The organism is Curtobacterium sp. S6 (assembly GCF_000710345.2).
GTDB lineage: Bacteria > Actinomycetota > Actinomycetes > Actinomycetales > Micrococcaceae > Rothia.
Genome location: NZ_KL537414.1, coordinates 1 through 57,671 on the forward strand (window position 1 = coordinate 1; position 57,671 = coordinate 57,671).

The 57,671-nt window shown below is 64.6% G+C and carries 48 protein-coding genes, 2 tRNA genes and 1 riboswitch (1 of these 51 running past the window's edge); of the genes, 32 read left to right on the top strand and 18 right to left on the bottom strand.

Features of this window, described 5'->3' with window-relative positions; genetic code table 11:
- Positions 1-261 precede the first annotated feature (261 nt).
- Together CURSPS6_RS09430 and otsB are read right to left on the bottom strand one after the other, a co-directional pair.
- A complete protein-coding gene (locus CURSPS6_RS09430) occupies positions 262-1,422 on the bottom strand; it encodes a zinc-dependent alcohol dehydrogenase family protein (RefSeq protein WP_321164036.1) in 1,161 nt (386 codons plus the stop codon).
- 68 nt (positions 1,423-1,490) lie between these two features.
- Positions 1,491-3,953, bottom strand: a complete 2,463-nt coding sequence (gene otsB / locus CURSPS6_RS12380) for a trehalose-phosphatase (protein WP_082470402.1) — start codon at positions 3,951-3,953, stop codon at positions 1,491-1,493.
- A 163-nt stretch (positions 3,954-4,116) separates the two neighbouring features.
- Here otsB and CURSPS6_RS09440 point away from each other — a divergent pair, with 163 nt between their 5' ends.
- The 10 genes from CURSPS6_RS09440 (at position 4,117) to CURSPS6_RS09485 (ending at position 15,747) form a co-directional block, all read left to right on the top strand.
- The gene (locus tag CURSPS6_RS09440; protein ID WP_030015783.1) at positions 4,117-5,010 is read left to right on the top strand and encodes a DsbA family protein; all 894 of its coding nucleotides are present in this window, start codon (positions 4,117-4,119) and stop codon (positions 5,008-5,010) included.
- Between the two features lie 120 nt (positions 5,011-5,130).
- Positions 5,131-5,204: transfer RNA gene (locus tag CURSPS6_RS09445), tRNA-Thr, on the top strand.
- Between the two features lie 216 nt (positions 5,205-5,420).
- Positions 5,421-6,014, top strand: coding sequence for a histidine phosphatase family protein (locus CURSPS6_RS09450; protein WP_152978124.1), 594 nt, complete (start codon positions 5,421-5,423; stop codon positions 6,012-6,014).
- Positions 6,015-6,145: 131 nt separating this feature from the next.
- Positions 6,146-6,937, top strand: coding sequence for a DeoR/GlpR family DNA-binding transcription regulator (locus CURSPS6_RS09455; RefSeq protein ID WP_030015785.1), 792 nt, complete (start codon positions 6,146-6,148; stop codon positions 6,935-6,937).
- On the top strand, positions 6,934-7,893 hold the full coding sequence (locus CURSPS6_RS09460) for a 1-phosphofructokinase family hexose kinase (RefSeq protein ID WP_030015786.1): 960 nt from the start codon (positions 6,934-6,936) through the stop codon (positions 7,891-7,893). Before CURSPS6_RS09455 ends, CURSPS6_RS09460 begins: the two co-directional genes overlap by 4 nt.
- A 92-nt stretch (positions 7,894-7,985) precedes the next feature.
- Entirely contained in the window at positions 7,986-10,130 is a 2,145-nt protein-coding gene (locus CURSPS6_RS09465) for a PTS fructose transporter subunit IIABC (RefSeq protein ID WP_051687869.1), read from the top strand.
- A gap of 39 nt (positions 10,131-10,169) precedes the next feature.
- Positions 10,170-11,867, top strand: coding sequence for a phosphoenolpyruvate--protein phosphotransferase (gene ptsP, locus CURSPS6_RS09470; RefSeq protein ID WP_030015788.1), 1,698 nt, complete (start codon positions 10,170-10,172; stop codon positions 11,865-11,867).
- A 64-nt stretch (positions 11,868-11,931) separates the two neighbouring features.
- Positions 11,932-12,210, top strand: a complete 279-nt coding sequence (locus tag CURSPS6_RS09475; protein ID WP_030015789.1) for an HPr family phosphocarrier protein — start codon at positions 11,932-11,934, stop codon at positions 12,208-12,210.
- Between the two features lie 213 nt (positions 12,211-12,423).
- The gene (locus CURSPS6_RS09480) at positions 12,424-13,539 is read left to right on the top strand and encodes a lipid II:glycine glycyltransferase FemX (protein WP_030015791.1); all 1,116 of its coding nucleotides are present in this window, start codon (positions 12,424-12,426) and stop codon (positions 13,537-13,539) included.
- Positions 13,540-13,617: 78 nt separating this feature from the next.
- Positions 13,618-15,747, top strand: coding sequence for a threonine/serine exporter family protein (locus CURSPS6_RS09485; protein ID WP_051687870.1), 2,130 nt, complete (start codon positions 13,618-13,620; stop codon positions 15,745-15,747).
- Between the two features lie 49 nt (positions 15,748-15,796).
- Here CURSPS6_RS09485 and CURSPS6_RS09490 read toward each other — a convergent pair whose 3' ends face one another.
- Entirely contained in the window at positions 15,797-16,477 is a 681-nt protein-coding gene (locus CURSPS6_RS09490; RefSeq protein ID WP_030015793.1) for a uracil-DNA glycosylase, read from the bottom strand.
- Positions 16,478-16,531: 54 nt separating this feature from the next.
- Here CURSPS6_RS09490 and CURSPS6_RS09495 point away from each other — a divergent pair, with 54 nt between their 5' ends.
- The 7 genes from CURSPS6_RS09495 to CURSPS6_RS09525 all read left to right on the top strand — a co-directional run bounded on the left by CURSPS6_RS09495 (position 16,532) and on the right by CURSPS6_RS09525 (position 24,275).
- Entirely contained in the window at positions 16,532-16,744 is a 213-nt protein-coding gene (locus CURSPS6_RS09495) for a DUF3263 domain-containing protein (protein WP_035811020.1), read from the top strand.
- A gap of 112 nt (positions 16,745-16,856) precedes the next feature.
- Positions 16,857-17,444 carry a LytR C-terminal domain-containing protein gene (locus tag CURSPS6_RS09500; protein WP_030015795.1) on the top strand — a complete coding sequence of 196 codons (588 nt, stop codon included), beginning with the start codon at positions 16,857-16,859 and terminating at the stop codon, positions 17,442-17,444.
- Positions 17,445-17,774: 330 nt separating this feature from the next.
- Positions 17,775-19,409 (top strand): chaperonin GroEL, encoded by a 1,635-nt coding sequence (gene groL, locus CURSPS6_RS09505; protein WP_030015796.1) that lies wholly within the window; start codon positions 17,775-17,777, stop codon positions 19,407-19,409.
- A gap of 178 nt (positions 19,410-19,587) precedes the next feature.
- Positions 19,588-20,868, top strand: a complete 1,281-nt coding sequence (locus CURSPS6_RS09510; protein ID WP_035811022.1) for an MFS transporter — start codon at positions 19,588-19,590, stop codon at positions 20,866-20,868.
- 42 nt (positions 20,869-20,910) lie between these two features.
- On the top strand, positions 20,911-22,053 hold the full coding sequence (locus CURSPS6_RS09515; protein ID WP_030015800.1) for a methyltransferase domain-containing protein: 1,143 nt from the start codon (positions 20,911-20,913) through the stop codon (positions 22,051-22,053).
- Positions 22,054-22,234: 181 nt separating this feature from the next.
- Positions 22,235-23,308, top strand: a complete 1,074-nt coding sequence (locus tag CURSPS6_RS09520; RefSeq protein WP_030015801.1) for an isochorismate synthase — start codon at positions 22,235-22,237, stop codon at positions 23,306-23,308.
- Positions 23,309-23,318: 10 nt separating this feature from the next.
- Positions 23,319-24,275, top strand: a complete 957-nt coding sequence (locus CURSPS6_RS09525) for a ribonuclease HI family protein (protein ID WP_082470406.1) — start codon at positions 23,319-23,321, stop codon at positions 24,273-24,275.
- A gap of 4 nt (positions 24,276-24,279) precedes the next feature.
- Here CURSPS6_RS09525 and CURSPS6_RS09530 read toward each other — a convergent pair whose 3' ends face one another.
- The 4 genes from CURSPS6_RS09530 to CURSPS6_RS09545 all read right to left on the bottom strand — a co-directional run bounded on the left by CURSPS6_RS09530 (position 24,280) and on the right by CURSPS6_RS09545 (position 27,305).
- Positions 24,280-24,570, bottom strand: a complete 291-nt coding sequence (locus CURSPS6_RS09530) for a WXG100 family type VII secretion target (protein WP_030015803.1) — start codon at positions 24,568-24,570, stop codon at positions 24,280-24,282.
- A 131-nt stretch (positions 24,571-24,701) separates the two neighbouring features.
- Positions 24,702-26,129, bottom strand: coding sequence for a sensor histidine kinase (locus tag CURSPS6_RS09535; protein WP_082470483.1), 1,428 nt, complete (start codon positions 26,127-26,129; stop codon positions 24,702-24,704).
- A 75-nt stretch (positions 26,130-26,204) separates the two neighbouring features.
- Entirely contained in the window at positions 26,205-26,912 is a 708-nt protein-coding gene (locus tag CURSPS6_RS09540) for a response regulator transcription factor (RefSeq protein WP_030015806.1), read from the bottom strand.
- A 99-nt stretch (positions 26,913-27,011) separates the two neighbouring features.
- Positions 27,012-27,305 (bottom strand): hypothetical protein, encoded by a 294-nt coding sequence (locus CURSPS6_RS09545; protein WP_035811024.1) that lies wholly within the window; start codon positions 27,303-27,305, stop codon positions 27,012-27,014.
- Positions 27,306-27,568: 263 nt separating this feature from the next.
- Here CURSPS6_RS09545 and CURSPS6_RS09550 point away from each other — a divergent pair, with 263 nt between their 5' ends.
- The 3 genes from CURSPS6_RS09550 to CURSPS6_RS09560 all read left to right on the top strand — a co-directional run bounded on the left by CURSPS6_RS09550 (position 27,569) and on the right by CURSPS6_RS09560 (position 29,920).
- Positions 27,569-27,952 carry a cold-shock protein gene (locus tag CURSPS6_RS09550; RefSeq protein ID WP_030015807.1) on the top strand — a complete coding sequence of 128 codons (384 nt, stop codon included), beginning with the start codon at positions 27,569-27,571 and terminating at the stop codon, positions 27,950-27,952.
- Positions 27,953-27,980: 28 nt separating this feature from the next.
- On the top strand, positions 27,981-28,541 hold the full coding sequence (locus CURSPS6_RS09555) for a DUF3027 domain-containing protein (RefSeq protein ID WP_051687872.1): 561 nt from the start codon (positions 27,981-27,983) through the stop codon (positions 28,539-28,541).
- Positions 28,542-28,642: 101 nt separating this feature from the next.
- A complete protein-coding gene (locus tag CURSPS6_RS09560) occupies positions 28,643-29,920 on the top strand; it encodes an MFS transporter (RefSeq protein WP_235503741.1) in 1,278 nt (425 codons plus the stop codon).
- Positions 29,921-29,940: 20 nt separating this feature from the next.
- Here the strand turns inward: CURSPS6_RS09560 and serC are convergent, their stop codons facing one another.
- Positions 29,941-31,062 carry a phosphoserine transaminase gene (serC, locus tag CURSPS6_RS09565; protein ID WP_030015810.1) on the bottom strand — a complete coding sequence of 374 codons (1,122 nt, stop codon included), beginning with the start codon at positions 31,060-31,062 and terminating at the stop codon, positions 29,941-29,943.
- 172 nt (positions 31,063-31,234) lie between these two features.
- Here serC and CURSPS6_RS09570 point away from each other — a divergent pair, with 172 nt between their 5' ends.
- The 4 genes from CURSPS6_RS09570 (at position 31,235) to CURSPS6_RS09585 (ending at position 34,107) form a co-directional block, all read left to right on the top strand.
- Positions 31,235-31,930, top strand: coding sequence for a metal-dependent transcriptional regulator (locus tag CURSPS6_RS09570; RefSeq protein ID WP_030015811.1), 696 nt, complete (start codon positions 31,235-31,237; stop codon positions 31,928-31,930).
- A gap of 6 nt (positions 31,931-31,936) precedes the next feature.
- Positions 31,937-32,608, top strand: coding sequence for a thymidine kinase (locus CURSPS6_RS09575; RefSeq protein ID WP_051687874.1), 672 nt, complete (start codon positions 31,937-31,939; stop codon positions 32,606-32,608).
- A 392-nt stretch (positions 32,609-33,000) separates the two neighbouring features.
- A riboswitch (cyclic di-AMP (ydaO/yuaA leader) is annotated at positions 33,001-33,153 on the top strand.
- A 9-nt stretch (positions 33,154-33,162) separates the two neighbouring features.
- Complete coding sequence (locus CURSPS6_RS09580) at positions 33,163-33,771, top strand: C40 family peptidase (RefSeq protein ID WP_030015813.1); 609 nt, start codon at positions 33,163-33,165, stop codon at positions 33,769-33,771.
- Between the two features lie 108 nt (positions 33,772-33,879).
- Positions 33,880-34,107, top strand: a complete 228-nt coding sequence (locus tag CURSPS6_RS09585; protein ID WP_030015814.1) for a hypothetical protein — start codon at positions 33,880-33,882, stop codon at positions 34,105-34,107.
- On the opposite strand, the gene CURSPS6_RS09590 is transcribed toward CURSPS6_RS09585, so the two are convergent.
- Positions 34,104-34,997 carry a DUF4031 domain-containing protein gene (locus CURSPS6_RS09590; protein WP_030015815.1) on the bottom strand — a complete coding sequence of 298 codons (894 nt, stop codon included), beginning with the start codon at positions 34,995-34,997 and terminating at the stop codon, positions 34,104-34,106. The two genes, CURSPS6_RS09585 and CURSPS6_RS09590, sit on opposite strands and share 4 nt — an antisense overlap.
- A gap of 42 nt (positions 34,998-35,039) precedes the next feature.
- Between CURSPS6_RS09590 and CURSPS6_RS09595 the strand changes: the two genes are divergently transcribed.
- Together CURSPS6_RS09595 and CURSPS6_RS09600 are read left to right on the top strand one after the other, a co-directional pair.
- Positions 35,040-35,112 (top strand) — tRNA-Arg (locus tag CURSPS6_RS09595).
- 189 nt (positions 35,113-35,301) lie between these two features.
- Complete coding sequence (locus tag CURSPS6_RS09600) at positions 35,302-36,936, top strand: DHA2 family efflux MFS transporter permease subunit (protein ID WP_082470408.1); 1,635 nt, start codon at positions 35,302-35,304, stop codon at positions 36,934-36,936.
- Positions 36,937-36,961: 25 nt separating this feature from the next.
- Here CURSPS6_RS09600 and CURSPS6_RS09605 read toward each other — a convergent pair whose 3' ends face one another.
- The gene (locus CURSPS6_RS09605; protein WP_152978126.1) at positions 36,962-37,666 is read right to left on the bottom strand and encodes a hypothetical protein; all 705 of its coding nucleotides are present in this window, start codon (positions 37,664-37,666) and stop codon (positions 36,962-36,964) included.
- An 86-nt stretch (positions 37,667-37,752) separates the two neighbouring features.
- Between CURSPS6_RS09605 and CURSPS6_RS09610 the strand changes: the two genes are divergently transcribed.
- The 5 genes from CURSPS6_RS09610 to CURSPS6_RS09630 all read left to right on the top strand — a co-directional run bounded on the left by CURSPS6_RS09610 (position 37,753) and on the right by CURSPS6_RS09630 (position 45,019).
- Entirely contained in the window at positions 37,753-40,302 is a 2,550-nt protein-coding gene (locus tag CURSPS6_RS09610) for a UvrD-helicase domain-containing protein (protein WP_030015819.1), read from the top strand.
- A gap of 102 nt (positions 40,303-40,404) precedes the next feature.
- Positions 40,405-41,829 carry an MFS transporter gene (locus CURSPS6_RS09615; protein WP_082470410.1) on the top strand — a complete coding sequence of 475 codons (1,425 nt, stop codon included), beginning with the start codon at positions 40,405-40,407 and terminating at the stop codon, positions 41,827-41,829.
- Positions 41,830-42,086: 257 nt separating this feature from the next.
- On the top strand, positions 42,087-43,256 hold the full coding sequence (sucC, locus tag CURSPS6_RS09620) for an ADP-forming succinate--CoA ligase subunit beta (RefSeq protein WP_030015821.1): 1,170 nt from the start codon (positions 42,087-42,089) through the stop codon (positions 43,254-43,256).
- Positions 43,257-43,292: 36 nt separating this feature from the next.
- Positions 43,293-44,210: a succinate--CoA ligase subunit alpha gene (sucD, locus tag CURSPS6_RS09625; RefSeq protein WP_030015822.1), complete on the top strand. Its 918-nt coding sequence runs from the start codon at positions 43,293-43,295 to the stop codon at positions 44,208-44,210.
- A 254-nt stretch (positions 44,211-44,464) separates the two neighbouring features.
- Entirely contained in the window at positions 44,465-45,019 is a 555-nt protein-coding gene (locus tag CURSPS6_RS09630; RefSeq protein WP_152978127.1) for a hypothetical protein, read from the top strand.
- A gap of 12 nt (positions 45,020-45,031) precedes the next feature.
- Here CURSPS6_RS09630 and CURSPS6_RS09635 read toward each other — a convergent pair whose 3' ends face one another.
- The 8 genes from CURSPS6_RS09635 to CURSPS6_RS09670 form a co-directional block, all read right to left on the bottom strand.
- Entirely contained in the window at positions 45,032-46,222 is a 1,191-nt protein-coding gene (locus CURSPS6_RS09635; RefSeq protein WP_082470412.1) for a VIT1/CCC1 transporter family protein, read from the bottom strand.
- A gap of 205 nt (positions 46,223-46,427) precedes the next feature.
- The gene (locus CURSPS6_RS09640) at positions 46,428-47,687 is read right to left on the bottom strand and encodes an MFS transporter (RefSeq protein ID WP_235503742.1); all 1,260 of its coding nucleotides are present in this window, start codon (positions 47,685-47,687) and stop codon (positions 46,428-46,430) included.
- Between the two features lie 41 nt (positions 47,688-47,728).
- The gene (locus CURSPS6_RS09645; RefSeq protein WP_030015826.1) at positions 47,729-49,138 is read right to left on the bottom strand and encodes a TY-Chap domain-containing protein; all 1,410 of its coding nucleotides are present in this window, start codon (positions 49,136-49,138) and stop codon (positions 47,729-47,731) included.
- A gap of 227 nt (positions 49,139-49,365) precedes the next feature.
- Complete coding sequence (locus CURSPS6_RS09650; RefSeq protein WP_030015827.1) at positions 49,366-50,202, bottom strand: aldo/keto reductase; 837 nt, start codon at positions 50,200-50,202, stop codon at positions 49,366-49,368.
- A 91-nt stretch (positions 50,203-50,293) separates the two neighbouring features.
- Positions 50,294-51,892: a GMC family oxidoreductase gene (locus CURSPS6_RS09655; RefSeq protein WP_030015828.1), complete on the bottom strand. Its 1,599-nt coding sequence runs from the start codon at positions 51,890-51,892 to the stop codon at positions 50,294-50,296.
- 22 nt (positions 51,893-51,914) lie between these two features.
- Entirely contained in the window at positions 51,915-53,390 is a 1,476-nt protein-coding gene (locus CURSPS6_RS09660) for an aldehyde dehydrogenase family protein (protein ID WP_030015829.1), read from the bottom strand.
- On the bottom strand, positions 53,387-55,645 hold the full coding sequence (gene betT, locus CURSPS6_RS09665; protein ID WP_082470414.1) for a choline BCCT transporter BetT: 2,259 nt from the start codon (positions 55,643-55,645) through the stop codon (positions 53,387-53,389). Before betT ends, CURSPS6_RS09660 begins: the two co-directional genes overlap by 4 nt.
- A 201-nt stretch (positions 55,646-55,846) precedes the next feature.
- Positions 55,847-56,890 (bottom strand): YdcF family protein, encoded by a 1,044-nt coding sequence (locus tag CURSPS6_RS09670; protein WP_030015831.1) that lies wholly within the window; start codon positions 56,888-56,890, stop codon positions 55,847-55,849.
- A 147-nt stretch (positions 56,891-57,037) separates the two neighbouring features.
- Between CURSPS6_RS09670 and CURSPS6_RS09675 the strand changes: the two genes are divergently transcribed.
- Positions 57,038-57,671: the 5' portion of a DUF418 domain-containing protein gene (locus CURSPS6_RS09675; protein ID WP_051687878.1), read on the top strand. The gene runs 410 nt beyond the window's last position; the window shows 634 of its 1,044 coding nt (coding positions 1-634); the start codon lies at positions 57,038-57,040; its stop codon lies beyond the right edge, outside the window.

Consider the following 57,671-nt stretch of genomic DNA (forward strand, 5'->3'; position numbering starts at 1 on the left):
ACCCGGTAGGTGTGTGGGAGAGTAGGTCGCCGCCGAAAATATTTTTGTGAGTGTGTGGTGTGGGGGTTGTGACCCCCACACCACACCTGTTTAAGCACCCCTTCGCGAGGGTGCGCGTTGTTTGCTGACGTTGTGAGGGTGCCGACGGGCCCAGGAACCGGCGAGAAATAGTCACCAGTGAGGTGACCAGTCTCGAGGGAATTCCTGGGCCGGTCGGCACCTTTTTTGCGTTAAGGCGCCGCGTCTCTCCGTGGGCCTGATCTAGAGATCGATCATGACCTTCATGGCCTTGGAATCCGCGGCATTTTTGAACACGTCCCATGCCTTCTCGAGGTCTTCGAAGGCGAAGTGGTGGGTGGCCAGGGAGGAAATGGGCAGACGACTGTTCTGGACAGCTTTCATGAGCATGCCAGTGGTGTTCGCGGAGACCAGCCCCGTCGTGACGGTAAGGTTTTTAATCCACAGCTTCTGGAGCTCGAACTCGACCGGTTTCCCGTGGACACCGACCACGGCGATGTGGCCGCCCTCCTTGACGTTGGGCGTACAGAGATTCCAGGTCGCGGGGAGCCCCACCGCTTCGATGGCGGTGTCGACGCCGCGTCCGCCGGTCACCTCGGCGACCACTCCGGCAAGGTCATGAGCCCCCGGGTTGACCGTATGTGTTGCGCCCATTGTCTTGGCCATTTCGAGTCGATTGTCGTCCATGTCGGCGACGATGATGCTGGCTGGTGAATAGAATTGCGCGGTCAGGAGGACCCCCATACCGACCGGGCCGGCGCCCACGATGAGCACGTCGCTCCCCGGGGTGACATTGCCGCTGATAACCCCGACCTCGTGGCCCGTGGGCAAGGCGTCCGAGAGGAAGACGGCGACGTCGGTGTCGAGTGTTGGGGGCAATTTAAAGAGTGAATTGTCGGCGAACGGGGTTCGCACGTATTCCGCCTGCGTCCCGTCGATCATGTATCCCATGATCCAGCCACCACCGCGCTGGCAGTGCGCATACAGCTGCCTTTGGCAGTTCTCGCAGGCCCCGCATCGTGAGATGCAGGAGACGAGTACATGATCTCCCGGTTTGACGGAGGTGACGGATTCTCCGATCGCCTCCACGACACCGATGCCTTCATGACCGAGTATTCTTCCATTCCAGGCGCCCGTTGCCGCGCGGGCGGACGCCTCGATCTCTGGGTTTTTCCCCTTGTAGATACCAAGGTCTGTACCGCAGATGGTCGTCTTGGTCATGCGGATGATGGCGTCGGTCGGGTCGATCAGACTCGGCTTAGGTCGTTCCTCGAAGCGGATGTCGTGCTCTCCGTAGTAGGTCATCGCTTTCATGGACTCGGACATGATTACCTCTCTGATCGCTTCGTCACGATACTTAAAGTTTACGTTATGTATCCGTCTGATCCGCTGACGATGCGTCACGACATCAAGGGGCCCAGCTCCAACGCATCCGTCGAAGCTGGGCCCCTTGTGTGCTTTCCTTGCGCGGGTTAGTCGGTCGAGGTTGCCGACTCAACCTCCTGGAGCGTCTTGGTGTGCTTCCGGCGCAAATGGGCAAGACGAGCCAAAGCGTGGGACATCGCTTCGGGGCCTGTAACCCGTACTCTGGCGATGGACTCCGCCCTTCCCACCTTGATCCCCAGATCTTGCGGTCCGAGAGCTTCCAGGGCGTTCTCGTCCGTGAGGTCGTCACCGGCAAAGATCGTGGTGTCGGCGTGGGTGAACTCTTTGAAGAGACCCATAGCGTCCCCCTTGGTGACCTCGAGAACTGCGCACTCCACCACGTACTGGCCGGGGGAGAGGCGAACTCCAGGAATGTCCTTGAGAGTGCGTACGGCCTCCGCCTCTGCGGTCTGAGCCGCGTCGTTGTCCGCCATGGTGCGCGTGTGGAACCCCACGCCCGCCGGCTTATGCTCGATCTCGGAGCCGGGATAACGCTGCACCAGATCCTCGACGGCCTCCGTCGCGCGACGGAGCGCCTCTTGCTGCGCGTCGGTCAGCTTGAGTTCGGGCGAGCTGTGCCCCATGGCCGAATAGTCGAACTCCCCACCGTGGGAACCTGACAGCAGCATTTTGCCGTGGGGATCGGCCACCTCTTTGAGGAAGCTGATCGGCCGGCCGGAAATCAAAGCGACGAACGTATCCGGCTGTTCGGCCAGGTCCTCGAGGGAAGACTGCGAGAGCGGCAGTGCCCGCGCCTCGTCCGGAACGGTCGTGAAGGGCGCGAGGGTTCCGTCGAAATCCATCGCAATCAGGAGCCTCTCGGCGCTTGCGGCACGCTGAAGCTCGTCTTCGACGGCCGGTGTCGGGAACGGCCCATGGCCCCTGTCGACTTCTCCGACCATCGGGAGCTCATCGGTCTTGGGCTCGGGGCCGAGATCATCGTCACGGGTCCGGGCCAGGTCGTCGAGGAATCGCATGGACCAGTCTTCGACGTCGTGAGCGAAGATTTGTTCCCGCATCGCCTTCATTCGATATTGGCGCTCCTCGAGCGACATATTTTTGGCATAAAGCAGGGCTTCCTTGAAGCCGTCGATGTCGTGGGGGTTGATTTGGAGAGCATCGGGCAACTGCTCGGCCGCGCCGGTGAATTCGGAGAGAACGAGCGCGCCCGTGTGATCGAGATGGCTCACCACGTATTCCTTGGCCACCAGGTTCATACCGTCCCTGAGTGAAGAGACGACGAGGACGTCCGTGGCCAGGTACAGGGCGATCATCTCTTCGAAGGGATAACCATGGTGAAGATAGCGGATCGCGGTGTGAGCCATCGTGTCGAACTGCCCGTTGAGGCGACCGACCATGCCTTCAATCTGTTCCCTGAGCTCGATGTACGAGGCCACCCGCTCGCGGGAGGGGCTGGCGACCTGAATCATCGTCGAGTTCTCGACGGTGAGGTCACCGTCGTTCAAGAGCTCACCGTAAGCCTTGAGGCGGTGGCGGATTCCCTTGGTGTAGTCGAGCCGGTCGACGCCGAGGTAGACCGTTTCCGGGTTGCCCAATTCCTGCCGGATCTGTTCGGCTCGTCGTTTGGTCGACGGCCGGGAGGCCATTTCTGTCACGGCTTCGACGTCGATCGAGATCGGATAGGAGGTTGCCCTCGTGATCCACGTGGGCAGGTCTTGGTTGAGACGTTCCTTGCGGGCACGGCGTCGGGAGGTGACGTTGGGCATCGCGTTGGTATACGCGCGACGGTACCTCTCGTTGCCTTCGTCCTCGTTCTGATCCTGCGGGGTCTGGGTGACTTCCGCTCGTTCGTCGTCGAACTGAACGCCGAGGATCTTGTCGCAACAGCGTCGGAAATTGCTGGCGTCTCCGGGGCGCTGGAAGCCAAGGAGGTCGGCGCCGAGCAAGCCGGTCAACACCTGCTTACGCCACGGCAATTGGGCGAAAATCTCCAGGGGCGGGAAGGGGATATGGTCGAAGAATCCGATCGTCAGGTCCGGCCGCAGATGGCGAAGCATCGCCGGAACCAATTGGAGCTGATAATCCTGAACCCACACGGTCGCGTTCTGGGCCGCGCTGCCGGCTGCCGTCTCGGCAAAGCGGCGGTTGACGGCCCGGTAGGTGTCCCACCACGTACGGTGGAATTCCGGCGGAGCGATGACGTCGTGGTAGAGCGGCCAGATGGTGGCGTTGGAAAAGCCTTCGTAGTAACGGCGGACCTCATCCTCGGATAACGGCACCGGTACCAGGTGGAAGACGTCGTGATCGAAGGGCTCCAAATCTTCGTCGGACGCACCGTGCCAGCCGATCCATGCGCCCGAGTGGGCCGCCATGACGGGGGCCAGGGCGCTGACGAGGCCGCCCGGCGAACGGCGCCACGTGGAATTTCCGTCCTCATCGATGGATCGATCCACCGGCAGTCGATTGGCCACGACGACGAAGTCGTAACCACCCTCGCTTGTATCGCGTGCACTCGATTGGTTCTGGTGCGCATTCGCAGTGTGGTGCATACTGATTCTCCCTTCGACCCAGTCTGACTCTAAGACTATCCGCAGTTGGGCGTCAGGAGGAGGGCGTGAGAGACTCCGTCAACTCACTCATCGGCCTTTCAGGTGGCTCGGCTAGAATATCTGTGGTTTTGTACTGATCATCCAAACGAACAGGGAGCATAACGTGGCATCCTCCTCTTCGCCGCGGAGTAGCGAGGCGCGGGAAAAGGCGCGTCAGGTCGCTGCAAAGCAGAGCAAGCACGCGAAGAACTCATCGCGCTTGTGGTGGCAAATTTCCTCGGTTGTCGTGCTGGTGGTCATCATCGGCATTATTGCGGCCGTATACCAGCACAACAAGAAGGCCGAGATCCCCGATTCGGGCCCGGTCGCGGCGAGCTCCAACCAATACGGTGGCATCGTCGTGACCAAGGACGGCATCAAGAAGAACACCTCGGATGTCGACTCTCGAGACATCAACGATCTCAAGACCTCCAGTGAAACCGGCCCGGCCGACGACCAGTCCAGCGGCAAGCCGGCAACCTTACCGGTGGGCTTGCCGTCCGAGGACGACGCCAAGAAGAACGGGCAACCGGTCAAGGTGACCATCTTCCAGGACTACAACTGCATCCACTGCGCCGAGTTTGAAAAGACGAACGGCGAGCAGTTGAAGAAGCAGGTTCTCAACGGTGACATCCAGCTCGAGATCCGCAACTTGAACTTCCTCGACCAGGAGACCAGCACCGAGTATTCCTCCCGTGCCGCGATGGCGGCCTATTCCGTCGCGGAGCAGGTCTCGCCGGAGCAGTTCCTGGACTGGCAGGCCGAAATGTTCTCCCACCAGGGCCAGGGAGGCATGAACAACCAGAAGCTGGCCGACCTCGCCAAGAAGTACGGCGCGGACATCAAGGACGACCTGGACAACAACAAGTACCGTCCGCTGGTCAACGTCACCGTCAAGGAATCCCAAGAGAACGGGATCACCGGGACGCCGACCACGTACGCCGACAGCAAGAAGTACGGCAACGGTAGCTTCAGCGACTTCCTCAGCGGAGTCATCAAGGATAAGTCCGGTAAGTAGCCGGGCTGATCGGGGGAGGGATGCGACGCCATACGGCGTTGCATCCCTCCCTTTCTGCGACCCGAGGCGCGTTTGGGATCGTCGCGGCGTTCCAGGTAATGTAATGACCCGCGAGAGCACGCCTCCTTAGCTCAGCTGGCCAGAGCATCTGTCTTGTAAACAGAGGGTCGCCGGTTCGAATCCGGCAGGGGGCTCGGCGAAATCCCCGGCACACCTCCCTTCGAGCGGTGAGTCGGGGATTTTTGTGCGTGCCTCCGGCGCGGGCTTGGCGCGTCGGCGAAGGCGGGAGGATCGCGCCGTCACGCCCTCGGGTTGGCAAAGCGACAGGCGGGGACGCACACACGAGTCCACACCAAACAACACACCCGGGTAGAATCGAATGCGCAGTACCCACGCGCAAGGAGCCACTAGTGAACGATCGAGACACGGCAGAGCCAGTGATGAGCGGACGACTCGTCGTGGTGCGTCACGGGCAGACCGACTGGAATAAGGCCGGGCGGATGCAGGGAAGCTCCGACATCCCGTTGAACGATACCGGCCGGCAGCAGGCCCGCGAGGCCGGCCAAGCGTTGGCCGAGCAGAACGCCTCGTGGCACTTCTTGGGTTCCTCGCCGCTCTCCCGCGCCCAGGAGACCGCACGCATCATCGGTGAGTACGTCGGAATAGGGCAGATCCACACGATCCCCGGAGTCATCGAACGCGCGTACGGTACGGCCGAGGGTGAGACTCTCAGCTTTGAAGATTCGCGACACCCGCAGGATCTCTTCGACGGCGTAGAACCCGAGGGCGATGTCTACCGACGTGGCGTCGCGACCTTCAAGCAACTCGTGATGGACCATCCGGGAGAGAACCTTCTCGTCGTCAGCCACGGGACCCTGATCCGCCGGACACTCATCGCGACCACCCCGGGCGACTGGAGTCAGCACGTCCCCAACGCGACGCCGATCGAGGTGGATATCGAGGGTCTTTTCGCGTGGGATCCACAGAGCCTCGAGCTCGACTGAACCATCGGCGGAGGCCTGTGACCATGACCGTTCCCACACGTTCCCATTGACCAGGCCACTTAAAGCCACATAAAATCAAGAATGCACAGACGGGACTGTCCCCGTAGTCATCGCTGGGGAGTGTTTGTACCATGTTCGCTGAGGAACGACGGGCGGAGATAGCCAAGCTGGTCAGTAGCGCCCGACGCGTTAACGGCGCCGACCTATCGCGTCGGTACGACGTCACCATGGAAACCGTTCGGCGAGATCTCGCCGCCTTAGAGACCGACGGAAAACTGCGTCGCGTTCACGGTGGAGCGGTCACGGTCGAACAGTCAACCGCCGTCGAATCCAGCATTTCTTCCCGGCAGACAGTCAACACCCCCGAAAAGCAGCGCATCGCCGCGTGCGCCTATCAGTTGCTTCAAGACTCCGATGCCGGCGCCGTCGTCCTTGACGCTGGGTCCACGACCGAAATCCTGGCCGACATCATCGCCTCCTCGGACTTCTCGCTCAAATCCGGTGCGGACCGCCTGATTATCACCCACGCCCTGCACATCGCGGTTAAGCTAGCCGAAGCGGACGGAATCGTCCTGGACCTGGTGGGCGGGCAGCTGCGGAAAATGACCTGGGCCGCCGTCGGGACGCGGGCCGCCGACCATTTCTCCACCATTCGACCCGATATTGCACTCATCGGGGTCAACGGACTCGACGAAGAGTTCGGTCTTTCGACCCCAGGCCTCAACGAGGCCATCGTGAAGACGTCCATCGTTCGTTCGGCCCGCCGGGTCGTGCTGCTGTGCGACTCGGCCAAGTTTGGGCAGGAGTCGCTCGTCCGCTTCGCCGGGCTGCCGGACATCGATGCACTCATCACGGACAAGGCCCCGGAAGGATCCCTGGCCTCCGCCCTGGAAGAAGCGAACGTAGAGGTTCTCATCGCATGATCGTCACCCTGACAGCGAACCCCAGTCTCGACCGCACCGTCGAGATCCCCGCCGATTTGGCCCGGGGGACCGTTATCCGCGCAACCCGTTCCGTGGCCGATCCCGGAGGCAAAGGTGTCAACATCGCGCGCGCCTTGAGCGTCAGCGGCGTTGAGACGGTCGCGGTCCTTCCCGGCGACGACGGCGACCCCGTCCTGGCAGGCCTCACCGAGGCCAACGTCCGGTATTCCAACCTCGCGACGGGGTATCCGATCCGCACCAACGTGACCATTGCGGAGCCCGACGGGACCACGACCAAGATCAACGCTCCCGGCGAGCCGTTCGACGACGTCGCCCAGCGGGAATTGACACGACTGCTCATCAACGATGCCAAGGGGGCGAGCTGGCTGGTGCTGGCCGGTTCACTGCCGCCCGGAGTGCCGAGCGACTACTACGCCGTGGTCTCGCGAGCGGTCCGTGAGGTCCTCGGGGACGAGGCGCCGCGGATGGCCGTGGATACCTCGGGTGCGTCGTTACGAGACACCCTTAACGGACAGGACGGCCTCCCGGACCTGATCAAGCCCAATTCCGAAGAGCTTGCGGAACTGGTGGGCCGGCCGGGGGACGGCGGGGCGCTCGAAGACGACCCGCGGGCCACGGCCCGAACCGCCCGGCAGCTCGTGGACCGCGGCGTCGGCTCGGTTCTGGCGACGATGGGTTCCAAGGGGGCCGTTCTCGTGACCCCCGAAGGATCGTGGTACGCCCAGCACGCGCCGATCAGGGCCCGGAGCACCGTCGGTGCGGGGGACTGCTCCCTCGCCGGTTTCCTCCTGGCCGACGAGGCGGGGAAATCCCCGCGGGACTGCCTTGTCCAGGCCGTCGCCCACGGGTCCGCCGCGGCCTCTCTGCCCGGAACCCAGGTTCCGTCGCTGCAAGAGACCAACCCCGACGCCGTGACCGTCACCTCGTTGGGCTAGCGACACGCGAGTTTCCCCCCCGAACAGCAACCGGAGCATGGACGCCTCAGAGAAGGCCTGGGCTCCCCGACTCAAATTCACCAAGGAGATTCATGTCCGCACTGATATCAGCGGAGCTCGTGACGCTGGATGAGAACCTGGGCGACGATCGGTTCGACGTCATTCGTCACCTGGCCGATCGTGTGGTCGACGCGGGCCGTGCATCGTCTCTCGAAGACCTCTTCCGGGACGCCAAGGCGAGAGAGTCGAAAACCGATACCGGGATTCCCGGTGGCATCGCGATTCCGCATTGCCGCTCCGCCGCGGTGACCGAGCCGACGCTGGCGATGGCCCGCCCGGCTCCCGGCGTGGACTTTGGGGCCAAGGACGGTCCCGCAGACCTGATCTTCTTCATCGCCGCTCCGGAAGGTGCCGATCAAGAGCACCTGACCCTTCTCTCGAAGCTGGCGCGTTCGCTGGTCAAGAAGGACTTCGTGGCGTCGTTGCGGAGCGCCACGAAGCCGCAGGACGTGGTCGATCTGGTGGACGGGGCCCTCGGGCTCGCGCCGACGCCTCAGGCCTCGGGGTCTGACCCGTCGGCCAACCCCGCTCACAACGACTCGACCGGCGCAGCCACTGGCTCGACCGGGGCAGCCTCGGCATCAGGTGCCGCCGGGGCCTCGGCCGAGGCCGCACAGGGCAGCGACGATGATCGCGAAGCATCGCCCGCGACGGCCGGTGCCGACTCCGCGATGAAGCGGCTGGTCGCGGTGACCTCGTGCCCCACGGGCATCGCCCACACGTACATGGCCGCGGACTCGCTTGCTCAGGCGGCCGAAGAGAAGGGCGTGCGTCTCGACGTCGAGACCCAGGGTTCTTCCGGCAACGAGGTCTTGTCGCAGGAGGTCATCGACGCCGCGGATGCGGTCATCTTTGCCGCCTCGGTGGACGTTCGTGACAGGGAACGTTTCGCCGGAAAGCCCGTCGTGGAGTCTCCGGTTAAACGGGGCATCGATGAGCCGGGCGTCATGATCGACGAGGCGATCGAGGCCTCGGAGAACCCCCAAGCCCGTCGGGTCTCGGGATCGCGTTCGGAGGGCTCGTCCGCATCGTCCGAGGACGGCTCCTGGGGATCTCGGGTTTATCGGTCGTTGATGACCGGTGTCTCGTACATGATTCCGTTTGTCGCCGCGGGCGGTCTGCTCATCGCCATCTCGTTCATCATGGGTGGCTACGAGATCGCGAATAACGCGAACGACATCCTGGGGATCAAGGATGGCTCGGTGACCGGCGAGGGTGCCTCGCTCTTCCACCCGGGAGATGCGGGTCTCTGGAACTATCTTGCCGCCGTGGTCAACGTCATCGGTACTCAAGCGATCGGCCTGCTCGTCCCGGCTCTTGCCGGGTTCATCGCTTACGGCATGGCGAGCCGTCCCGGCATCGCCCCAGGCTTCGCCGCGGGCTTGGTCGCCAATATGGTGGGCGCGGGCTTCCTCGGCGGCATCGTGGGCGGCCTGTTGGCCGGATTCGTCGCCTTTATGCTGGCAAAACCGAAGCTCCCACGTTGGCTTGCCGGTATGATGCCGGTGGTCATCATCCCGCTCTTGGCCACGTTGATTTCCAGCGGATTGATGTTCTTGATCCTGGGGCAGCCGATCGCCTGGATCATGACCGTCCTGAACGACTTCCTCTTGTCGATGTCCGGCGCCTCGGCCGTGGTCCTGGGTCTGGTTTTGGGCGCCATGATGGGCGCGGACCTCGGCGGACCGATCAACAAGGCCGCGTATCTGTTCGCGACGGCCGGGCTGTCTGCCGGAACGGACGTGTCGAAGGAAATCATGGCCGCTGTGATCGCCTCGGGCATGGTGGCCCCCTTGGCCATGGCCTTGGCCACGTCGGTTCGCAAGAAGTACTTCACGCAGGCAGAGGTCTCGAACGGGCGCGCGGCCTGGTTGTTGGGCGCCTCGTTCATCTCGGAGGGCGCCATTCCCTTCGCCGCGGCGGACCCGTTGCGCGTGATTCCCTCCTCCGTGGTGGGCAGCGCGATCGCCGGCGCGATCTGCATGGGAAGTCACGTCGCTTCGCCGGCACCGCACGGTGGTGTCTGGATCCTCTTCCTGGTGGACAATTGGCCCATGTACCTCGTGTCCGTGATCGTCGGTTCCCTCATCACCGCGATCATCTATCTGATTCTCAAGCGGATCGGAAACGCCACGAACGATGAGGCACCAGCCGAAGGCGTCTCTTCGGCCGCCTGAACCACCCGCTCAGAGCATTTCGAGTAAGGACTAATCATCATGAAGAAGCTCACAGGAGTCGGCGTTTCCGCCGGACGTGTCATTGGACCGGTTCTGCAGATGCCGGAACCCATCCAGGAACCCGCGGTCGGATCGACCCTCTCGGAGGGCGAGAGCCCGGAGGCGGCCATCGAGCGCCTCCAGGGGGCCGCAGGCCGGGTCAAAGACAATCTCAAGGAACGCGCCGGGCGGACGTCCGGAAACGCCGCGGCCGTGCTGAAGTCCACCGCCTTGATGGCGGGGGACAAGGCTCTGCTCAAGAACGCCGGCAAACTCATCACCGGAAAGCAGTACACGCCGGAGAGGGCCATTTGGGAGGCCGCGGGGGCCTACGCGTCGCAGATGAAGGAACTCGGCGGTTACATGGCCCAGCGAGTCACGGACATCCTGGACGTGAGGTCGCGTATTGTCGCTGAGCTCACCGACCAGCCCGCCCCCGGGATCCCGGAATCCGAGGCGCCCTTTGTCCTTATCGCGGAGGACCTGGCCCCTGCCGACACGGCGACCCTCGATCCGGCACAGGTGATCGCTCTGGTGACGTCCGAAGGCGGACCCCAAGCGCATACCGCGATCCTGGCCCGTGACCTGGGCCTTCCGGCCATCGTCGCGGCCACCGGGGCCACCCAGGTGCCGAACGGCACGCAGGTGTACGTGGACGCCACCGACGGTACGGTCGTCATCACTCCCGGCGCGACCGAGGAGCGCCTGGCCGAGAAGTACGCCAACCGCAAGGAAATTCCGGCTTTCGACGGAACGGGTCTGCTCTCCGACGGCACGAGCATCCCGCTGTACTCCAACGTGGGCAACGGCAAAGCGGCGCAGACGGCTGCCGAGAACGGAGCCGAAGGCGTCGGTCTTTTCCGAACGGAATTCGCATTCCTCAACCGCGAGGAAGAACCCTCCGTGGAGGAACAGACCGTCGAATACAAGGCCGTCTTTGACGCCTTCCCCGGAAAGCACGTGGTGGTGCGGACCCTCGACGCGGGTGCCGATAAGCCGCTGCCGTTCTTGACCGACTCCAGCGAGCCGAACCCCGCCCTGGGCGTCCGCGGATACCGCACCGACTGGACCACCCCGGGAGTGCTCGGGCGCCAGCTCGAGGCCATTTCCTCCGCGGCGAAGGAATCGTCGGCCGAGGTGTGGGTCATGGCTCCCATGATTTCGACCGCCCCGGAGGCCCGCGACTTTGCCCGCATGCTGCGCGAAGCCGATCTGAACATTCACGGCGTGATGGTTGAAACGCCGTCGGCGGCGGTAACGGCCGAGGCCATCCTCGGCGAGGTCGATTTCGTGTCCATGGGGACCAATGACTTGACGCAGTACACCATGGCGGCCGACAGGCTCTTGGGCGCGCTGGCCGAGCTGAACAATCCGTGGCAGCCCGCCGTTCTGAAGATGATTCAGCTGACGGTTGAAGGCGCGAAGCGGGCCGAGGCCTCGACGGGCCGCACCAAGACGGTCTCGGTATGCGGCGAGGCCGCAGCCGATCCCGCCCTGGCCGTCGTGCTGGTCGGACTCGGCGTCAACGCCCTGTCGATGAACACTCGGTCCTTGTCGGCCGTCGCCGCGGTGCTCAAATCCGTTACCCTGGAACAAGCACAGCAGATCGCGGCCAAGGTGATGGACGCGCGATCGGCTGAAGAGACTAAGGATGTGGCCCGCGCGGAGCTGCCCATCCTTGATGACCTCGGTCTGTAATCAGTCCGGATTTCAGGGTGAGCCCCGGTGAACCCGCATGACCCCATAATCAAGGAGAACAATCATGGCAGAACGTATCGCCACCATCGCTAGCCGCGTCGGCCTTCACGCCCGCCCGGCCGCGATTTTCGCCGAAGCCGCCGGCGACCTCCCCGTTGAGGTCACCATCGCGGGTGAAGGCGAGTCGGCCGACGACGCAATGGATGCCTCGTCGATCCTGTCCCTCATGTCCTTGGGCGCCAAACACGGCGACAAGGTCGTCCTCCGTGCCGAGGGCGAGGGAGCCGAGGAAGCTCTGGATAGCCTGGTCAAGATCCTCGAGACGGATCACGACGCCGAGTAATTCCGCTCCACCGGATTCGTGCCGGGCCCGAGGGCCCGGCCGCCGGCCACGCACGCAGTTGCCCGGGACCGCCGACCCACGTGGTCGGGGTCTCGGGCCTTTGCATGTGTTTCTCAATGTGGTCCGCCTAAACTGGGGGACAGAACAGCCCGCCGACCGGGTCAACCAACCACGGCGCGGAGAGCACCTCCGCGCACGGCAGATGAGGATTCTTTGCGACACTTCACCGCTCGATTCGCGACCGATCACGAGATCAATCACTGGGATGACCACGTCACCGCCAACCCCAACGGCGGCAACCTGTTGCAATCGGCGTCGTTTGCCTCGGTGAAGGCCCAACACGGCTGGAAGCCCCTGCACCTCGTGTACGAGGGGGTCACCGAGGTCCGGACCGAAGACGGCACCATCGAAGATCGCCAAGTTTCCAGCTACAACCTGATCCTCGAAAAATCGATCCCGTTGCTGGGCAAGTTGTGGTACATGATCAAGGGGCCCGACGTCGCGGATATCCGTGACATTCCGGCCATCATGGACGCCAATCGCGAATTCGTGCGGGACCAAGGGCTCAAAGTCTTCGCGGTGAAGATCGAACCGGATATCTATGATTCCGAGGAAAACGCGGCGTTCTTGAATCGCGCCGGGCTGGTCAAGCAGTTCAACATCCAGCCGAATGATTCGACCGCCATTTTGGCGACCGATTCCGACGAGGAATCCGTGCTGAAATCGTTGCATTCCCGAGGACGCAATGCCGTCCGCCGTGCCAAGCGCGAAGGCGCCGAGGTGGAACGCGTGGAATTGACGGAAGAGAACATGAAGAAGATGTTTTCCCTCATGGACACGGTCGGCCAAGGGCACGCCAACGTCAACCTGCGGTCCTTTGAGTACTACAAGGAATTCTGGACGACCTTCGCCGCAGCAGGTCAGGGAAGGCTGTACTTCACCTACGAGGATGGGGAACCGTCCGTCGGCGCCTACGTCATCCGCTATGGCCGCAAAGGAACGTACAAAGACGGCGGATCCAAGCCGCGTCGCAAGCAATACGGTGACTCACACCTGGTGCAGTGGACCGCGATGACGGATCTGATGCACGACTACGGAATCCAGGAATACGACTTCTGCGGCACACCCCCGAAGGCCGAGCTGAAGAACAAGGAGCACAGCTACTACGGTCTCGGCTTGTTCAAAACGAGCTTCACCAAAACCGTGGTCGACTTTGTGGGCGTCTACGACCAGGTCTTATCCCCGGCCGCTTATAAAGCGTGGGTGACCATCGTGGAACGCGTGATGCGTCAGATCTGGTGGCGTCGCACTCAGCAGCCGTTCTACTAAGCCGATGACCCAGTCGGCATCAACCGCGGTCACAGGATCGGGGTTTACCGTGACAGGAACAGAGTATGAGGAGGGCAGATGAGCCAAGGGACGGAGGGTGAGCCCCTAACGGGTGCCTACCCTTCATCGGGCATCTCCCGAGGGGCCGAGACCCCCTCGGATCCTTTCGGGCCTGATACGTCGGAGGACGTGTACTCGGACCCGTTCTCGAGTTCCACGACGGTCCGACCCACCGTCGAACCGTCGGGTGATCCGGTCTCAACCCCCACCCATAGGACCGAGACCGACGAACGCCCCGCGAGCTACGAAGATCCCTTTGGCATACCCGCCGAGGGGGAATCCGGCGATCACCAAACATTCGTCACCTCGATTCCCCGTGTCGATCCGTCCGCGGGATTCGGGCGCGAGGACCGACCCGGTGCCGACCAGAACCGTACCGGGTCGGTCACGTCGGATGCCCCGCAGGGCGTGAGAAACGGCTCCAGCGCGTACACCCCGGATGTCCCGGAACCGCGGGCTGAACCCAATTCTTTGAGCGCCGCGACTCAGGGTTCCGGGGTGCACGACGCCGAACGGATCGCCGCGACCCGCACCGCCCCGCAGGACATCTTCCGAAATACCCAGGATCTTTCGGATCCCGCCGCCACGAGGGCTCACGCGACGCCGTATGCCGCGGAGGAGAAGCCGGATGCGGGTGTCTCCGTCGCGAGCTATCCTTCCGCGGAGGCCGCACCCCCTGTGCCGCGAGGAGGGCGCCGAGGCTTCGGCCTGCGCCGCATGATCCAGTCGGAGAACCTCCCCACCGCGCCGATGCGCGTCGTGGAACGGTTGGCGAATTCCCCGTTTGCGAATCCCCGACGGTTTAAGGAACGCACGGAGGTTCGCAGAACCCTCAACTTCTCGTTGCGACTGGCCGAAACCATGTTCCATTTCGGGGCCGACTCCCGCGATGTCGAAACGGCGATCGTCGCGACGTGCGCGACCTACGGGGTGGAAGACGTCGATGTCGACATCACCAACCAGTCCGTGATCATCAACTACATTTCGGAGTCGGACGGGACCAAAGACAGTCCCGGCGTCGCGGCCAATAGCGACGAGGTCTTCAGCCACACGGTGGTACGCGTGGTTCGTTCCTGGTCCGACAACTACGCCGGCCTGACGGAGACACATCGGCTGGTCAAAAGGATCACCAACGGCGATTTGTCGAGGGCCGAGGCCGAGCGGCGCTTGGCCCGAATACTCTCCAAGCCCAAGCCGTATCCGCGGTGGCTCGTGAATCTCTGCAATTCGTCCGCCGCCGGCGTGCTCACGGTGGGTATCGGTGGCACGTGGCTCGGCGCGATCGTCTCGTTTTTGACCTTTACCGTGGTCCAGTTCATGGCCGGCAAACTCGCGGCCTGGAGAATCCCGTCGTTCTTCACCATGGCGGCTTGTTCCGCGTTGGTGACCCTCATCGCGATGGTTCTCTATGCCCTCGGTGCCCCGGTTTCGCCTGCGCACATCGTCGGTTCGGGCCTCATCATGCTTCTTCCGACGCTCACGCTGGTCTCGACGATCCAGGACGCGATCAATGGGTTTCCCGTCACCTCCGCGGGACGGCTCATCGCCACCGGGCTATCCTTTACCGGGCTCATCGTCGGTATCGCGATCGCGGTGTCGATCACCACCAGCTTGGGCTTTCGAGAGATCGAGGTCGACAGCGTGGTGTTCTCCGGGGCGGAGCCCCTGGTCAACATCGTTTTCATGCTGATCGCCACCGCGCTGATCGCCATCACGGTGCAGGTCAAGCCGCGACATATTCTCCCCGGGGTATTTAGCAGTTTCTGCGGGCTGGCCGTATTCCATCTCTTCGCGCTGGCGGGAGCCGGTGGGCGCATGACGTCCATGCTCGGAGCGATCGGCGTCGGCTGTGCCTCGGCACTGATCGCTCAGCGGCACCTGATTCCACAGGTGGTTTTGGCCGTTCCGGGACTGACATTCCTGTTGCCCGGGCTCACCATCTTCCGCGGGATGTATACGTTGACGGTCAACATCGATCCCGTGACGGGCCTGATTCCGATGCTCAACGCTGGCGCGATCATCATGTCGATGGCCGCATCCGTCGTGTTGGGCAACTATCTGATGAGGCCGTTCATGAGCAAAGACCCCGAGACCCGACGGAAGCTGGTCCGTCGACGCAAACAAGAGCCGGATCCGCTGGGCAACTGAGGCCGCCCACGAACCGGATGCGCGTCGTCGGCGACCTCGTTTGGTCCGATCAGCGAAGGGTCCAATCCACGGGTTGCTGGCCCAGCGATTCCAACGCGGCATTCGCCCGGCTGAAGGGGCGCGATCCGAAGAAACCTCGTGATGCCGACAGAGGCGAGGGGTGCACCGATTCGATCTTGGGGACCTGAGGCCCGAGCCGAGACCCGGCATTCCTGGCGTCGCGGCCCCAAAGGATCGCCACGAGCGGCTGGTCCCGAGCGCCGAGGGCGTCGAGCGCGGCATCGGTGATGGCTTCCCAACCCTTGTTCCTGTGCGATCCGGCTTCCCCAGCGCGAACGGACAAGCATCGGTTCATCAGCATGATGCCTTGATGAGACCAGCTCGACAGGTCACCGTGTTCCGGGGGAGTGATGCCCAGGTCGGATTGGAGCTCCTGATAGATGTTCTTGAGGGATCGCGGCAGGGGTCGGACGTCGTCCTTGACGGAAAAGGATAGGCCCATCGCGTGCCCGGGAGTGGGGTAGGGATCCTGGCCGATGATGAGAACCCGCACCGATGACATCGGTTCCTGAAATGCGCGAAAGATATTTTCCGAAGCCGGAAGGGTCGCGTGGCCGTTGTCGTGCTCCTCGCGGAGAAACCGGCCCATCTGGCGGATCGTTGGTTCGACGGGCTGCAGAGATTCCGCCCAATCCGCTGCCATGATCTGGTCCAGGGGTTTGACGGGCATGAGTATTCCTTACGAGGTTTCGTCGACGGCGTTGATTCTCCCTAGACTAACGGCGTGGAATCATTGACCGAAGTCGACCTCGCGATCATCGCGATGGAGAAGAGACCGTGGAAGTACCCCGGGGCGAAAGAGCGCGCCGTTCGCACCGAATTGGGAATATCGGGCACGGAGTACTACATGCGGCTCAACCGACTGATCGATGACGAACGTGCCATCCGGATGGAGCCGGCGCTGATGCGGCGTCTCCGGGATCACCGGGATGGCTAACCATTCCGGGTATCGGAAGGCCGCAAACCATCTCACGGTCAAAAAAAGATACGCTTAGAATTTGGGCCGCATGCGCACCGTAGGGTGCGCCCATCAGACTTTGAGGACAGGTATGGCCGAGCACGAGCACGATGAATTCGACGACGTCCCCTGGGACTCGCCCTACCGCGGCGCCTATCGGGGTGAGCAACCGGAGAAGACCGGCGGGTACAAGCATCTCGCCGCGGTGATCGTCGCGGGTATCTGCGCCCTGGTGATCGGCGGGCTGTTCTTTCTGTTGTCCCCCAAAACGGCCGGCCCCGAGGCCGCGGGGCAGTCGGCCTCTTCGTCGAGTTCCTCGTCATCGCCGTCTGGGGACGGACAGAGCGAGTCATCGACGCCCTCCTCGAGCGATGCGGGAAGCGCCGAGCCCGACTCGTCGACGAGCGTTGGGGTGTACAACTACGCCTCCAAGGAAGGGGTCGCGACCAAGGCGGCGTCGACCCTGCGCGAGGCCGGGTGGACGATTTCCGACGTCAGCAACTGGGAAGGCGGGGCGGAGGACGCCTCGGTGGTGTATTACGCCAGCGGCTCGGAGGCCCAGGCCAAAGCGATCGCGCAGAAGCTCGGCATTCAGAATGTCCAGGAGGCGACCGGATACAACTACGAGGTTGTCGTCGTTCTCTCGGAGCACGACGGTGCGGGAAACGGCGCCCAGTAGCCCTGCTGATAACCCCTCCAAGGCTGAACGCGGGAGGGTGCTGTGCTCTGAGCGAAGGCCGGGAAAGTAGGCCCGTATCGTTTGCACTCTCCGCGGCACAGTGCCAAGATTGGGGTTAGCACTCATCCTCTTCGACTGCTAAATATCCACGGTGGCCGGGCTTTCGCCAGGTGTCGTGGGTTGAGTGGGAGCAGGGGGATGAGCACAGACTCAGTCACCACGGTGAGGCCAGGTGGCCCGTCGCCCAGAGCGCGAGGGGAAGTCCGGCCGTCCGTCGCGGGCACCGTGGACGACGCATCCGTCTACCGTCCAGGAGGGACGTCAACCGCCATGGCAAAACTGATTGCTTTTGATGAAGAGGCCCGTCGCGGACTCGAAAAGGGTCTGAACACCCTTGCCGACGCCGTCAAGGTCACGCTGGGGCCGCGCGGCCGCAACGTGGTTCTCGAAAAGAAGTGGGGCGCTCCCACGATCACCAACGATGGTGTGTCCATTGCCAAGGAGATCGAGCTCGAAGACGCCTACGAGAAGATCGGCGCGGAGCTCGTCAAAGAAGTTGCCAAGAAGACCGACGACATCGCCGGTGACGGCACGACCACCGCGACCGTTCTGGCCCAGGCCCTGGTCCGCGAGGGACTTCGCAACGTTGCGGCCGGCGCCGATCCGCTCTCGCTCAAGCGCGGGATCGAAAAGGCCGTCGAAGCCGTGACCCAGGAGCTCCTCTCCTCGGCCAAGGAAATCGAAACCGAAGAAGAGATCGCGGCCACCGCTTCGATCTCCGCCGGAGACCCCGAGATCGGCAAGCTCATCGCGCAGGCGATGGAGAAGGTCGGCAAGGAAGGCGTCATCACCGTCGAGGAGTCCAACACCTTCGGGCTGGACCTCGAGCTCACCGAAGGCATGCGCTTCGACAAGGGATTCCTGTCGGGTTACTTCGTGACCGACGCCGACCGCCAGGAAGCCGTCCTCGAGGATCCCTACATCCTCATCGTGAATTCCAAGATCTCCAACGTGAAGGACCTCGTCCCCGTGCTGGAGAAGGTCATGCAGTCCGGCAAGCCGCTGCTGATCATCGCCGAGGACGTCGAGGGCGAAGCTCTCGCATTGCTCGTCTTGAACAAGATGCGTGGATCCATCAAGTCCGCCGCGGTCAAGGCTCCCGGCTTCGGCGACCGCCGCAAGGCCCAGCTGGCCGACATCGCGGTCCTGACCGGTGGCCAGGTCATCACCGAAGAGGTCGGTCTTTCCCTCGACACCGCGACCCTCGACCTGCTGGGACAGGCTCGCAAGGTCGTTGTCACCAAGGATGAGACCACCATCGTCGACGGTGCGGGCTCCGCCGAGGAGATCGAAGGCCGCGTCTCGCAGATTCGCGCCGAGATCGCCAACACCGATTCCGACTACGACCGTGAGAAGCTCCAGGAGCGTCTCGCAAAGCTCGCCGGCGGTGTCGCCGTCCTCAAGGCCGGTGCCGCCACCGAGGTTGAGCTCAAGGAGCGCAAGCACCGCATCGAGGACGCGGTGCGCAACGCCAAGGCCGCCGTTGAAGAGGGCATCGTCCCCGGCGGTGGCGTGGCCCTCATCCAGGCCGGTGTTCGTGCCTTCGAGACCCTGAAGGTCGAGGGTGACGAAGCCACGGGCGCCAACATCGTCAAGGTCGCCGTGGACGCTCCGTTGAAGCAGATCGCTTCGAACGCCGGTCTCGAGCCGGGCGTCGTCGCCGACAAGGTCCGGGGCCTGGAACAGGGTCACGGTCTGAACGCCGCGACCGGCCAGTACGAGGACCTCATGAGCGCAGGGATCAACGACCCGGTCAAGGTCACCCGCTCCGCACTGCAGAACGCCGCATCCATCGCGGGTCTGTTCCTCACCACCGAGGCCGTTGTGGCCGATAAGCCGGAGAAGAACGCCGGCGCCGGTGCCGAGGGCATGGACGCCATGGGCGGCATGGGCGGCATGATGTAACCTTCGGTCCTTTCGACCGAGACATCTGACGGCCAGAACCCCCGCACGAGCTTCGGCTCGTGCGGGGGTTCTGCGTTTCTCGGGTGGTTCGGCCGAGCCACTGCGCGTGCTGCGGGGCGTGCGGGCGTAGGGTGAACACGTTCATCACACGACGGCGGGACGAACCGAGGAAGGGCCCATGACGAAGAGGCAGAGCAAAGCGTGGCTGTGGGCTTTGGTGGGGTTCATGTTCTTGTCTCAGACCGGCCTGAACCTCGTGCGACCGCTGACGAGTTACAAGCTCATCGCGTTGGACGCCCCGCCGGCCGTGATCGGGCTGGTGACCTCGGCCTACGCGATCGTTCCGGTCTTCGCCGCCATCGCCCTGGGCCGGCTCGCGCAAAGGGTGAGGCGTCTTCGGATCTTGGTCGCGGGTGGCGGCCTCCTGATTGCTGTGGGCGCGGCCGTTCTGGCCCTTGCCGGCGGAATATGGCCCATCGTCGTGGCCAGCGTGATGTACGGAATGGGACATCTGGCATCGCAGATCGGCTCCCAATCCGCGGTCGCTCGGTACGCGAAAGACTCGGAACTGGATCAGGGATTCGGATGGACCACCGCGGGGCTTTCGGCGGGGCAGTTGGTCGGCCCCTTGATCGGCGGTTGGATCTTGGGACTACACGCCGCGCCATCCCAAGCCCAACGCCTGCACGATGTCGCCACGGCCTCGTGGATCGGCGTGGCCTGCGCCGTCGCGTCCATCCCGTTGATGCTCTTGCCGGTCGTTCTTCCCGGCAGGTCCGGGGGCTCTCGTCCCGTGACATCCGATGGGCCCTCCGGGCAGGGAGCCTCGGCCGGCGTCCGAGGGAACGATCCCGACGCACCTCCGCGGGCCACGACCCTGCGGGTGCTGCGGCGCCCCGGGGTCGCCTCGCATATTCTCGCCTCTCTCGCGATGCTGTCGATCATGGACATCCTGACCTCATTTCTTCCGCTCGTGGGGGAGAGGGCCGGCGTGTCCCCGATGTGGATCGGGGTGCTTCTCGCGGTCCGAAGCCTCTCCTCCATCGTTTCCCGCACGATGATCTCGGCGCTGTCTCGCAGGTGGAATCGGAGTCAACTGGTGATCGTCTCCCTCGTGATGGGTTCGTTGACCGTCGCGGCGGTGCCACCGGTCATCGACGTGATCCCCCTATCTCTCGTGCTTCTGCTGGTCGGCGGATTCTTCATCGGTCTCGCGCAACCGCTGACCATGACGATGATCATCACCTCGGTTCCCGAGGCGTGGAGGTCCCCGGCATTGGCGGTACGGCTGACCGGGAATCGTGTGGGACAGGTCATCATCCCCTTGGTCGCCGGCGCCGTGGTCGCGCCCGTGGGGCCCGCGGGAGCGATCTGGCTGACGTGCGTGCTCCTCTTGGGGTCGGCGGGAGAAAAGCTCATGCGATACGGCCGATCGGGAGCCGGGCCGGTGGGCCGCTGAGGAATTTCTCGGGCCCGTCGGCGGCACTAGCATGGACGTACGATGCATTGTGATTATTTTTCCGCCGACCTCTGCCGCTCCTGCGTGAGGATGGGCGTCCCCTACGGACGCCAACTCGAGGACAAGCAGATCAAGGTGCGCGAAATCCTGGGAGACCGCCCGGGATTGCGGTGGGCCTCGCCCATGGCCAGCCGTGAATCTGGCTTCCGCAATAAAGCCAAAATGGTGGTGACCGGAAGCGCCGAGGACCCGAACCTGGGCATCGTGGACCGTCGGGGCAGGGGCACCGACCTCAGCGAATGCGGTCTGTACCCAGCAGAAATCACCCGCGTCATGCCGGTCCTCAAGGAATTCATCCGGGATCATGGCCTCGTTCCCTACGACATCTCCACCCGGAGGGGCGAACTCAAGAACATCATCGTGACGGTGTCCCCTCGGGGCGAGCTCATGGTCAGATTCGTGGTGCGCAGCAAAAAGTACGTGGTGCCGATCCGTCGGGCCCTTCCCGGGTTGCTCGGTCGGTTGCCTCACCTGCGGGTGGTCAGCGCGAATATTCTCCGGGAGCACAAAGCCGTGCCCGAGGGCCCCGAGGAGGTGCCCCTCACCGACGAGCAGATCCTTCCCATGCCCCTCAACGGCATCGATCTTCACCTGCGGCCGCACGGCTTTTTTCAGACCAACTCCGATATCGCGGCCGCGATGTACCGACAGGCCGCCGACTGGGCGGCGCAGGAGGGCCCGGCGAGCGTCTGGGACCTGTTCTGTGGCGTGGGGGGATTCGCGTTGCACCTCGCCGAACGCCTGGGCGAGGAGGCCGAAGTGCACGGAATCGAAATCGATCCCGAGGCCATTGAAGCCGCCAAGTCCAGCGCCCGCGCCGCCGGGCTGAATCACGTCCATTTCTCCGCCGCGGATGCCGGGACCTTTGCGACGATGGGAGCGTCGTCGCCCCAGTGCGTCGTTGTCAACCCGCCGCGACGGGGCATCGGTTCCGAGACCGCGCGGTGGTTGGAGACCGCGGCCGTCGACACCGTGATCTACTCGAGCTGTAACGCCGCCTCGCTCGCGACCGATCTGGATGCCCTGCCGTCGTATGAGCCGTGTGAGGCTCGGCTATTCGATATGTTTCCGCAGACCACCCACTCCGAGACGATGGTTCTTCTGCGGCGGCGCTCCGGAGCATAAATCCGCGACCGGCCGCTGGCGGGAACGGGGCTAAAATGGTCCAGGCACTATCGATACGAGACCGAGGAACGTGACAATGACCCCGTCGGAGAGCATGAGAGCTCCGCGATCAGAAGCCAGCGGACGGCCGGGCTCCGAGGCGACCTCTGAACGCCCCGTCGAGCGGTTGCCGGAGTTCACCATGAGATCTCCGCGCGGGACCCTGGAGACCGGCGGCGCGCTCCTTCCGGTGGACGCGGATAACTGTCTGGCCGTCGCTCGGGAACGCGAGTCCATCGTCGTCGGCCTGTTGCCCTTTGACCCGGACGAAGCGCCTCGGCTCGCGGTTCCGGAAACCTACCGATGGATATCGCGCACGGACGATCACGCGGACGTGGCCCCCGTGGCGCGACCCACCGGAAGCCTGGGCGTGGACAGCCAGATCTACCGCGACGCCGTCGCCTCGGCGGTGCGGCGAATCCACGACGGACAACTCGAAAAGGTCGTGCTCTCCCGGGCATTGGAACTGCACTACGACGACGCACCGTTGGACCCGGCCGCCGTTTACGCGAATCTGATGGCGTTGAACCCGACGGCGTACGTGTTCAGCGTCCGTGACGAGTCCACGGGGGAATACCTGATGGGCGCGAGCCCGGAGCTTGTGGTCGGCGTCGATCAGCAGCAATTTTCCACACGACCCCTCGCCGGCTCGGCCTCCCGCGCCACGTCGACGGGGCCGACCGAAGACGCGCAGGCCGGCGAGGCGCTCATGAAATCGGCCAAAGACCGTGCCGAACACGCAACGGTGGTCGACGACATCGCCCAGAGGCTGGGGCCCATATCCCGGGAGCTCACGGTGCCTCCGGCGCCGTCCTTGGTGGGGACGCCGCAATTGTGGCATCTCGGCACACACATTACCGGCATCCTCGGGGAGGGCCTCTCCGCGCTGGACGCGGCCCGGGCGATTCACCCGACCCCGGCGATCTGTGGGACACCCCGGAATGCGGCCCTCCACCTGATTCGTGAACTCGAGCCTTACGACCGTGGTTTCTACGGTGGTTTGGTCGGATGGACCGATCCTGACGGTAACGGAGAATGGGCCTTGAACCTGCGCAGCGGCCGTGTCGGGCCGCGGACGGCGACACTGTGCGCGGGTGCGGGAATCGTCAATGGCTCCACCCCCGGGGGCGAGCATCACGAGACGGCGGTCAAGCTCTCGACCTTCCTCGCCGCCCTGGGACTGACGCTCAACGACCTGGCCGAACTTGGTCAGTAAGGTAAAACCCATGACAACCTCGGGCAACACCGCGGGCCTCGGACGCTCGTCACCAGGAAACAGTCACGAAGCCACGGAGGGCTCGGACGAACCATCGACGATCGTCGCGGCCGCCGACGGGTCCGCCCTCGGAAACCCCGGGCCCGCCGGCTGGGCCTGGTACGTCGACGAGTCCTGCTGGCGCGCCGGTGGCTGGCCACACGGGACCAACAACATGGGCGAGCTGAAAGCGGTCTTAGACCTCGTGGAAGCAACCGCCTCCGTGCCGGAGCGCCCCCTGAAGATCCTGTGCGACAGCCAGTACGTCATCAAGTGCATCACCGCCTGGATGCCCGGCTGGAAGGCGAAAGGCTGGAAAAAGAAGGACGGGAAGCCGGTCCTCAACCGGGATCTCCTCGAACAGCTCGACGCCGCCCTGAACGGCCGGACCTACGAATTCGAGTGGGTCAAGGGCCATGCAGGGCACGAGCTGAACGAACACGCCGACGATAAGGCCCGGGCCGCCGCCACGGCCTACCAGAAGCATCGCTCGCCCGATCAGGGACCGGGCTTCACCACCGACGAATCGGGGGACTCGACGGACGTCGCGTCCACGCCGACGGGGGACCAACCCTCCCGTGCGCAGGAGACGTCCGGCGAGATCGCCCGACGCCACGAACTGGAGCTCAGCGATCCGGCGACCTATCCTGACCCATCGCGCCTGGAACCACTCCTGGACGACGAGCTGGTCTGGATCACGGTGAGGGGGCGGCGAGCGGGCCGGGATACCGCGCTGCGATACCCGGAGCAGGCCTTCGGCCTCCGGGGTGCCCCGGACATCGTCAGTTTCCATTCCACGGCCGAAGACGTGGGACTCGTGGTCAGCCGCGTCGAGACGCCCCGGGGCCCGGCACTTCGGTCGAGCCTGTGGACCCGTGCGGGGGACCGCTGGAAGCTCTCCGTCCGGCAGGACACCCCCGAGGCCTAGCCCGCTAACCCGCGAACATCGAGGCGTTGGCCGCCTCGGTTTCCGCATAGTTCATTCCGGCGCTCGCGAGCGCCTGATTGATCTGCCCGAGACTCTCCTCGACCTGAGACTGCGTCCGCCGCCAGCTGGCCACGACCTCCTGGAATTGGGCGGATGCGGTGCCGGTCCAACTGGATTGAAGGTCCTGGAGAGACGCGGTGAGCGCGTTGACCTCGGATGAGATTCGTTCCATGAAGCCCCTGGCCTCGGAGGTCTTGGTGGCGATGATTTCGGAATCAACGACGAATTGGGCCATGACGTCCTCCTACAAAGAGTGGAATTGCTCCCGCGGACGGGTTCCGCGAGATCCGATATCAGGAGGGTAGGTCGTGACCCGCGTCGTCGTGATCGAAGCGGGCATGCCGCCGGCCGGATGTGGACCGGAGCTTACTGCGCGGTGGTTTTACCCGTCTGTGGACGATGCTCGTCGGCCTCCGGCCGTGCCTGGGGGATCTGCACGACCATCGTGGCGCCACCGCCCTCGGTTTCTTCGACGCGAACCGTGCCGTGATGCTGGGTGACGATCGCCGCCACGATGGCGAGCCCCAACCCGGTGCCTCCCGTGTCACGGGTGCGAGACGTGTCGGAGCGGTAAAACCTTTCGAAGACCTTTTCCATGTCGTCCCCGTGAATTCCGGGGCCGTGATCGACGACCTTCACCACGGACAGATACTCTCCGTCGATGCCAGGCCGGGAGCCCACGGCCAGCTCGAGGGCGCTTCCCTCGGGCGTATACCGGAGGGCGTTGGTGACCAGGTTGGCCAGGACCTGCCGGAGCCGAGATTCATCCCCGCGAACCGGAGCCGGCAGCCCGGGCCCTTCCTCGATCCCCACGACCGAGATGTCCCGTTCCGGCGCGGATGCCGCGGCGTCATCCGCGGCATCCTGCGCGAGGTCCAGCAGGTCCACGGTGGTCACCTCCAGGGTGCGCCTCTCATCGATGCGCGCGAGTACCAAGAGGTCCTCGACCAGCTGACCCATGCGCTTGGACTCGGCCTCGATGCGGTTCATGGCCTTGGCGACGTCCTCGTCGGTCTGGAGCGCGCCGTGGCGGTAGAGCTCCGAGTAGCCTCGGATCGATACCAAGGGCGTCCGCAACTCATGTGAGGCGTCTCCGACGAAGCGGCGCATTTTGACCTCCGAGTGCTTCTGGGCGTCGAAAGCCTCCTCGATGCGCGTCAGCATGACGTTGAGAGAGAGGGAGAGCTGGCCGATCTCGGTTCGGGGATCGTGACGCTCGATGCGCTGGGAGAGATCACCCGCCGCAATGCGGGCGGCGGTTCGCTCGACCCGTGCCAGGGGCTCGAACGCGCGTGTCACCAAGACCCAGGCGAGGGCCGCGGCCGCGGCCAGGGTGGCCATACCGAAAGCGAAGGTCAACACGCCGACCAGGGTGACGACGGCGTTGGTTTGGGTCAGCGGCGTCGCGACGACCACGGTGTATCCGGAGTCCTGCGACGCGATGGGCAGGATCCGCCACTCGGTGTCCCCGCTATTGCTGGGGACGGTGAGGCCCTGGCCGTTGTACCTCACGCCGTTGTCATGGTTCCAACCATTGAGACGGGGGGAGGAATTGCCGTCGTCGGCGACGATTGAACTCACGAGATTTCCGTCGGAATCCATCAGATACGCGGAGTACCGGAAGCCGGGGCCGTCGGAGGAGGTCGACTTGTCATTGCCGAGATATTTGGTGAGATTCGCCGCCGAGGATTTCATCTCGGAATCGATTTGCTGGATCAATTGACCCCGCAAAGCGGAGATGGCCACCAGGCTCGTCACCGCGATGGCCAGCGCCAGTAGGAGCGCCGTCAGCATCACCAATTGGGTGCGCAGGGACAGCGCACCCAATTTGGATTGCCGAACTCGGCTGGTGACGGATTGCACCACGATCTAGTGCTTGGACGTCCGCAGCAGGTAGCCGACGCCGCGCTTGGTATGGATCAGCGGCGGAAGCGACTTGTCGTTGTCGATCTTGCGGCGCAGGTACGAAATGTAGGACTCCACGATCGACGCATCCCCGTTGAAATCGTACTCCCACACGTGATCCAGGATCTGTGCCTTGGAGAGAACGCGATTGGGGTTGAGCATCAGGTAGCGAAGGAGCTTGAACTCGGTCGGGGAGAGGTCGATCTCGCGCTCGCCGCGGTAGACCTCGTGGGCGTCGTCGTCGAGAACCAGGTCCTCGACGCGAAGCCGGGAGTCTTCTTCTTCGAGAGCCTGGGTCCGGCGCAGGACCGCTCGGATGCGCGCGACGACCTCGTCCAAGCTGAAGGGCTTGGTCACGTAGTCGTCTCCGCCCACGGTGAGGCCGGTGACCTTGTCTTCGGTGTCGTCCTTGGCCGTGAGGAAGAGGATCGGGAAGAGCAAACCGGTCGCGCGAATCTTGCGGGTGACGGTGAATCCGTCCATGTCAGGCAACATGACATCCATGACGGCCAAGTCCGGGGACTCGGCGGTGGCCTTGTCCAGGGCTTCTCGGCCGTTCGCGGCGGTGATGACCTCGAAGCCGGCGAACCTCAGCGAGGTCGCGAGGAGCTCGAGGATATTGGGCTCGTCATCGACAACGAGCAGTTTGGCTTCAGATTGATGTGCTTTCACGGCCCCTAGTCTCACCCAACACCCTGAGTGGAGCCTGGATATTGCCGAGGCGAAATCTGATTCGGCACTGTGGAAGCCGGAACGGCCGCTCGGAAAAAGCTACTGAGAGCGACGACGCCTCGCGGCCAGGAACAGCGCGATCATCAGCAGGACGAAAGCGACCGGCAGCAAAACCATCGGGAGAATCGTTAGGCCATTCCACGGGTGCAGCCCGACCCACTTGAGGATGAGCATGACGACGCCGCTGAGCACGCTCAGGGCGGCCAAAACCGCGGCGACCCCGGCGAACCAGGTGAACCCCCGAGATTCGGAGCGAGGGGTCGAAGACGTGGTCGTTGCCGGATTCGCGGACGCATTCGAGGCGGGGCGGTCCGCTGAAGAACGAGAAGTCATAGGCCCTACCGTACCGTTCCGCTCGGGGATGAAGCCCCCCGAGTCTCAGGGGGTGCCTGTATACTTGATGCTTCAGACTTTCTGGCGTCAGGGTCCTCCCCGAGACGAGCCCCAAACGTGGAGATCACGTTCGGGTGAACCACCATCGGGAGGCGGGTAGAGGACCGTCGCGGGCGCCCGCGGCGACAGGGTGCGTCATGGCCCTGGTCGTGGGTGCTTTAACAACGGGGTGTAACCCCATGAGTGAAGCAAAGGAAAACATCATGCCCACTGGAAAAGTGAAGTGGTACGACGATTCGAAGGGCTTTGGCTTCGTGACCGCCGAGGACGGGCAGGAAGTCTTCCTGCCGTCCTCCGCGTTGCCGTCGGGCGTCAAGACCGTCAAGGCCGGTACTCGCCTGGAATTCGGGATCGCCGAGGGGCGCCGTGGGGCCCAGGCGCTCTCGGCGCGGCTCCTCGACAGGATCCCCTCCTCCGTGAAGAACCACCGCAAGCCCGCGGACGAAATGGCCGTCATCACCGAGGATCTGATCAAGCTCCTGGACGGGGTGTCCAATTCCCTGCGACGCGGACGCTACCCGGAACGGGCCGTCGGCAAGAAGGTCGCGACTATTCTTCGGAATGTCGCGGATAACCTCGACGCATAATCGGATCGGCACAAGGTTAAATAGGAGTATGGCGAAAACAGCGCAGGGCGAATCGACGATGACGGAGTCTCAAGCGGAGCCGGTGACGGCCCCCGCGGGACCCGTCGACGCCACGGTGGCTCCCACATTAGGTGCCCCACGGAAGGCGCGGCGTCGAACGACGCGGCTCGACGCGGTGCTCGCCGAGGCGACGGACGTGGCCCGGGCGGGAATCCTGGAGATCACCGACGAATCCACCATCGGGACGGAACATCAGGTCCGCGGCGAGGAAGACCGGCTGAGCACTCACCTCTTTGAGTGTGCACTGCCCGGATACCGCGGCTGGTACTGGTTTTCCACGGTGGCCCGGGCCCCCCGATCCAAGAAGGCAACGGTCTGCGAGGTCGGTCTCCTCCCGGGAGACGATGCTCTGCTCGCGCCCGAGTGGGTTCCCTGGGCGGACCGGATCCGTCCCGAGGACGTAGTCTCGGAGGAGACCGAAGAAGAAACCAGCGCGTCGGAAACCTCCGATGCGAACGACAACCGCGACAACTCGCACGACGCGGACCACGATGGGGACTCCACCGAGGAGACCACACCGGGGAAATAATCCACCGGGCACGGCCCAGTGCGAGGAGATGACCGGGAACGACACGCGAGATCATCACTGATGAGAAGAAACAACGGAACGGGACGTTCCGATCTCTGCGAGTGCCCAACTACCGCTGGTGGTTTATTGGTGCGCTGATTTCCAACGTGGGGACCTGGATGCAGCGCATCGCCCAGGACTGGTTGGTGTTCAACGACCTGTCCCACGAGGACTCGACGGCCATGGGAATCGTCATGGCCCTGCAATTCCTCCCGCAACTGGTGCTCGCGCCCTACGCGGGGCTGATCGCGGACCGCGCCGACCGCCGCAAGGTGCTGTACGTGACGCAAGGATCCATGGCGGTGCTTGCCGGCCTCCTGGGTGCGCTGGTTCTCAGCGGTGCGGCGCAACTGTGGCATGTTTACGTTTTTGCCTTGCTTCTGGGCGTGGTGACGGCCATCGACTCACCGGTCCGGCAAACCTTCGTGTCCAACCTGGTCTCGGACCGGGACCTGCCGAATGCCGTGGCCCTGAACTCCATGTCCTTTAACTCGGCGCGCATGGTGGGCCCCGCGATCGCGGGCATCCTCGTGGCGGCGATGGGCTCCGGCCCGGTCTTTCTGATCAACACGGTGACCTTCCTGGCCATGATCGGGGCGATCGCCGTGATCAACACGAGCCGCCTCCGGCCCATGCCCCGGGTCTCCAAGGCGGGCTCGCGGATGCGCGACGGGTTGACCTACGTCAAGTCCCGCCCCGACATCCTGGTCGTCATGGTGGGAGCGTTCCTGGTCGGGACGTTCGGCATGAACTCCGCGATTAACATTGCGGCGATGGCGACGAGCGAATTCGGCTACGGTGCCAATCAATTCGGGTTCCTGAGCTCGACGATGGCCATCGGCTCCGTCGCGGGGACCCTGATGGCGGCCAAGCGTGAGCGGCCACGGCTGCGATTCATTTTTGGCGCGTCCGGGGCCTTCGGGCTGAGCTGCCTGGCCGCCGCGCTCTCGCCCAATGTTGTGGTCTTTGCGGTGATCCTGGTGCCCATGGGGCTGGCGGCGCTGACGTTTATTACCTCGGCGAACGCGTACGTGCAGGTCTCGACCGAACCGCAGATGCGTGGCCGGGTCATGAGCATCTATATGGCGGTGTTCATGGGAGGCACCCCGATCGGTGCACCGATCGTCGGGGTGATCAACGACGTCATGGGCGCACGCTGGGGACTCGGCGTTGCCGTGGTCGCCGGCATCGTGACCGCCGGCCTGGGCCTGGTCTGGTACTGGCGCAGCCAAGATCTGCACCTGACCTTCGACCGTTCCCGGCGCGGCTTCGTGCGCCTGGAGAAGGACGCCGACTACTCACCGATCACCGCGGCCCTGGAAATCCAGGAACCGCGGTGATCGTGGGCATCGCCGCGGCATTAGTCGAGGCGTTCGACCACGTAGTCGATGCATGACAACAGCGCGGCGACGTCGTCGGGCTCGATGGCCGTGAACGTCGCGATCCGCAACTGATTGCGCCCCAGCTTGCGATACGGCTCGGTGTCCACGATGCCGTTGGCCCGAAGGACCTGGGCGATGCGCGCGGCGTCGACGGAATCGTCGAAGTCCACGGTCGTGATGACGGTCGAGCGATCCTCCGGTCGTTCGACGAACGGCGTGGCGAACGGGCTGGCCTCGGCCCACTCGTAGACCAAGCCGGCCGAGCGGGCCGTCCGGGCAGCCGCCCAGTCGAGCCCGCCGTTGTCGAGAATCCACGAAATCTGCTGGTCCAGCAGGATCAGGTTGGTCAGCGCCGGGGTGTTGTACGTCTGGTTCTTCCGCGAGTTGTCCACGGCCGTCGCGAGGTTCAAGGAATCGGGAACCCAACGGTCGGTCGCGGCGATCTCCTCGACGCGGTCGAGGGCGGCGGGGGAGAAGAAGGACAACCAGAGGCCGCCGTCGGAGGCGAAGTTCTTCTGTGGCGAGAAGTAGTAGACGTCGGCCTGAGACGGGTCCACGGACATTCCGCCCGCGGCGCTGGTCGCGTCGATCAGGACCAGAGCGTCGCTCGAGATGCCCTCCGGTCGGCGCACGGGGGCCGCGACGCCCGTGGAGGTCTCGTTCTGCGGCCAGGCGTAGACGTCGGCATCGGCGAAGGCCACGGGCTCCGGGCGGGTCCCGGGGTCGGCCGTCACGATGTGGGAGGACTCGAGGAACGGCGCCTTGTCGGTGGCCGCGGCGAATTTCGAACCGAACTCACCGAAGCTCAGGTGGGCCGCCCGCGAACGTACCAGGCCGAAGGCCGCCGAATCCCAGAATGAGGTGGCCCCGCCGTTGCCGAGGATGACCTCGTAGCCTTCCGGCAGGGCAAAAAGCTCACGAAGGCCGGAGCGGATCGAGGCGACCAAGTCCTTGACAGGAGCCTGCCGATGTGACGTGCCAAGGAGCCGTGCGGCCGCGGAAACGGCCTCGAGCTGGGCCGGGCGGACCTTGGAGGGGCCGGCGCCGAAACGACCGTCCGCGGGGAGGAGATTTTGGGGGATAACAATGGATTCGGTCACGAAGTGTGCTCCAATGATCAAAAGAGTGTGTGCACGGCAGTGTTGCGTCCTGACTCCACCATTGTGCGTGGAATCGTCCGCTGGACGAGAATCGTGGACCGAACATGACCCCCAGCAACTAGAATGGTTGGGCACGCAGCATGGACATTACGAGAAGGGCGTTATACCTCCGATGACGGACCTCGTCGACACAACAGAGATGTACCTCCGAACGATTCTGGATTTGGAGGAAGAAGGCATCACCCCGATGCGCGCCCGTATCGCCGAGCGCCTGGACCATTCCGGACCAACCGTCTCGCAGACGATCGCCCGCATGGAAAGACACGGCTTGGTCCACGTGGAAAGCGACCGCTCGTTGTCGCTGACCCCCGAGGGCCGCGAGCGTGCGGTGTCCGTGATGCGCAAGCACCGCCTGGCCGAGAGGCTCTTGGCCGACGTCGTCGGGCTGGACATGGCCTATGTCCACGACGAGGCCTGCCGGTGGGAGCACGTCATGAGCGAACGCGTCGAGCGCCGTCTCGTGGAACTGCTCAATTCGCCCAAATTCTCGCCCTACGGCAACGCGATCCCCGGCCTAGAAAGCCTCGGCATCACGAGCGAACGGGACGATCCCAAGACGGTCACCCTGACCATCGCAGCCAAGGATTCTTCGCCCGATGATCGGTTCACGCTTGCTCGTTTTCCCGAGGTCCTGCAGGCCGACGTCGACGTGATGAAGGTGCTGGGTCGCGCCGGGCTGCACCGTGGGAGTGTTATCAGCATCGAGCCCAAGGCCGGCGCCATCCACGTCCAGGTGGAGGGGCAGGACGAAGGCGTCGACCTCGACCTGGAGATCGCCGACCACATCGTCGTCAAGCGCGGCGCCTGAGCGGTCGTGGCGAAGCTCTATTTTCGTTACGGAGCCATGAACTCCGGAAAATCCACCGCGCTCCTTCAAGCCGCGTTCAACTATGAAGAGCGCGGCCAGCGTGTCCTGTTGGCGAAGCCCCGCGTGGATACCAAGGGGGAGTCGCAGATCGTGTCGAGGCTCGGGGTGGCGAGAGACGTCAATTTCCTCCTCGGCCCCGAGGAATCGGCCCGCGCGACCTTTCTCCATCACGCGGCCGGGGACGAGGGCGGCCTCCAGCTACGCGTGGAGCTTCCGCCGGTCGCGTGCCTGCTGGTCGACGAGGCGCAGTTTCTGACGCGCTCGCAGGTGGACGACCTCATGCGGATCGCCGTGCTCGACGACGTCCCCGTGCTGGCTTACGGCATTCGGACCGATTTTCAGACCCGCGCTTTCCCAGGGTCGGGGCGGCTCTTGGAACTCGCCCACACGCTCGAAGAGCTCAAGACGATTTGCCGGTGCGGACGCAAGGCCCTCTTTAACGGCCGCCGGGTGGGTGACCGATTCGTCTTCGCGGGAAGCCAGATCGCCATCGATGGTGAGGCCGTCACCTACGAATCTCTCTGCGCGACCTGTTACCTGCGGGAAACCGGCGGTCGCTTGGGGGACGGGGTCGACCCGGATGGCGCGTCCGAGCACCCAAAGGTCACGACTCCTTGACCAAACGGCGGATCACCTTAATCGTTTCGTGATCCAATCCTCCGTGAGAGCCGAGCGCCCCGGGCCGGTTTAAGGTCGATTTTCGAGGACGTTAACCTTCTGTGCGAGAGGACACGTTAAAATTTTGGGGAGGAATCGGTGTGGTGTATCACTCCGTGCGGGCGCCCTTCGATCCCCATCATGGCGGGGATCGGGCAGGTCCTTCCGGCTACGGGGGTCGGCGAGATGTGGCGCGCGTCAAGGCCGGAAACCCGTTCCGAATCGTGCTTGTACGGGGTTGCCGTGATCAAAACGTGACTTTTGGTGATCGTGTGTGTACGCTCGTAATCGTGCCAATCACTGGTCGAGACGGCACCACCGAGTAGAACGCCTAGCTCTGCCACTACGCGGTGAAACCAAAAAAACCAAACACGTCCGATGGCAGAGGCGGGGGACCCAATCATCTGGGTTCTTCCTCGTAAGAGCCCTTGGGGTTAAGTCGCTCAGGCGACCGGGTGTCTCCCATCCGAACCCGACAGCTCACCTCGCAGGCACAGGGAGGAAAAACTTTTATCATGGCTAAGCACATCGCGCGTCACCGCGCAGCAACCCAGTCCCACGTCGTCCGTAACACCGGTATCGCAGTTGCCGCCGCCGGCGTCGTTGCAGGTTCCGTCGCCCCGGCTAACGCTTTCGCCGAGGCCGCTCCGGTCCAGAACACCGCCGCCACCACTCAGGCGACCAACGTTCAGACCGTTGACTACTCCACCGATTACAGCAACCAGGGTCAGACCGTCGACAACGCCGCTGCCAGCACCGGCGCTGCCACCGGTAGCCGCGCCAAGATCGTTGAGGACGCCAAGTCCGGCATCGGCGGCTCCTACGTGTGGGGCGGCAAGAGCTTCAAGGCTTGGGACTGCTCCGGCTTCGTCTCCTACGTTGCCGCTCAGTCCGGCGTTCAGCTGGATTCCTACACCTACTCGATGAAGGATCAGCTGACCCCGACCTCGGCTCCGCAGCCGGGCGACATCGTCTTCACCAACAACTACGCCCACGTCGGCATCTACCTGGGTAACGGCGAGATGGTCTCCGCTCTCAACCCCAGCCAGGGCACCATCATCACCTCGGTCGATGGTGGCGGAATGATGCCGGTTGATGGCTACTACAGCATGCCGGGAATGTAATTTCCGTAACTCAAGTTTCACTTTGTGAGGCACGAGGGGCGTCCGGGAGGGAAACCCGGACGCCCCTTTTTTGCGCCATATCCCAGGTGCGCGTCCTATCATGGAGTCATGCCCCCACAGTTCGAACCTCCCCGAAGTAGCAGCGACAAAGAGTTCCAGGCCATGGCCGTCGGCATGGTCGCCGGAGCCATCCCCGGAATCGTGATCGGGCTGATCCTGTCGCTGTCCCTCGGTAACCCCGCGATGTGGGTCTCCATCGTGGGCGGAATTGGCATCGTGATCGGGCTGATTTCCGCGGTCATCTATTCCAAGCGGCGGTCGCGGAAGACCCGCTAGAACTCCCTGAGGCGACGCACCTCCGCGGCGACGTTCGCTCTGGCCCGGGCTTCCCAGCGGTCACGGGCGCCGCGGGTGAGAAACATCCGGTCCTGAGCCAGGAAGCCCTCGAGGATCGTGGCCCGCGCGGCGCAAAACTCTCGGTCGGGGACGTGCGCGTATTCCGCGCGCACGTCCGCCGCGTAGCGGTCGTACCTGGCCCCCGGAGCGGCAAGGATCCCCAGATCGGCATCGTGGAATAGCGGCCAGAGCGGATCCCTGCACTCCTGCGTGTGATCGGCCGTCGCGTCGATGAGGTCGACGGCGCGGCTCAGCTCGTCGGGCACCATGATCCCCTCGAGTTCCCGGCCGCACAGTTGAGCGCTACGCGTTTCGTCCTGCCCGGGAACGCCGTCGTAGATCGCGTCGTGGTACCAGGCCGCGGCACGGAGAATTCGCGACGAGGACGCCTCCGAGGGGCCGTCCTGGGTGAGGACCGCCAGATGTTCCAGGACCTCGCCGAGGTGGACCGACGAATGGTAGCCGCGGTTCGGGGCCTCCCAGCGCCCCAGGAGAACGCGCCCCAGCTCGGGGTGACCCGGCGCCAGGGCCTCCCAATCCCGGAGCAGACGGGCACGAATCTTCGCGGGCCGTTCCTTGGCCGGAATCCGGAGGGGAGAGGCTATCAGCCGCCGCACGAGCTCATTCGCGGAGACCTGCCTCGCGCCGTGGGCCACGGCCACCTCGATGAGATGAGCGGGGACATCGTAGTGATCTTGGTCAAAGGCCCTGGGGCTCAGGCCGGTGCGTCGGGCCACGTCGTGGAGCTCGTCGAGGCGGAAGTCCGAGACCATGTGGGCGAACATTGTGCCGTGCGCGGGCCATAAAGGCTGATCAATCCATACGGTCATGACTCCAGCATCGCACGCGAACCCTGTAGAGTAGAGCGGTGCGCCCTCGTAGCTCAGGGGATAGAGCACGGCTCTCCTAAAGCCGGTGTCGGTGGTTCGAATCCACTCGGGGGCACTCTTTACTGACGCATCTTTTCGTTGCGTATCTGCCGCAATCCCCGCCGAGCCTACTCCCGGGGAAATCTCTTTTCCCTTGTCATCTGCCTAACAACGGCCAGAATGGTCACGGGAACGGATCGATCGATGACGCTGTGACGTCGTGGATCTCGGCGTAAACCCACCCGGCCACACGAAAGTAGACGTCATGAACTCAGATTATTCGCCTCGGCACGCGTCGACTCAGCGTGAAGACCACGAGGAACCCGCGACCCAGGCCCGCGCGACCGGGGCCGAACGCACCGCAGCGGCGGACCGGCCGGGCGCGGACCGAACCGGCACGGGTCAGCACCACATCACGGACACACGGCCGGCGGTTGAGGACAAGACCGCCTGGGGAGCCCTGTGGGCCATCGTGATCGGCTTCTTCATGATCCTCGTCGACGGGACCATCGTCTCCACGGCCATGCCGGCGATCATGAAACACCTCGACGCGGATATCAACCAGACGGTCTGGGTCACGAGCGCCTACCTGCTCGCTTACGCCGTGCCCCTGCTCATCACGGGTCGGCTCGGGGACCGGCTGGGGCCGGGCCGCATGTATCTCGGCGGGCTCGTGCTGTTCACCGCCGCGTCGCTCTGGTGCGGGCTGTCCGGTTCCATCGAGACGCTGATCGTGGCCCGCGTCTTCCAGGGCCTCGGCGCCGCGATCATGACACCTCAGACGATGGCGATCATCACCCGCATGTTCCCGGCCGAGCGTCGCGGCGCGGCGATGGGCGTCTGGGGAGCGACCGCCGGCGTGGCGAGCCTCGTCGGACCGATCCTGGGTGGCGTTCTGGTCGACACCCTGGGCTGGGAATGGATCTTCTTCGTCAACATCCCGGTGGGCATCTTCGCCTTTATCCGTGCGTGGCAGAAGCTCCCGGCCTTCCCGATCCATACCCACAAGATGGATTATCTCGGCGTGCTCCTGAGCGCGGTGGCGATGTTCCTCATCGTCTTCGGAATCCAAGAGGGTAAAGGTCACGACTGGGGCCAGATCTGGGGGCCCATCACGGTCCCCGAGCTCATCATCGCCGGCGTGGTGCTCCTGATCCTCTTTGTCGTCTGGCAGAAGGTCACCCGCGCGGAGCCCCTGATTCCGCTCTCGCTCTTCAAGGACCGCAACTTTTCGCTCGGCAACATGGCGATCAGCATGGTCGGCCTGATGATCGTGTCCTTCGCCCTGCCGCTGATGCTCTTCTACCAGCTCGTGCGGGGAATGACGCCCACGCAGGCTGCCTTGATGACGGCGCCCATGGCGGTCGTCTCGGGTGTCCTCGCACCGGTCGTTGGAAAGATGCTCACGGCCGGCCGAGCTCCGTTCATCGCCGTCTTCGGTCTGCTCATGAACGCGATCGGCCTGGCCGGCTACTGGTGGCTCATGTCTCCCGACACGACCATTTGGTTCCTGCTGTTGCCGTCGCTCGTGATGGGCATCGGGGGCGCCTGCATGTGGGCCCCCATCTCGATCACGACGACGCGCGATCTGACGCCGAGCCAATCCGGGGCCGGGTCCGGCATCTTCAACACCACCCGACAGGTCGGCGCGGTGCTCGGCACGTCGTTGATCTCCATGATGATGGAGAGCCGCCTGGCCGCGAACCTGCCGCAGATGTCGGGATCGGCTCCCTCCGGCGAAGCGGCCGGCGGGGCCACGCAGCTTCCCGAGATGCTGCGGGACGGTTACGCGACGGCCATGGGGGAGTCCATTCTTCTGCCCGCGGCGGCGATCCTCGTGGCGACCGTGGTCGCGGCCTTCTTCCGCCGCCGGGGGATGAAGCGGCCGGTCACGTCCTAGCTCGTTGCGTTTGCTCCCGTCGGGCTCAGCGGAGAGGCTGTTGCCCCTCGAGCTCGCCACGGGAGAAGGCATCGAACTTGCCGCGAACCAACCGGACCGCGAGCCACACGGCCTCGACGATCATGATCGCCAACAGGGCCCAGCGGACGGTCAGGAGAATCGCGGAAGCCACGGGGGCGGCGCCATCCGGTGCGGCCAGGGCTGCGTCGGTCACGGCGTTGCCCACGATGAAGATCACCAGGTAGGCCAGCGGGGCCGACCACAGCGCCCAGCGTGCCCTCCCTCGGGGAACGGAACGGCCGATCATCGCGACCCACGCGAGGCTCACGAACAGAGGCGTGAGCAACCCCCAGGACCAGTGGACCGCGGAATAGGCGCTCCGGCCACCATCGCCCATGGACTCGGAGATTCCGGCGGCGTCCCGCGGGAAGGTGAACGGCCGGAACTCGGGCAACGCGACGCGGGTCTGCGAGCCGAGCTGGGGGAGCATCCACGCGTGGAGGGCGGCGAACAGGAGGGCCGCGACCACGAAGAGGACCACGACGATCATTCCGGATGAGGATTTTTGGGGATTCGGGCGGCCCGCCGGGACCCACTCCCCGGGACCGATGCCGTCGCCGCGCCCCTCCGTGGATGGCGTGGGCCCCCGCCGTGCCCGCTCGGGGGCCGGTGCCGGATTCGCGGCGGCCTCTCCGTATAGTCGCTGCTTCTGGCCCTTGGACATACCCATAGCTCCATTATGAACCCCGCGGCTTGATGCACTGAACCGGCGGGGGACTCCGAATCGAAACTATGTTCGCCTAGACTGGGGGAAGTATGGATTTTCTGCGCGACTCTTCGTTCCTGACACCGCCCAGCTCCTTGTCCGACCGGCAAGGGGCCGACCAGCGCGATCCCGCGTCGTTGGTTGAAGGGCTTAACGAGCACCAGGCCGCGGCGGTGACGCACTCCGGCAGCCCGTTGCTGATCGTGGCCGGCGCGGGATCGGGCAAGACCAGGGTCCTGACCCATCGCATCGCGTACCTGCTGGCCACCGGGCGGGCGCACCAGGGCGAAATCCTCGCGATTACCTTCACCAACAAGGCCGCGGCCGAGATGCGGGAGCGCGTGGCGGAACTGGTGGGGCCGCGTGCCGAGAAAATGTGGATTTCCACGTTCCACAGTTTTTGCGTGCGTGTCCTGCGGCGCGAAGCGAAGACCATCGGCCTCAAGTCGTCGTTCTCGATCTACGACTCGGCGGACTCGCTGCGTCTGATCACGCTGATCTCCAAGGAATTCGAGCTGGATTCCAAGCGGTTCGCGCCCAAGGCCGTTCTGAACGCCATCTCCGCGTTGAAGAACGAACTGATCGATGCGGAGGAGAACGCGACGTCGGCGTCGAGCACGGACCCGTGGGAATCCACCGTGGCCCGCGTGTACAGCGAATATACGCGGCGGCTCAGGGCGGCCAACGCCCTCGACTTCGATGACCTCATTTCCCAGACCGTCTTCATGCTGCGTGCCTTCCCGCAGGTGGCCGAGTACTACCGGCGCCGGTTCCGGCATATTCTCGTCGACGAATATCAGGACACCAACCACGCGCAGTATGCCCTGGTGCGCGAGCTGACCGGGCACGACGCCGTCGCCCCGGGCACGGATAACCCGTACCCGTCGGCCTCGGAACCGGCGGAGCTCACCGTCGTCGGCGACTCCGATCAGTCCATTTATGCTTTCCGCGGGGCGGACATCCGCAACATCACCGATTTCGAGCGAGACTACCCCCAGGCCAGGACCATTCTTCTGGAGCAGAACTATCGCTCGACCCAGACGATCCTGACGGCCGCGAATGCCGTGATCGAACGCAATCCGAACCGGCGGGACAAGAAGCTGTGGACGGCCTCCGGCGACGGCGTCCCGATCGTCGGCTATGTCGCCGAGAATGAGCACGCCGAAGCCCGCTTCATCGCCGAGGAGATTGACCGGCTGCGGGACGAGGAAGGCGTGGCCCCGGGCGATATCGCGGTCTTCTACCGGACCAACGCCCAATCGCGTTCCCTCGAAGAGATCTTGATGCGGGTCGGGTTGCCGTACCGGGTCGTCGGTGGGACGAGGTTCTACGAGCGCAAAGAGATCAAGGACGCGCTGTCCTACCTCAGGGCCCTCATGAACCCGGACGATGACATCAGCGTGCGTCGGATCCTTAACGAACCCAAGCGGGGCATCGGGGCCCGGTCGGAAGGCGCGATCGCCAACCTCGCGTCCCGGAACAGGTCGTCGTTCATGGCGGCGGCACGCCAGGCCGAGGAAGCCCCCGGCCTGGCTGCGGCCGGAGCGAAAAAGATCTCGGCTTTCGTGACCCTCATGGATGATCTGGGGCAGATCGCAGCGACCGAGACCGCAGCGACGTCGCTCGAAGCGGTGCTGGAGCAGTCCGGGTACCTCGAAGCCCTCCGGACCTCGGATGATCCGCAGGACGAGTCGCGCGTGGAGAACCTCGCCGAACTGGTCGCGGTGGTTCGCGAATTCGAGCGCGACCAGCCCGAGGCCGGCCTTGGCGCGTTCTTGGAGCACGTGTCCTTGGTCGCGGACGCCGATCAAATCCCCAACCGGCCCAAACACGATGACGAGGAAGAGGGCGGGGTCTCCGCCGCCCAGGTCGCGCGGGAGGTCGCCGAGGCGCGTGCCGAAGGCGTGGTCACGCTGATGACCCTGCACACCGCCAAGGGTTTGGAATTTCCGGTGGTCTTCCTGACGGGCATGGAACACGGTATTTTCCCCCACCAGCGAGCCCTGACCAACGACGACGAGATGAGCGAAGAACGACGCATCGCCTACGTGGGGCTGACCCGCGCGATGCAACGCCTCTACCTGACGCGGGCCGAATCGCGTTCCATGTGGGGGCAGGGGCAGTTTAATCCGCCGTCGCCCTTCCTGGAAGAGATCCCCGAGCACCTCATCGAGTGGAAGCGGCTCGGCTCCGCCGGCTTCGGGTCCGGGTTCGGTTCGGCCGTTTACGGGTCGGGCGGATTCTCCGGGGGAAGCCCCCGAGGCGGCCGGACCTCGTGGGCGGACTCCTCCTCGTGGGGCGGCAGAGGGTCCGGATCGGCAAACCGGCCGGCCGCGGCGAGCCAGGACGCCGGATACGGCCGCGGGATCGAGGGCTCGCCGAACCTCGGATCGCGGGCGACCAAGGCCTCCCGGGTTCAGCAGTCCAAGGAGATCCCGTCCCTGGCCATCGGCGACACCGTGGAGCATAAGACGTTCGGGCGCGGACGCGTCGTCGCGCTGGAAGGCGGCGGGGACAAGACCGTTGCCAAGGTGAAATTCTCGAGCGAAGAAAAGCGGTTGCTCCTCCGGTACGCGCCGTTGACCAAGGTGGAATCCTAGGCGCCGCGGGCCGAAAATCGGCCTACGGTCCCCGTAAACCGGCTGTGACAAGTGGAAATACTCGGTAAGGTGTTGTAGCGACCACACCACCGAAGGATTTTCATGACCTCGCATTCGGGCACCGCCGGTACCGTCGACCCCTCCGGAGACCATGCTGGCGCGGGGGAGGCCCCCGCAGAGCAGAGGCGCAAGGCGGTGGTCTCCAGCTTTCTCGGAAACTTCGTCGAGTGGTTCGACTACGGCGCCTACAGTTACCTCGCCGTCACGATCGCCGCGGCCTTTTTCCCCGGGGATACCGAAAATTCCCTCTTCATGACCTTCGCGCTTTTCGCCGTGAGTTTTTTGATTCGCCCGTTCGGCGCGTTCTTTTGGGGGCACTGGGGCGACAAATTTGGCCGCACCAAAACGCTCGCTTGGTCTATTCTCCTGATGACGGGAGCGACGTTCCTGATCGGTTGCTTGCCTGGTGCGTCGACGATCGGCATGGCGGCCCCCATCCTGTTGCTGGTCTTCCGGCTGATCCAAGGGTTTTCGGCCGCGGGCGAGTACGCGGGTGCCTCGGCGTTACTCTCGGAATTCGCGCCCCGGGGTAAGCGGGGTCGATTCGCGGCGATCGTCCCGGCCTCTACCGCCTCCGGATTGCTCCTCGGTTCGCTCTCGGCGACGCTCCTGTACGGGTTGCTCGACGAGTCGTCGATGGAATCCTGGGGATGGCGGCTTCCCTTCCTGGTGGCGGGCCCGTTGGGGCTGGTCGGGTTGTATATCCGGCGCAAGATCGACGACACCCCGGCGTTCCAGGCCCACACGACCCGGCAGATGGCGATCGTGGAGCGGGGCCAGAAGCCGCCGTCGCCGACGCTCCAGCTGGTCACCAAGAACCTGCCCGAGCTGATCCAGGGGTTCGGGATCGTCCTTCTCAACGCCGTCGGCTTCTACGTGGTGTTGACCTTCATGCCGACCTATCTTTCGGAGAATCTCGGCTACGACGCCACGGCCTCGCAATTGGCGACCACGATCTCGCTCGTCACGTACATCTCGTTCATCTTCCTCACGGGGAGGATCGCGGATCGTATCGGCCGCCGAAGCACCCTGATCCTGGCCTCGGCGACATTCCTGGTGCTGAGCGTCCCCGCGTTCCTGGTCATGGGGACGGGGCACTACTGGCTCGCGGTCCTGGTCCTCGTGGTGATGGGTGCCTTCCTGTCCCTCAACGACGGCGCGCTTCCGTCCGCGGTCTCGGAGCTGTACCCCACCGCGGTCCGCTTCAGCGGCTTCGCGCTGGTGTTCAACATCGGCAACGCGCTCTTTGGAGGACCGATGAGCGCCCTCAATACGTGGCTGATTTCGGCGACCGGGAACACCCTGTGGCCCGCCTATATCTTGATGGCGGCGGCCCTCCTGGCCCTGATCGCCGTGTTGTGGTCCAAGGATCGTTCGAGGACGGAGATCGACGACGTCGCACCGACCGCAGGCGACGCGGAGGGCCGGCCTGGGCCGGCCGAGGAATCCGCTCCGAGCGGCCGGTGAGGGATGGGCTCGGGCCGTCGACTATCTGCACTCGTGGCGAACGGCGCGTGAATTGTGACTCACCCGCGGGATCTCGGGGCGAAACTCGCCGCCATGGTTAGGGTGCCTGTGACCATCTGAGTTAGAGTCACACCAGGGGAGCGCTGTCTCCCGCGATGATCCATGGGTCACGGCGGAGGCTGGCGTTCCACGATAATCAGGCCGGATGGGCTGGACGGTTCACCCGGCACGACTTCGACGAAGAAGGACACATATCCGTGGACCTGTTTGAATTCCAGGCACGCGATCTCTTCGAGAAGCACGGTGTACCCGTACTTCAAGGGATCGTCGCCGAAACTCCTGAAGAAGCTAAAGCTGCCGCCGAGAAGATCGGCGGCGTGACCGTCGTCAAGGCGCAGGTTAAGGTTGGCGGCCGCGGCAAGGCCGGCGGCGTCAAGGTCGCCAAGACCGCCGATGAAGCTTACGAGTATGCCTCCCAGATCCTGGGCATGGATATCAAGGGCCACACCGTTCACCGTGTGATGATCGCCCAGGGCGCCGATATTGCCGAGGAATACTACTTCTCGGTTCTGCTGGATCGCGCCAACCGTTCGTACCTGGCCATGTGCTCGGTCGAGGGTGGCATGGAGATCGAGCAGCTCGCGGTCGAGCGCCCCGATGCGCTCGCTCGCGTCGAGGTCGACCCGGCCAAGGGCTTGGACGCCGAGAAGGCGGCCGAAATCGTCGCCGCCGCCGGCTTCCCCGAGGAGCTTCGCGGCAAGGTCGCCGATGTCCTCGTCAAGCTCGGCGTGGTCTTCGATAAGGAAGACGCGACCCTGGTCGAGGTCAACCCCTTGGTCAAGACCGGCGAGGGCGAGATCCTGGCGCTCGACGGCAAGGTCTCCCTCGACGACAACGCCGAATTCCGCCACGAGGACCACGCGGGACTCGAGGACAAGTCGGCCACCGATCCGCTCGAGGCCAAGGCCAAGGAAAACGACCTCAACTACGTCAAGCTGGACGGCGAGGTTGGAATCATCGGTAACGGTGCCGGCCTCGTGATGTCCACGCTCGACGTCGTGGCCTACGCGGGCGAGAAGCACGGCAACGTCAAGCCGGCGAACTTCCTCGATATCGGTGGCGGAGCCTCGGCCGAGGTCATGGCCAACGGGCTCGACGTGATCCTCGGTGACGAGCAGGTCAAGTCCGTGTTCGTCAACGTCTTCGGCGGCATCACCGCGTGCGATGCCGTGGCCAACGGGATCGTCAAGGCCCTCGAGATCCTCGGCGACCAGGCGACCAAGCCGCTCGTCGTCCGTCTCGACGGCAATAACGTTGAAGAGGGACGTCGCATCCTGGACGAGGCCAACCACCCGTTGGTTACCCAGGCGAAGACCATGGACTCGGGCGCCGATAAGGCCGCCGAGCTGGCCCACCAGGCTTCCTAAGCACCCGCCGATACATCTCAAGATTCAGAGGAAAATATGTCTATCTTTTTGAACAAGGACTCCAAGGTCATCGTTCAGGGCATCACCGGCGGCGAGGGCACCAAGCACACTGCGCGCATGCTGGCCGCCGGAACCCAGGTTGTCGGCGGCGTGAACGCACGCAAGGCCGGCACCACGGTGTCGCACAAGGCTCAGGACGGCTCCGACGTTGACCTGCCCGTCTTCGGCAAGGTTGCCGAAGCCGTGCAGGAGACCGGCGCCAATGTGTCGATCGTCTTCGTTCCGCCGGCCTTCACCAAGGACGCGGTCATCGAGGCCATTGACGCCGAGGTCCCGCTCGTCGTCGTGATCACCGAGGGCATCCCGGTTCAGGACTCGGCCGAGTTCTGGGCCCACGCCAAGGCGAAGACCGGTGCGGACGGCAAGCCGAAGACCCGCATCATCGGCCCGAACTGCCCCGGCATCATCACCCCGGGTGAATCCCTGGTCGGCATCACGCCGGCCAACATCACCGGATCGGGCAAGATCGGACTCGTCTCGAAGTCGGGCACCCTGACCTACCAGATGATGTTCGAACTGCGCGACATCGGCTTCACGACCGCGATCGGAATCGGCGGTGACCCCGTGATCGGCACGACCCACATCGACGCCCTGGAGGCGTTCGAGGCGGATCCCGAGACCGAGGCCATCGTGATGATCGGCGAGATCGGTGGCGACGCCGAGGAGCGGGCCGCGGATTACATCAAGGCCAACGTGTCGAAGCCGGTCGTCGGCTACGTCGCGGGCTTCACCGCACCCGAGGGCAAGACCATGGGCCACGCCGGCGCCATCGTCTCCGGCTCCTCGGGCACGGCCGAAGCCAAGAAGGAGGCCCTCGAGGCCGCCGGCGTGAAGGTCGGCAAGACTCCTTCCGAGGCCGCGCAGCTCATGCGCGACATCTTCGCGGCCAAGTAGGTCAGCGAAGCATCACCGCGAAGTCGCCCGGGCCGTTACGGCCCGGGCGACTTGTGCGTGAGGGGCGTTGACCGGGGGATTCGATTCAAAATTGAAATAGCGGCGCAACGGCGGTATTCTCTGGGAAAACCGTTCGGAGGGATCGAACGATGATGCTGGAGAGTGAAATGCCAAACGCCGTGAAGCCCGCCCCCGTTCTTTCTGGCACCGTAACCCGGCGCAAGTTCGCGGCAGGTATAGCGTGGGCAGTGCCGGTGGCGGCCGTCGTCACTCCGGTTCCCGCCTACGCGGCCTCCGCGTGCCTCGAAGTGACGGTTCCGAAATTTACCGACCAGAACTGGACGTTCGTCAACCCCAACCCCGCGACCCACGTGCGGCACGAGCTCGGCACCAAATTCCTGGGCGTGGGGCGGGAACAGCGCTTCTATTCCAGGGACAATGTGTTGAGGCGCCAGCCGACGGCCACGCAGTCGCTCTCGACGATCGTCATACTCACCGCCGGGTGTCGGTACGCGATCTCGTACGAGGCGATCAAAGTCCAGAACAACGGCGAAAACCAGCCGGATCACACGGACCAGTGGGCCGACCTCTATATCGGCGGAACGCGGCTGTCCGGCGTCACGACGGGTGCCGCGACGCCGGAGCGGGAAGCCCTTTCCTCCAGGTCGTCCACCACCATGGTCTCCCATTTCACGCCCGCGACAACGGGTCCCGTCGAGCTCCGATTCGAGTTCACCCTGTTGGGCCCCACGGCCCCGAACTTCGGCAACGACGACATCGGGTTGTGGCAACCGACGATCACGGTCTAGAACCGCGGCCGATTACGCGGCCGACGTGCCGAAGAGGAGACCGAGCAGATAGGTGGCCGCCGCGGCCCCGTATCCGATGAACAGCTGCCGCAATCCGCGCTTGAACGGGGATGCGCCCGAGAGCAGGCCCACCACGGCGCCCGTGCCCAGCAAGGCGATACCCACGAGCAAGAGCGACAAGATCATGCCCGGATAGCCCGACATCCCGAAGATATAGGGCAGGATCGGGATGATCGCGCCCGAGGCGAAGAAGCAGAAGCTCGACGCCGCGGCGCCGAGATCGGTTCCCAGGGCCACGTTTTCGGCCCCATCCTCGGACGCGTCCTCGTCGTCCCGGTGCGAGAGCGACGGGTCGCAGTCGCAGTCGAAGTAGCCGAAGCGCTCCAGGGCGCGGTGATGGGCCGCCTCTTCGCTCATGCCACGGGCCCGGTAAATCAGCTCGACCTCATTACGGTCGATATCGAGGCTCGGGGCGACGTCCAGGGTCACCTGGGTGGGGCGCGAGGCGTCCAAAAGTTCGCGCTGGGAACGGACCGAGACGAACTCACCCGCGCCCATGCTGAGCGCGCCGGCCAGCAGGCCCGCGACGCCGCTGAGGAGCACCATGTGCGGGCTCGCACCGGCCGCCCCGATGCCCATGATCAGAGCGACGTTGGAGACCAAGCCGTCGTTCGCGCCGAACACGGCGGCCCGGAAGTTGCCGGAGAGCTTTTCGCGGCCGTTAGTGGCCAGCGCCCGGACCACCTCTTCGTGCACGGCCTCGTCGGCGGCCATGGAGTCGGTCGCATCGGGGTCTTCGTCATAGGGTGAACGGCCCTCGGATCGCTGCGCGAGGGCTAAGACGAACACGTGTCCGAAATGCTTGGCCATGAACTGCAGGGTCAGCGACGAGGCCGAGGGCCGGGGATCCTTGCTGGCGTCCGGACCCAGCAGGTCCCGCCAGTGCTGTTGGTGGCGTTTCTCGGCGTCGGCCATCTCGGCGAGGATCTGGGCGTCGCGGCCTTCGGAGCGATCCGCGAGGTAGCGGTAGACGGTCTCTTCGGAGATTTCGTCCGCCAGGTAGCGGCGCCAGCGGCGTCGTTGAGCATTGGTCGGTTCGCGGCGGGGGATCTCCGCGGAATCCCGCGGGGCCTCGAATCCGGGTTCAGAAGGGGTGGGGCTGCCGTCCTCGGCGGGGAGGGGGGTTATCGGCTTACGGCTCATGGGGTATCTCCTCCGGGCCGAGCGACGCGATGCCATCATCGCGGAGTCTTCGGCCCTTGAATGTTGTCCCTTAATGGGTCTTCAGGCCGAAGGTCTCGCTCGCCCGCGGGGACGCGCCGTGTGCCGCGTCGGTAACGGGTGGAATGCCGGGAGAAATCTCCAGTGTGTCGACATCCCGCTGCGACGCTCAAGGCGCCGGTGGGAACTACTCCCCTTCGTTCCGGACAACTCTAGCGGAATCCTGCCGGCCAAGCATCGTCCCCGCAATAATTGCGCCGAACGCCACAATGGCGATGCAGAACCACCCGGTCATGAGCCATCCGCCGGAGATGTAGAAGTAGCCGCCGATCCACCCGATGAAGGCCGAGCCGGCGTAGTAGAACAGGTTGTACATCGCCGTTCCCTGGGCCTTGCCTTCCCCGGCCAGGAGCCCTGTCCACGCGGAGGCAGTCGAGTGGGCCGCGAAGAAGCCCATGGTGAGCAGGACGAGCCCGACGATCACGACCACGAGCGGCCGCGCGGTGGTCAACCCGATGCCCAAGATCATGACCCCCATCGAGACCACGACGGTCAGGAGACGACCGAAGCGGGCGGAAAGACGCCCCGCGATACCCGAGGTAAAGGTTCCGGAGAGATACGCCAGGAACAACAGGGAGATGGCGACCTCGGAGAGCGAGTACGGCGGAACCTCGAGTTTGAACCCCACGTAGTTATAGACCGTCACGAACGCGCCCATCAGGGTGAAGGCCAACAGGAAGAGGCTGATCATGCCGGAGTGGCTCAGATGGCGGCGGATCCTCCGGGCGGTCGTGCGGAGGGCGCCCCGCGAGGGGACCGGGACGAATCGTCTGGCCCGGGGGAGGAGGACCAGGAAAGCGATCGCGGCCGCGACCGCGAGCAGGGCGACGCACGTGATGGCCATGCGCCAGTTTCCGGTGAACTGGGCGACCGGCCCGGAGATCAGGCGTCCGGCGAGCCCACCGATCGTCGTTCCCGCGACGTAGAGGCCCGTTGCCGCACCGGCGTGCAGGGCGAGGGTCTCTTCGGTGATGTAGGCGACCGCAACGCCCGCGAGCCCCGCGAGGGCCGCGCCTTGAACGAAACGCAGGACCAGCAAGAGGGAGAAGTCGGGCGTCCACGGGATGATCAACCCGAGGATGCTCGCGGTTGAGATCGCAATGGCCATGGCCCGGGTCTTCCCCCACCGGTCCGCGACGTAGGTCCATGGAAGGGCGAAGATGGCGAGGCCGAAGGTCGCGGAGGAGACCGTGAGGGCCACCGACGCGACGTCGCGGTCCAGATCCGCGGCGATGGACGGTAGGACCGCCTGCGGCGAATAGAGCGGGGCGAAGGTCGCCACGCCGGCGCAGAACATGGCGACCAGCATCCGCGTGAACTCCGGGGTGCCACGACGGTATCCGTGCCATGACGCGCTGTTACTGCCTGTGTCCGGGGGTGTGGACACCAGGGATCATCTCCTGAACAAAGCGATGTTGGGTGAGTATGTCAGAGGGTCGGGGCCGTGGCCGGGACGTCCCGGTCGTACATGGCCCCCGATCCCCAACGGAATCGGTAGGGGTCGGAGCAGTCGCGCCCGTAACGCAGCGCGTCGACCATCACGTGGGCGGCCTCCGCGAGGCCCAGGTGGGTGCGCTCCCAATGGAGCTGATCCGGGCTGGGCGGCCGCCACCCCGCCTCGGCGAGGTATTCCTCGTCGAGGGGCCACATCACGGCCGGGAGGAACTGCTCCGAGACGAGCGTCGCGGTGACGCCGGCGGGCCCCGTGAACGCCTGGGCGTAGGGGGAGTCTCCGCCGGTGTTTCCCGTCTCGTAGTCCACGGTCAAAAAGTGGTTCCACGGAAGGGTGCGCACGGCCTCGGAGATCTCCTCGATGAGGTCGCGCCATGAGTCTTCGTCGCCGCTGGCCTCCTGGCCCACGGTTTCCACGACGCCTATGCCGCGATCGATCCAATTCTGCGGCGACCACGACCCGGGCTCGTCGATACCGCCACCGGCAGGCGACCCCCAGGGCCCGACCCAGTGCTCTTCATAGCGTGGGTCGCACGTTTCGGGAGCCTGATCGTTGATGAGGCGTCGGCCGTGGGCGAGCGCCTCGTGCCACGAGCCGTAGAGGTGCCGGATGGTCGCCAAATTGGGGCGCGGCGTGGTGTGGCGTGCGGTATCGGCGGACCAACGGCCATAGAGCAGGGCCAGCGGCTTGCGGTTATTGCGGATGCAATACGTGAGGAAATCGGCAATGGCGCTGCGGAATCGCTCTTCCGTGAAGTCCGGGATGCGGTCGGTTCCGTCGGGGGCGAAGCGCTTTGCCGGAGCGAGACCCATGGAAACGAGGGCCCGGGACCAGGACCCGTCGCCGAACTGCGAGCTGAGATATCGGGGGCTCGCGGGCCAGGCCTGATGGATCAGGGAAAAGACCTCGCGCAGATCCTCGGGGGGATCTTCGCGGAAGGACTGGTATTCCGGGCTCGAGAGGGTCGTGTGGGGGTATTTCGTCAGAAATGCGTGCGTGGCGCCCAGACGGCCCAGGACCGAGGCGGTCTGCTCATCGGTCGCGCCGGCCGACTCCAAGACTCGGGAGACATCCTGCACCACGGCGGGGTCTCCCGAGACGGCGATGAATCGTCGGTCCTCGCCCAGGTCCAACAGGTGATTGATCGCCAACCACACGCCCGCGGCCAAGAGGGTCCCGTTGAGCGTCTGATCCGTGGAGTGCAGGAAACGTTCGGGATTCTCGGCCAGGGCCTGGTCGAGAAGATCGCGCGGAATCGTGGGGAAGAGGGTGACCAGCCGGTATCGCGTCTCGGACCGGGTCCATCCCGCCTCGGCGAGTTCCTCGACGAGGGGCTGGTAGGCGTCGCGGAAGGCCCGGTAGGCCTCGCTGTCTATACCGTCCATGTCCCCTTGCTTTCGCCGCGGAGCCGCGCAATCGCGGCGCCCGCGCTGTCGATCCGCACGCGCATTTCGTGTCGTACCTAATGAGCGTAGGCACGCCCGCATAGCCGTGCCAACACCGGAGGTGGATATTACCTGATACGGCGTTCGGAGGTGGCGCACGGCCGCCCACGCGGCGACGGCGCCCGTCCCCCAGGGGGAAGAGCGCCGTCGTCGACGTTGGTCGTGGTCTACTTCATGGTCTCCACGGGGTCGTTGCCGATGCGACCGTCCGACTTGGTCAGGCCGTTGATGGCCTCGACCTCGTCGGCGGACAACGAAACGTCGAGGGCCTTGAAATTCTCGACGATGCGTTCCGGGGTGACCGACTTCGGGATCACGACGTTGCCGATGGCCAGGTGCCATGCGATGACGACCTGCCCGGCGGAAGCGCCGTGTCGTTCGGCGATCTCGGTGACCGTGCTCTCCTTGAGAACGTCACCGCCCTGGCCGAGCGGGGACCACGCCTCGGTCTTGATGCCGAGCTCCTCGTTGACCTGGCGCATCCGTGCCTGGTTGAAGTACGGGTGCAATTCGATCTGGTGGATCGCCGGGGTCACGCCGGTTTCCCGGATGATCTCCCGCAGCTGCTCCTCGGGGAAGTTGGAGACGCCGATCGAGACGACCTTGCCCTGTCGCTGGAGCTCGATCATGGCCTTCCACGTGTCCAGGTACAGGTGGTTCTCCGGCTGCGCCCAGTGGATCAGGTACAGATCCACCGGCTTGGACAGCCCCAGGCGTTCCGCGGAACGATCGAAGGCTTCGAGGGTCGACTCGTAGCCCTGGTCGTCGTTCCAGAGCTTGGTCGTGACAAAAATGTCCTTCTCGTCGACGTCGGAGGCGGCGATGCCTCGTCCGACGCCCGCCTCGTTGCCGTAGATCTTCGCCGTGTCGATGTGGCGGAAACCGGCGTCGAGGGCCTGGCCCACGACCTTCTCCGCGACGTCGTCCTCGACCTGCCATACACCGTAGCCCAGCTGCGGAATCTGCTGACCGTCGTTGAACGTGATGTTCGGAGACGTGTTCATGGATGAGTCCTTTCCCAAGCTAATACTGTGTCCGGCTATGTAACGAGGGGGCGGGAGGGAGTATTCCCCGCCCGCCCCATCGATTCGGCGACTAGCTCGCGTTGTCCTCGGTGATCAATTCGGCGGCGCGCTCGCCGATCATGAAGCAGGTGATGTTCGGATTGACCGAGACGATCTCCGGCATTACCGAGGCGTCAGCGACCCGGAGGCCCTGGATGCCCTTGACCTGAAGCCGAGCGTTGAGCGGGGACATCGCGTCGTCGTCGGCGCCCATGCGCACGGTGCCCACGGGGTGGTACACGGTGTTGTGGGTGTCCCGGATGTAATCCGCGAGCTCTTCGTCGGTCGTGAGGTCCTCGCCCGGGAAAAGCTCCCGGCCGCGCCACTCATCGAGGGCGGGCTGCTGGGCGATCTTCCGCGCGGTGCGGATGCCCTCGATCATCACGGCCATGTCGTAACCCTCGTCGTCCGTGAAGTACTTCGGATCGACCATGGGCTTGTCGCGGAAGTCCAGGGAACGCAACCGCACGGTGCCGCGGGAGCGGGCGTGCGGCACGTTGGGGGTCAGGCAGAAGGCGTTCTCCGCCGTGGGGAACCCGCGACGCAGGGTGTGCATGTCGAAGTTGACCGAGCCGTAGTGCATCATGAGGTTCGGCCGACCGGGCAGCTCGTCGTCGAACCCGGCATCGACCTGGGTGAACACGCCGATTTCCCACCACTGCGTGGACACGGAAACCATGGGCTTCTTGGCCTCCCACTGGATCACGCCTTCGGGGTGGTCCTGGAGGTGCGCGCCCACGCCGGGGGAGTCGACCACGGGGTCGATGCCGACGTCGGCCAGGTGACCGGCCGGGCCGATCCCGGAGAGCATGAGCAGCTTCGGGGTATCGACCGCGCCCGCGGAGAGCACGATTTCCCGACGTGCCGTGATGACACGGGGCGTGCCAAACGCGTTGTCGACCACCTCGAGACCCGTCGCACGCTGGTTCTCGTCGAGGATCACGCGCTTGACCTGGGTGCCGGTGAGCAGGTGGAAGTTTTCCCGCTCCCGGATCGGGTGGATGTACGAGACCGACGAGGACGAACGGGTTCCGTCCGGGCGGCGGTTGATCTGGAAGAAATTGGCGCCGTTGGTCACGGTCGTGCCCGAGTTGAACCGGGTCCTGGGGATCCCAGCCTGTTCGGCTGCGTCCAGCAGGGCCACTCCGCAGGGGTCCTTCGGCGGAACGTTCATCAGCGTGACCGGGCCCGAATCGCCGTGGTGCTCGCCGCCGTCGGTTCCGGCGTCCTCATTGGTCTCGAGCTGCTGGTAGAGCCGGTAGCCGTTCTCCGAGTTCCAACCTTGGGCTCCGTGCACGGACTCCCACTCGTCGAGGTCCTCGCGCGGGGCCCAGAAGGCGATGCACGAGTTGTGCGACGAGCAGCCTCCCATGACCTTCGCGCGGGCCATCCGCATGAAGGAGTTGCCGTTTTCTTGGGGCTCGATCTGGTAGTCCCAGTCGTAGCCGGATTCGAGGAGCTCCATCCAGCGATTCAGGCTGAGCACCTCGTCGATGTCGGCGTCGTCCGGGCCGGCTTCGATGAGCGCGACCTGCGCCTGCGGGTTCTTCTCGCTCAGACGCGCGGCGGTTGCGGCCCCGGAGGAGCCACCGCCGACGATGATGTAGTCGAATTCTTGGGATTCGGTCATAGCGTGGTGTCCTTTCGCGTGCTTAGCGGTCGTCGCTGAACCAGCCGGTCACGGCCGGGGCGGTGTTGTGGTAGATGTGCTTGGTCTCCTGGTATTCGCCCAGGCCCTCGAGGCCGAGCTCCCGGCCCACACCCGACTGCTTCATGCCGCCCCACTCGGCTTGGGGGAGGTACGGGTGGAAGTCGTTGATCCAGATGGTTCCGTGGCGGAGGCGCCCCGCGACCCGTTCCGCCTTGCCCGCGTCGTTGGTCCAGACGGCGCCGGCGAGACCGTAGAACGTATCGTTGGCGGTGGCCACGGCCTCGTCCTCGGTCGTGAAGGTCTCGACGGTCACGACCGGCCCGAAGGCCTCGTCGCGGACGACCGACATCCCACGCTTGACGTTGTCGATCACGGTCGGCTTGTAGAACCAGCCCTTGGCCAGCTCACCGTCCGTGGCCCACTCGCCGCCGCAACGGACCCGGGCGCCTTCGGCGACGCCCTCCGCGACGTACGCCGTGACCTTTTCGCGGTGCTGTTCGGAGATCAACGCGCCGGTCTCGGCATTCTCGTCGAAGGGGCCGCCGATGCGGATATTCTCCGCGCGACGGACCAGCTCGGCGGTGAACTTCTCGGCGATGGATTCCTCCACGACGATGCGCGCACCGGCCGAGCAGACCTGGCCGGAGTGGACGAACGCGCCGTTGAGGGCGTTGTCCACGGCCGCGTCGAAGTCGGCATCCGCGAAGATGACGTTGGGGTTCTTGCCACCCAGCTCGAGGGCCACCTTCTTGACCGTGTCCGCGGCGCTCCGGGCGACCGTGCGGCCCGTGACGAGACCGCCGGTGAAGGACACGAGGTCCACGTCCGGGTGCGAGGACAGCGGCGCGCCGGCCTGAGCCCCGGCGCCGAGCACGAGGTTTCCGACGCCGGCCGGAAGGCCCAGCCCGTCCAGGATGTCCAGGAGCAGGATCGCCGTGTGGGGCGTCAACTCCGCGGGCTTGAGCACAAAGGTGTTGCCCGCCGCGAGCGCCGGGGCGACCTTCCAGGCCACCTGAAGGAGGGGGTAGTTCCAGGGGGTGATCATGCCGCAGACGCCGACCGGTTCGGTGACGACCCGCGAAGAGACCGCGGGATCCCCGGAATCGACCACGCGGCCGGCTTCCTGGGCGGCCGCCTTGCCGTAGTACTGGAAGCAGGCCGCGATGTCGTCCATGTCCAGCTCGGATTCGACCAGGCGCTTACCGGTATCCAGGGACTCCGCGCGGGCGAATTCGTCCTTGCGGTCGCGCAGCTTCTGGGCCACGGCGAGCAGGAAGTCTCCGCGCTCGGGCGCGGAGGCCGACCAGGCTCCGCTGTCGAAAGCGCGTCGCGCGGCGGCGATGGCCTTCTCGGTGTCGGCGGAGGTCGCCTCGGCGACGACGCCGACCTCGCGTCCGTCCGCAGGGCAGGTGATCGTTCGGGTGCCGCCTTCTTGGGCCGGAACCCACTGTCCGTCGATGTACAGCGTGTTGCTCACTGAGTGCCTTCCTTCGCGGTTGCTGTGCCCGAGGTTTTCTCGGACTCGATGTGTTCATCGGTGGACGGGAAGTCCATCGACCAGTCCGTGATCGCCACCGAGGAGCCGATGATCTCCGTGGATCCGGTGTCCTCGACGTTCGGCCCGCTCAAGCGGATGAACTCTTGGTGGCGTTCGTGGTTGTCCAGGACGTCGTGAATCAGCTGTTCCTTGGTGTAGCCGTAGACGTCGTAGCCGCGCGAACCCGTCAGGGAGAAGGGCTCGAAGCGGTAGTAGGTGTCCTCCGTGGTGGAGGGGCTGAGGAGGTAGCGCGGGGTCGGCCGGGCGACCGGGTAAATCTGATAGATGAAGTCGCGCTCGCCGTCCATGTGTTCGGTGAGGGTCACATACGGAATGTCGCTGGACGGGTCCAGGCCGTGTTCGACCTCGGCGGTGACCCCTTCGGTCCGCAGGGCCTCGCCGACCTCTTCCAACGCGGGGGACGCGACCGACTGGACGTACCGCGTCGCGGCGCGGCGCGTGGGGTAGGACAGCGAGCGGGTCAGGCGCTGACGCCAATTGCGGGTCTGCCCGGCCGGCTCGATGCTCGACGAGCGGTTCGCCGCGCGGACACCGGCGTAGGCCGCGACGCGAGAATCCATGTCCGCCCGTTCGACCCTCAAGGCCCGCCACAGCCCGAACATCACCAGGTAGAGGACGATCGCGAAGGGCAGGCCGAACACGATGGTCGCCGATTGGAGGGTCGTGATGCCGCCGATCATGAGCATCGCCAGGGTCAGCAGGCCGGTGGCCGCCGCCCAGAAGATGCGCATCCAGCGCGGGCCGTCCTGGTTGGGATCCTCGATCGTCGAGGCGAAGTTCGACATCACCAGGGCGCCCGAGTCGGCGCTGGTCACGTAGAACAGCAGCCCCGTGAAGGTCGCGACGGCCGCCGCGGCGGTGGCCCCCGGGTACTGGGCCAGCAGCGTGTAGAAGGCTTCCTCGGAGTTGCCCATGATGGCCTGTCCGAATCCGGAATCCTTCTGCTCGTAGATCCTGTGCAGCGCCGAGTTTCCGAAGATCGAGATCCAGATCAGAATGAAGACGAACGGGATCGTCAACGTGCCGACCACGAACTGGCGAATCGTGCGGCCGCGGGAGATCCTGGCGAGGAACAGCCCGACGAACGGGGACCACGCGACCCACCAGGCCCAGAAGAAGATGGTCCAGGTGTTCATCCAGTCGTCCGGGTGATCGAAGGCCATGGCGTCCATGGTCATTCCGGGGAAGCGGCTGACGTAGTCGCCGAGGTTGGTGACCAGCCCATTGAACAGGAATGCGGTGTCGCCGAAGACGAGGATGTACAGCAACAGGGCTAGGGCGAGGTAGATGTTCAGCTCTGAGAGGCGGCGGATGCCCTTGTCGACGCCCGAGACGGCCGATGCGGTGGCGAGGACCACCGAGACGACGATGAGACCCGCCTGCACGGCGACGCCTTGAGGCAGATTGAAGAGGAAGTGCAGACCGTAGTTGATCTGCACGACCCCGATGCCGAGGGACGTGGCCACGCCAAAGATCGTGCCGAGCAGGGCGGCGATGTCGACGGCGTCGCCCGCCGCTCCCTTGATGCGCTTGCCGATGATCGGGTAGAGGGCCGAGCGGATCGATAGTGGCAGGTTGAACCGATAGGCGAAGTAGCCGAAGGCGAGCCCCATGAGGGCGTACATTCCCCAGCCGGTGAGCCCGTAATGGAAGAGGGTCCACACGACGGCCTGGCGGGCGGCATCGGCCGATTCGCCGGAGCCCTGCGGGGGCGAGTAATACTGCGTGACCGGTTCCAGGACCGAGTAGAACATCAGGTCCACGCCGATCCCGGCCGCGAAGAGCATGGCGGCCCAGGAGAACATGGGAAATTGCGGCCGGGAATGATCGGGCCCGAGGCGGATATTGCCGGTCTTGCCGAGCGCCACCAGGATCACGAAGACCAAAACCACGGTCCCGGTCAGCACGTAGAACCAGCCGAAGTTCTTCGATACCCAGGTCACCACGGCGCCGAGCACGGTGCTGGCGGAGTCCGGGGAAATCAGCGCCCAGACCGAGATCAGCAGGATCCCCAGTGCAGCGCCTCCGAAGACCTTCCAATTGGTCTTGCTCGGTGCGTACTTATTCATTCCGGTGGGAGGATGTGGATCCGTTCCCGGGTCGGGTGATTCCTTCGAGGGGAAGATCTGAGAAGTACGAGCGGGCGTGGAGGATGAGCTACCGGGATCTGTCATGGGTCCTTTCTGAGCGTTGATAGAAATATTTGGAATGCTAAGAATCGGCCGCAAAACACGTTATAACACGGTTGACCAGGCATTTTTGGGGTCTGCGCCCGTCACCTTGACCAAGCCAACGAGGTGTGAACCGGTTAAAAATTCACACGGTCGTCGGGATGAACCGCCGGCTGCTTCCTTGTACTCGTCTGGGTCTTGAGGTCAGCGTTTCTGAAGGGCCTCCCAGAGAAGGAAACCGACGAGTGCCACGAAAGGCAGGCACGCGAGGGCGTTGAAGGCCTTGTACTGCGTGATGATGGCCACGTATTCACGGATGAATGCGCTCGGCAGGAAGTAACGTGCCGTAGGAGAGCCGACGGCGCGAGCGGGCAACCCGACCTGACGGGTTAGGCTCGCCGCACGGAGCACGTGGTAGTTGTTCGTGACCACCAGGTACTCGCCTTCGACGCCCAGGGAACTCAGGATTTTCTGAGACAGAGCCAGATTCTCGCGGGTCGTGCGCGACTCGGTCTCAGGGTGAACGTCCTCGGCGTCGGCGCCATGACTCAGCAGGTACTCGGCCATCGCGGTCGCCTCGGGGCGAGGCTCGTCGGCACCCTGCCCGCCGGACGGAACAAGAATCGGGCGGTGACCGGTGAGTTTTTCGCGATGGTACAGGGCGAGGGCCTTGTCGAGACGGCTCCGGAGCAAAGGTGGAACCTCGCCGTTGATCAGGCCGGACCCCAGCACGATGATCGCGGTGGGCCGGCTCGTCGCGGGGGTGATGCCGTAGACCACGGAGTACACGGCGAAAGAAATAAATGCCACCCCGAAGTAGATGGTCACCAGCACCAGCAGAGACGCGACCGCCCGGATCGTCACCGTGAGGCCGGGAAGGTGCTGGAGATCGAGGCCGAAGAGGAAGGCCACGAGGACCGGAAGCGCGATGATCCCGATCCCCGCCAGGAGCGACAGAACATTGCTGAGGCGTTTTCCTTCGAGCCGAATCATCGTGATGCCGTTGGCGATCAGGGCGATGGCCAGCGTCACCGTGGCCACCAGGATCGCCAACACCATGAGGGCGAGAACCACTTCTCCGCCGGGGACCACGAGTGCCGCCCAGTAGATTCCGGTCAGTCCCGCCAGGCCGAGGGACATGGTTAAAAAGACGCCGTTGCGGAGCATTCGGGGGTCGCGGCGGTGCCCCGCGATGTAGAGGGCCGCGAACAGGGCCGCGATGACCAGCAACAACCACACGAGAATCATTCTTATGAGTCTGCCACATGAGCTTGTGCCCCTCGGTAGAGCCACCTCTACCCCGTGCGTAGACCTGGGAATCCACTCTGGTCACCCAGCACTGAATCTGTCTCACAGCGGTAGTTCAAAAATTGTAGGGATGCTAATTTCACGATCATGACCAGCGAAATTATTGATCACCAACGGGCCGCCGACGCGGCCGTCCGCGCTCCCGCACCGGGCCGAATCCAGGAGCTCGACGTCCTGCGGGGCCTGGCGCTCTCCGGCATCCTTCTCGTCAACGCACCGGCGATCCTCGGTCTCGGCGGCGTCTCGAACGAGACCAGGATGTGGCTGGACGATTTTGTCCAGCAAAGGTTCTTCCCCATCTTCTCTTTGCTCTTCGGCATCGGCTTCGGCCTGATGTGGACGGCCGCCCGCGCCAAGGGCGAGTCTCCGCGGTGGGCGATGATCCGCCGTTTCTCGATGCTCGCGGTGCTGGGCGCCGTGCACCAGGTGCTTCAGCCGGGGGAGGCCTTGCTGGGATACGGTCTCGCGGGTCTCCTGCTCCTCGTGCCCAGCACCTGGATTCCCGACCGCGCGCGGGTCTGGGTGACTCTCGCCGGTGGCCTGGTGCTGACCGCCCTGAGCGTCACCATGGCCAGCGGCGGCCTAGCCATGGTCCCGGGGCTGTTCCTCCTCGGATGTGCCCTCGGATCATCGACGTGGGTCCGCAGGATGACCACCTATCCGGTGTTGACGTGCTCCATCGCGGTGGTGCTCGTGGTCGCCGATGCGGCCGTGTACCTCA

Coding starts and splice junctions, on each gene's coding strand:
- CURSPS6_RS09520 (WP_030015801.1), top strand. CDS start 22,235: ATGAGATCTCCGCGCGGGACCCTGGAGACCGGCGGCGCGCTCCTTCCG.
- CURSPS6_RS09500 (WP_030015795.1), top strand. CDS start 16,857: ATGGCCGAGCACGAGCACGATGAATTCGACGACGTCCCCTGGGACTCG.
- groL (WP_030015796.1), top strand. CDS start 17,775: ATGGCAAAACTGATTGCTTTTGATGAAGAGGCCCGTCGCGGACTCGAA.
- CURSPS6_RS09535 (WP_082470483.1), bottom strand. CDS start 26,129: ATGCTGACGGCGCTCCTACTGGCGCTGGCCATCGCGGTGACGAGCCTG.
- CURSPS6_RS09485 (WP_051687870.1), top strand. CDS start 13,618: ATGAGCCAAGGGACGGAGGGTGAGCCCCTAACGGGTGCCTACCCTTCA.
- betT (WP_082470414.1), bottom strand. CDS start 55,645: ATGACAGATCCCGGTAGCTCATCCTCCACGCCCGCTCGTACTTCTCAG.
- CURSPS6_RS09510 (WP_035811022.1), top strand. CDS start 19,588: ATGACGAAGAGGCAGAGCAAAGCGTGGCTGTGGGCTTTGGTGGGGTTC.
- CURSPS6_RS09650 (WP_030015827.1), bottom strand. CDS start 50,202: ATGAACACGTCTCCGAACATCACGTTCAACGACGGTCAGCAGATTCCG.
- CURSPS6_RS09615 (WP_082470410.1), top strand. CDS start 40,405: ATGACCTCGCATTCGGGCACCGCCGGTACCGTCGACCCCTCCGGAGAC.
- CURSPS6_RS09525 (WP_082470406.1), top strand. CDS start 23,319: ATGACAACCTCGGGCAACACCGCGGGCCTCGGACGCTCGTCACCAGGA.
- CURSPS6_RS09605 (WP_152978126.1), bottom strand. CDS start 37,666: ATGGGTATGTCCAAGGGCCAGAAGCAGCGACTATACGGAGAGGCCGCC.
- otsB (WP_082470402.1), bottom strand. CDS start 3,953: ATGCACCACACTGCGAATGCGCACCAGAACCAATCGAGTGCACGCGAT.
- CURSPS6_RS09530 (WP_030015803.1), bottom strand. CDS start 24,570: ATGGCCCAATTCGTCGTTGATTCCGAAATCATCGCCACCAAGACCTCC.
- CURSPS6_RS09515 (WP_030015800.1), top strand. CDS start 20,911: ATGCATTGTGATTATTTTTCCGCCGACCTCTGCCGCTCCTGCGTGAGG.
- CURSPS6_RS09475 (WP_030015789.1), top strand. CDS start 11,932: ATGGCAGAACGTATCGCCACCATCGCTAGCCGCGTCGGCCTTCACGCC.
- CURSPS6_RS09465 (WP_051687869.1), top strand. CDS start 7,986: ATGTCCGCACTGATATCAGCGGAGCTCGTGACGCTGGATGAGAACCTG.
- CURSPS6_RS09585 (WP_030015814.1), top strand. CDS start 33,880: ATGCCCCCACAGTTCGAACCTCCCCGAAGTAGCAGCGACAAAGAGTTC.
- CURSPS6_RS09570 (WP_030015811.1), top strand. CDS start 31,235: ATGACGGACCTCGTCGACACAACAGAGATGTACCTCCGAACGATTCTG.
- sucD (WP_030015822.1), top strand. CDS start 43,293: ATGTCTATCTTTTTGAACAAGGACTCCAAGGTCATCGTTCAGGGCATC.
- ptsP (WP_030015788.1), top strand. CDS start 10,170: ATGAAGAAGCTCACAGGAGTCGGCGTTTCCGCCGGACGTGTCATTGGA.
- CURSPS6_RS09670 (WP_030015831.1), bottom strand. CDS start 56,890: ATGATTCTCGTGTGGTTGTTGCTGGTCATCGCGGCCCTGTTCGCGGCC.
- CURSPS6_RS09550 (WP_030015807.1), top strand. CDS start 27,569: ATGCCCACTGGAAAAGTGAAGTGGTACGACGATTCGAAGGGCTTTGGC.
- CURSPS6_RS09600 (WP_082470408.1), top strand. CDS start 35,302: ATGAACTCAGATTATTCGCCTCGGCACGCGTCGACTCAGCGTGAAGAC.
- CURSPS6_RS09635 (WP_082470412.1), bottom strand. CDS start 46,222: ATGAGCCGTAAGCCGATAACCCCCCTCCCCGCCGAGGACGGCAGCCCC.
- CURSPS6_RS09655 (WP_030015828.1), bottom strand. CDS start 51,892: ATGACCGAATCCCAAGAATTCGACTACATCATCGTCGGCGGTGGCTCC.
- CURSPS6_RS09590 (WP_030015815.1), bottom strand. CDS start 34,997: ATGACCGTATGGATTGATCAGCCTTTATGGCCCGCGCACGGCACAATG.
- CURSPS6_RS09545 (WP_035811024.1), bottom strand. CDS start 27,305: ATGACTTCTCGTTCTTCAGCGGACCGCCCCGCCTCGAATGCGTCCGCG.
- CURSPS6_RS09455 (WP_030015785.1), top strand. CDS start 6,146: ATGTTCGCTGAGGAACGACGGGCGGAGATAGCCAAGCTGGTCAGTAGC.
- CURSPS6_RS09555 (WP_051687872.1), top strand. CDS start 27,981: ATGGCGAAAACAGCGCAGGGCGAATCGACGATGACGGAGTCTCAAGCG.
- CURSPS6_RS09490 (WP_030015793.1), bottom strand. CDS start 16,477: ATGCCCGTCAAACCCCTGGACCAGATCATGGCAGCGGATTGGGCGGAA.
- CURSPS6_RS09460 (WP_030015786.1), top strand. CDS start 6,934: ATGATCGTCACCCTGACAGCGAACCCCAGTCTCGACCGCACCGTCGAG.
- CURSPS6_RS09645 (WP_030015826.1), bottom strand. CDS start 49,138: ATGGACGGTATAGACAGCGAGGCCTACCGGGCCTTCCGCGACGCCTAC.
- CURSPS6_RS09580 (WP_030015813.1), top strand. CDS start 33,163: ATGGCTAAGCACATCGCGCGTCACCGCGCAGCAACCCAGTCCCACGTC.
- CURSPS6_RS09610 (WP_030015819.1), top strand. CDS start 37,753: ATGGATTTTCTGCGCGACTCTTCGTTCCTGACACCGCCCAGCTCCTTG.